Here is a 42,654-nt window from a genome sequence, read left to right on the forward strand (position 1 = left end):
TTCAACGGCCCGATCGGCGCCGGCGACGCGCATCGCCTGGGCACGCTGCTGTCGGAATCACCGGCGGTGCGTCTGCTGGAGGTCGCCTCTCCCGGCGGCCGCGTCACCGAGGCCGAGCGCATGGTGGCCGCCAATCCCGACGGCACCTACATGGGCGAGGTGCCGCCCCAGCTGCTGGCGATCCCGGTGCTGGAGGTCGAACTCAACCAGGACGGCTCGATCCGGCACATCCGCGTGCTGCGCAAGCCGACGCAGGCCGAGGACACCATCGAGGTCGCCATCGCCGCGGTGCGCCGTGCCGCGCCTTTCGGCGACGTGAGCCGGCTGCCCAAGCCATGGAAGTTCGTCGAGGTCTTCCTCTTCGACGACGACCGCCGTTTCAAGCCGCGCACCCTGGACGATTAAGCGACAGCCGACGGTTCGTCGCCTTGAACCTGGGCCACAATGCCGCCCATGTTCTGGACGCTGCCAACCCTGCTGACCTGGGCCCGCATCGTGGCCATCCCGCTGATCGTCGGGGTGTTCCACCTGCAGATGACGCCCGCCCATCAAAACCTGCTGGCGACCGTCCTGTTCATCGCGGTGGCGCTGACCGACTGGGCGGACGGCTACCTGGCGCGCAAGCTCAACCAGACCTCGTCCTTCGGCGCCTTCCTGGATCCGGTGGCCGACAAGTTCCTGGTCTGCGCGGCGCTGCTGGTGCTGCTGGAGCAGGGGCGGGTCGACGCGCTGGTCGCGCTGGTCATCGTGGGGCGGGAGATCGCCATCTCCGCGCTGCGCGAGTGGATGGCGCAGATCGGCGCGTCGCGCTCGGTGGCGGTGCACATGCTGGGCAAGCTCAAGACCACGGTGCAGATGGTGGCCATTCCCTTCCTGCTCTTCAACGGCACGCTGTTCGGCGTGATCAACACCGCCGTGTGGGGCACCTGGCTGATCTACCTCGCCGCGGTGCTGACCATCTGGTCGATGGTCTATTACCTGCAGAAGGCGCTGCCCGAGATCCGCGCCAAGGTGCGCTGAGCCGCCTCCCCCCGGCTTGTATCGGGACTTCCCCCTTGTCGGGGCCCGAGGGCAATGCGTCTAGAATCCGCTTCCCGCGCCGTTCGGCGGCCTGGCAAACCAATGAGGGGGTACCTTCGTGAACAAGTCCGAATTGATCGAGCACATCGCCAAGCAGGCGGACATTTCCAAGGCGGCCGCGGGGCGCGCGCTGGAAGCGTTGATCGGCGGTGTGAAGACCACGCTCAAGAAGAACGGGACGGTGTCGCTGGTGGGCTTCGGCACCTTCAGCGTCACGAAGCGCGCCGCGCGCACCGGCCGCAACCCGCGCACGAACGAGGCGATCAAGATCAAGTCGGCGAAGGTGCCGAAGTTCCGTCCGGGCAAGGCCCTCAAGGACGCCGTGAACTGACCAGTTCCCGGGCGCTTAGCTCAGTTGGTAGAGCGGCTCCTTTACACGGAGTAGGTCGGCGGTTCGAGACCGTCAGCGCCCACCAAACCCGAGGCTAGAATGCCGCGGCGCAAAGGCGAACCCCGGTTCGCCTTTGTCGTATGTGACGCCGCCCGATGGGCGGCCAGACGCGAGGCCGGCCCCTGCACCGGCCCGTGCGCGTCGACCCTTCCGAGATGACCCGAGGTTGTTGATGTTTGATTTCGTACGCAAGCACACGCGGCTGCTCCAGTTCCTGCTGCTGATCGTGATCCTGCCGTCCTTCGTGCTGGTGGGCGTGGAGGGCTACAGCCGCTTCATGGAGGGGGGCAACACCGCCGTCGCGAGCGTGGACGGCCACAAGATCACGCAGTCGGAATGGGACGCGGCGCTGCGCCAGCAGGTCGAGCGCATGCGCCAGCAGGCGCCCACGATGGACCCGAAGGTCTTCGACTCGCCGGAAGTGCGCAAGGACGTGCTGGAGAACCTGCTGCGCGAGCGTGTGCTCGCCGCGGTGGTGGCCGACGAGCACCGCAACATCACCGACGCGCAACTGGAGGAGATCGTCCGCACCGATCCCCAGCTGGCGCCGCTGCGTGGCCCGGAGGCCAAGCAGATCCTGGCCCAGCAGGGCCTGACGGTGGACGGCTTCCTGCAGCGCCTGCGCCAGGAGCTGCAGATGAACGGCGTGCTGGGCCCGATCGCGCAGAGCGCGCTGCCCACGCAGGCGAGCGCCGGCCTGGCCTTCGACGCGCTGCTCCAACAGCGTGAACTGCGCTTCCAGAGCTTTGCCGCGAAGGACTTCGCCGCGACGCTGACGCCCAAGGACGCCGACCTGGAGGCCTACTACAAGGATCCGAAGGTCTCGTCCAAGTTCCAGCTGCCCGAAAGCGCCGAGATCGAGTACGTCGTGCTGGACGCCGCCGCGCTGCAGGGCGGGGTGACGGTCAGCGCGGACGAGGTGCAGAAGTTCTACGAGCAGAACAAGGCGCGCTTCACCAGCGACGAGGAGCGCCGCGCGAGCCACATCCTGATCAAGGCCGGTGCCGACATGTCGGCGGCGGACAAGGCCAAGGCGAAGGCCAAGGCCGAGGCGCTGCTGGCCGAGGCGCGCAAGAACCCGGCCGGCTTCGCCGAGCTGGCGAAGAAGAATTCGGAAGACCCGGGCTCGGCCGCGAACGGCGGCGACCTGGACTTCTTCGGCAAGGGCGCGATGGTCAAGCCTTTCGAGGACGCGGTCTACGCGCTGAAGAAGGGTGAGATCAGCAACGTGATCCAGTCCGACTTCGGCTATCACGTGATCATGCTGACCGACCTGCGCGGCGGCCAGGTGCGTCCGTTCGAGACGGTCAAGGCGGAGATCGAGTCCGAACTGCGCAAGCAGCTGGCGCAGAAGCGCTACACCGAGATGGCCGAGGACTTCGGCAACACCGTGTACGAGCAGAGCGATTCGCTCAAGCCCGCGGCCGACAAGTTCAAGCTGACCATCCAGAAGGCGACGGTGCGCCGCAAGGCCGCGCCGGACGCGACCGGCCCGCTGGCGTCCGCCAAGCTGCTGGAGGCCGTGTTCGATGCGGACTCGTTGAAGAACAAGCGCAACACCTCGGCGATCGAGGCGGGCGGCAACCAGTTGGTCTCGGCGCGGGTGGTGGCGTACAACGCCGCGCGCGTGCCCGCGCTGTCCGAGGTCAAGGCGGCGGTCGCTGCGGCCTGGGTGCAGGACCAGTCGGCGCTGGCCGCGAAGAAGGCCGGCGAGGCGCGCCTGGCCGAGCTGCAGAAGGGCGGCGATGCCAAGGGCCTGGGCGAGCCGGTGACGGTCTCGCGCGCCAAGCCGGGCGTGCTGCCGCAGAAGGCGCTGGATCAGGTCCTGCGCACCGATGCGTCGAAGCTGCCGGCCTATGCGGGCGTGGACGTCGGCGACGGCAGCTACCTGGTCGTCAAGATCGAGAAGGTGCTGCCGCGTGATCCGGCGCTGATCGACCCCAAGCGTGCGGCCGACCAGTACGCGCGGGCCTGGAGCGCCGCCGAGATGGCGGGCTACTACAACGTCCTGAAGAGCTCGTACAAGGCCGCGATCAAGCCGTCGGCGCTCGCCGCGACGGCCGCCTCGGCGCCGACGAACTGAGCGCTTGGCTGAATGACGCGGGGCGGCACTCGCGCGATTCGAAAGATTTTCAGAAGAATCGTAGAAAGTGCTTCCCACAGAGGAGAAATTCAGCCATAATCTAAGGCTTCTCCGGTGGCTGTAGCTCAGTTGGTAGAGTCCCAGATTGTGATTCTGGTTGTCGTGGGTTCGAGTCCCATCAGCCACCCCACCGAATAAGGCAACGCCGACAATGACTTAGGTCTTGTCGGCGTTTTGCTTTTGGCGCGCTAGAACCCTGGTTCGACGCCCCATATTCCCAAATTGGGAATATGGCGGTCAGTTTGAGGCGCGCGGAACCTCCGTGTTTCGGTCGTAAACCCGGGCCGTCGTGGCCGGGTTCTTGTGGATGTCCGGCAGCTTCCCGGTCTGCTGTTTGTGCAGCGTCACGTAGTACGCGCGCAGGTCGTGGAAGGTGAACCGGTCTTCGGCCTTCAGTGCCCCGGCCTTCATGGCGGCATGCACGCTGCGCTGCCAGAGCGTCTTGAAGCCGTCCGCCGTGTACTGGTTGCGATCGCGCGTCGGGAAGACGTAAAGGCATTCGCGGTCGCTTCGAATGGCCTCGAGGCGGTCCAGCAGCTGCGACAGCTGCGGGCTGATGGAGATCACCTCGATGACCTGCTCGCGCTTCTTGCCCCGCTGCTTCGCGCGGAAGGTTCGGATCTCTCCGGCGGCCCGGTCGACCTGCATCCACGTCAGCGGAAGGAACTCCACTTGGCGGTTGCCGGCCAGGCTCACGTACTCGGCCGCGAAGGCGATGATCCGGCGCTGCGGCGTCTGCTGAGCGAGCCAGTCGAGGAAGCGCTTCAGGACCTCCGCCTTCGGCGAGACCGTGCGCGACTCGCTGCCATGCGGCTCCACGCCGATCGTCGCGTTGACCTTGCAGACGCCCAGCGTGATCCCGTACTTGAACAGGTTCGACAGCAGCGTTTTCTCGATGTCGGCGCGCCGCGGGGAGTCGGCCCGCTCGATGTGCACGTAGCGCGCCACCATTGGTGCGTCGATCTGGCTGATCAGCATCTTCCCGAACGTCTTCGCCAACTGCTTCCATGCGAGGCGGTAGTCGTCCTTCGTGCCGTCGGAGAGCTTCTTCCAGCGCGGCGACGGCCGGCGCTCATCGGTCCACTTTTCCCAGACCCATTTCAGCGTGCCGGTTTCGTCCAACTGGCCCGTGATGTCGAGCACCTGGCGAAGCGCCTTGATGCGATCCGTGCCCAACGCGATCGGCTTGCCGCCGACCGGGTGGTAGCGAAACGAGAACGACCCATCCTTGCGCGGCCGGGCCTCCATGCGGGGAAGCAGACCCAGTGCGATCTGACTCTGCTTGTCACGAGGACGCGACATCAGTGGACGCCCCACACCGGGCCGCCTTCGGTCGCGACTTCCGGTGCAAGCGCGCCACCTCGCACCTTGACGTAGTGCTCGCGACTGACGAGAGGACTTCCATCGGGGCGCCGCTCCACTTTGACGCCAAGGCCCTGAAGGAAGCGTACCTTCGCAGCGTTCTGGACGAGCGGGTGACAGATCTCATCGATCTCTGCCCGGGTGAGGTCTGGGGGTGCTGGGCGCGACGACTCAGCCATTGCGCGACTCCTGGTGCTGTATGGTCTTGGGGAAAGGGGGTTGCATGGACGAGAGGTGGGATGCCGACTTCGAGATCGAGCCGACCGGCGACGGTCGCTTCCACGCCGTGCTGGTACTGACGCCGCCGGCGGAGGTCGGGCCGCCGATCCGCACCGTGGTCCCAGGCGAGTACGACAGCGCCCTCGCGGCCGAGTGGGCTGCCGTGGACGCGTTCGCGGCCATGTCGCGAGGGGCGTGACTGTAGCGGCGCATCAGCGCTGCGCCTCGGCAGCGTGAGCCGACGACTCGCGCTTCGCCCGGGTGATCCGGCCGAGCTGGTTCACGGTGACCTCGACCGCGCCAGCTTGAACCGCAAGCGCGCGCTTCGTCATCGCGATGTCGAAGTGCTCGTGGTGTGTGCCGGCCTTCTGAAGCCACTTCCGTTGAACGCCGATGCGGTCGGCCATCGCGAGCAGCTCCTCGGCGGTGTCCGCGACCATGTGGCACATCTTCATCCGCCCGAACTTGCCCATCTCGGTCAGATGCATGTCGTCGACGTAGACCGCCATCACCGCTCTCCCTGCGCCACGGCGGCGTCGATGGCGGAGCGGACGAGGGGGCGGGTGGGCTGGCGTTGCGCAAAGGGCAACGCTGGGCGTTTATCCGCACTTCCGGGTGTCACATTCGAGCCATGAACCACTGCTCCAGGAGTAATCTCATGACTGAACGTCTGTCCCCCGCCCGTGCCGCCCAGCGCCGCAAGCGCCTGGCCGAGCTGCGTATCGACCTGATCACCTCTCGCATCGCGCTGGAGGGCTACACGGCCGTGCTGGTGGCGCGCTTTCACCGCGCGATCCGCAAGCACTACGCCGCTATGGACGCGCTGGCCAGCGCCTGCCGGGTGAGGTAGCCGGCTCAAGGCAGCCTCCGGAACTCGACGACCCAGACCCAGGGGTTGGCGTCCCAGGCGCCGTCGCCGTTGATGCTGACCCAGAGGGAGGAGAACGAGGCGCGCGGCTCCCGCAGATGGGTGTAAGCGGCCGGGTCCCTCTCGGCGATGTAGTTCTTCCACCATGCGCCGTCCCGCTTCTCGATGCCCTCGGCCACGGCGTCAGCCTCGCTGATGTCCTGCAGCCGCTCGACGCGGACGCCGGTGACCTCCAGCATCAGGCGACAGGCCCAGCGCGGCATGTGTATCGCTGGCGTCCAGGGAAGCGAGGGGCCGTTCCAGCTGGCCGCATGGATGCAATGCGAGGCGGAGCGGAACTGCTCGGGCACTCCGGCGATCCTTCCCTCCCTGCAGCCAGCCCACGCCGTGTAGCCCCAGGTGCCATCCGCCGGCGGATCTGGCGCCCACGTCTCACGCACCCACAGCCGGTCACCGGGCTTGCCGTAGGGGCAGAGCAAGGTGGCAGCAACCTCGTCGTCGCAGTAGACCTCCCACACGCCGCGCTCGCTGTCGTGTTCCGGCATGCATGGCAGGAACTGCTTCACCACCCGCCGGGTCTGCGTCTTCGTGCCGTCGAGCAGGGCGCGCACCATTGGCGCGCTGAATAGAATCGGTCGTTCTTTCAAGGGAGCTCCTATGAATTCAACGATGGCGGTCTACAGCCACGCGGTTGAAGCGATCGAGTCGACGCCGGGCCAGTGGTCGGCAATCGTGCGGACCATCAAGAAGGTGCAGGGCGTCTCAAACGGAATCGGTGATGCCAGAATCCACCGCCTCCCCGGGACATTCGCGACCATGCAGGAGGCGCAAGAGGCGGGACTTGCGTGGTCGAGGTCCGAGTTCAAACCATGGTGAGCGAGCCCATTGACATCACCCCCGAGGAGCGCGCCGCGCTCTACTTCATCCCGCCGTCCGTCGGTGGGAAGCTTGTCCCCGAGGAGCTGCAGCAGCGGCTGCAGGACAAGGGCCTGGCCACGGCACCGCGCGAGGATGGGCGTCGCTGGCTGACTGAACTCGGCGACGAGTTCCGGCGCGGCCGGCGCTGACCGGCCGACGCAGCGGCCATCCTGCGCTGGCAGGCCGCCGCTGCGCATGCACAGCGCGCGCGGCGCTGGCAGGAATGCCACCATGGCCGCAGCAATGAGCGACAGCACTGCGGTCGTCGCGATGATCAGCTCGCGCATGCGGCCTCCTCAGCCTGGCGCAGTTCGACCTTCAGCTCGGCGATGAAAAGGGGCCAGATGTCGCGCCAGGAGCCGACGGCCTGCGGGTGATCGCGGGTCTCAGTCGTGAGCCAGGGCTCATCGAACAGCTCCGAGATGTCGCTGATCTCGCTGCGGGGGATATGCCTCGCCGCCCAGGACGACTCGCACTCGGTCTGCACGGCGTGACAGCCGTCAACCCAACCTTCGACGCTCTCCCGCATCCTGCTGGCGCTGGAGTCGATCTCGTTCCAGGTGTAGCGGGCGGCTTCCTTGCAGATCCGGCGCCGGCGGCGCAGGTTGAGCAGCTCCCGCTGCAGCTTGGCCAGGGTGGCGTCGCCGTCGTACTGCTCCAGGGTGTGGCCCATGAAGCGCCCGAAGACGTAGCCGAAGTCCAGGTCAATCAGGAACTTCCGGAACCGCATGCCGGGAGCGTTCCAGTACTGCGACCAGCTGCCGAAGGTCGAGTTGATCAGGATCTCGCCGCGGGGCCAGTCGGTGCCGTCTTCACGGCGTTCGCTCCACTCACGCACGACGATCGTGGCCCACTCGCCCCGATTGCGCACGCTGTAGACGTCGGCGCCGGTGGTCTTGGTGACGCTCATGCCTCGCTCCTCAACGCCTTCGCGAGTTGCTTGGCGATGGCGCCGATGTTGTTGAGGCTGCTGCGCTCAGCGCGGTCCAGCGTGACCGAAGCGGCAGCAGCGGCGAGCGCATCGCGGCGATGGTCGAGCACGTGACGGGCGGTGTTCTCCCAGTCCATGCCGAACTTGCCGATGAACCACTCGTCGTGGCCGCCGAGCAGAAAGATCGGCACGTCGTTTTGGGCGCCGGCATCGGGCGAGAGCGCTTTCAGACCGTATCGACCCTGGCCGATGAGGCCACAGGCAACCGCTGCGACTTCGAGATCTTCGGCTTCCATCGTGTACGGGTCGCTCGGATTGACGATCTCGAATCTCACAGGACAGCCTCCCCAGACTGCGCCGCAGGAGCGTGCTCCGCCGCGATCTTGGTCGACTGCCCGATGAAGTCCAGCTCGCCGCCCAGGCCTTCGATCAGCGCCGGGATCAGCTGCGCCAGCTCGCCGGTCGCGATCGCCGCGTCGACGTCGAATGCCTCATCCTTGGCAGGCTTGGTGCGGCCGTCGAAGACGATGTCGAGGAACTCGATCCCCTTCACGGTCAGCGCGTCGGTCAGCGTGAACGACACGCGCTCCTTCCAGGTCATCGCGAGCCGCGTCGGCATCTTCCCGGCGGTGAGGTGCCCCTTCAGCTCGTCGATGTCCAGGTTGTGCCGGGCGTAGCGCACCGCGGCCTTCATCTCGTCGGCGGCCTTGACCTCGCAGTCGCGATCGAGCACGAAGTCCGCCGGCGGCACGCCGTCCATCAGCCACGCCGCCATGCATGCAGCCGGCGATTCGGCGGTCTGCAGCAGGTGCATGTTGATCGAGCTGGCTGCGCGCACCAGCAGGGTGATGACGTCGTCGGCCTTGCCGATCGACGGCGCGTCGACCATCAGCAGGCCCAGCGCCGGCGCGATCCAGACCCGAAGGAGCGACTGCCGGGTGAACGCGCGCGGCAGCAGCTCGATGACGGCCTGCTCCTTCAGGTCGCGCTGCTGCTTCTTGCCGGGCCGGCGACCCGACTCGCGTTCGATGGCGTCGGCCATCTCGGCGACGCGGTCGCGGACAACACTGCTCGGCAGCAGACGCTTCTCGATGCACAGGCTCAGCAGCCAGTGCCCATCGATGTTCTCCAGCAGCGGCGCACCGGGCTCGCCGCGAGGCGGCACCCAGCCGGCCGACAGCGCTTGCGTCGCGCCGCAGGGCGTGAAGCGCTCGGTCTCGAGCGCGTCCTGCATCGCGTCGGCGGTGCTGGCCCAGTCCTTGGCCATGCGATAGATGATCAGGTTCTTGAACATGGTTCAGCCTTGTTGCGGGCGGCGGCCCAGCTTCGTGTAGACGTACAGCCCGCATGTGCTGATGCGGACCTCGACGATCACCTCGCCGCGCCGGTCGCCGCGATGGATCTCCCAGTCGGTTTCGTGCCTTCGAAACCCTTCGGCTTCAAGGCGCCGGCGCTCCCGACGGATGGCGAGCGCGCGGCGGGTGATGTCGGTGACCTTCATGGTCCTCAGCCGCGCGCGGTGGCGCGCTCCCAGATCTCGTCGAGGGTGGCGGCCTGCTTCGGAGTCAGCGACCGGCCGGCTTCGAGCTGCCGGCGGATGCTGTCCACGAAGCCCAGCTCCCAATCGCTGAGCTGGGCCTGCCGGGCCTCGCAGTCCTCGACGAGGGTCATCTGCTCGGCGCTCATGGCGTCAGGCCGTGATCTCGGCGTCGACGACCGCGACTCCCGCCTGCGTCTTCTGGATGCCGAAGTACACGGCGATCGCAGCGTCGACGTCTGCCATCGCGCGGTGCGATCCGACGTGGACCTGGTTCGTGAAGTGCTGGTATGCCTCGGCGAGGCTCGGCGTTTTCCAACTGCGGTTGTTGCGCGCCAGCATGGCGTCACTCGGCGGGACCTGGCACAGGTTCACCGAGTTGCGCTGCGTGCAATAGGCCGGCCCGGCCTTCCAGTCGTCGGCGAGGGCGTCGTCGCCGAGAAGACGCTTGATGGCGATGCGCACCAATCGAGCGTCGAAGCTCTCGTTGTGGGCGAAGCGCTCGCTCGAAGTGCCCCACAGCGCCAGCAGGGCCTGCACTGCGAGTGCCTCCGGCACGCCGACGCGCAGCGCGTGCTCCGTGGTCAGCCCGTGGATCTCGGTGACCTCGGCCGGGATGGTCCAGCCGTCCGGGCGGATGATGAAGTCGATGGAGCCATGGACGGCGCCGGTGTCGACGTCGATGACCTTGCCGGCAAGCTGCACGATGTGCGGCTGGCGCGGGTCGCTGCTGGGTTCCTTGTAGAGGGGGATGCCGGTGGTTTCGACGTCGTAAGCGAGCTTGAGGTTCATTGTGAGATCTCGGTGTGGGTTGGTTGGCGCGGCCTGAAGGATTCGAACCCTCGACCTACGAGGTAGAAACTCGCTGCTCTATCCGCTGAGCTAAGGCCGCCGATTGATCAAGGCTTGGTCACCTCCGCAAGAGCCATGTCCGCGAGTGCGCGCAGCGTCAGCGGGGCGAAGCGGCCGAGCGTGTGTTGGCGGCCTTCTTTGCGCTCGACGACGTTGTCGAGCACGACCAGCTCGCCGTGGTCCCCGGCTTGCTCGCCGGACCAGATGAAGGTTCCCCAGCACACGATCCCGCGGTCTCGAAGCCAGCCGCAGACCCATTGCAGCCATTCGGTGTAGTCGTAGAACTTCTCGCCGCCATCCCAGACGATGGACTGGAGATCGGTGCCGGGCACCCACTGCATGTAGCCGTCACCGGGCCGGTTGCCAGTGGCCGTCGCGGGGTCTTCGTTGATCTCCAGCAGAGTCTTCGCCTCGATCATGGTGAGCGGGCGGGACAGCGTCAGGTGGCCGGTGAACTTGGTGGTGTAGCCCATGGTCGGATCTCTTTGGTTGGTGGAAATGGGTGGGGCGGTGCCGGGTTCTGCCCGACGTGGCCGCTGGTCGCCGCTTCCGCTACCGTTACGCGGGCCGCGCGCGACCCGTACCGCATGGACGCCGGCCGCCCCGGTGATCAGTCGTCGGCTTCGGCGTCGGCGATGTCCTCCGGCGACCAGCCGCGGACCTGGTAGGCGAAGGCCTTCCACTTCGCGCGCTGCTCTTCGGTCATGTCGCGCCACGCCGGCGCGATGTCGGAGGCAATGACTGCCCCAGCCTTCAGCGTGAAAGTGCCGCAGTTGCTGCCGATGTCCTCATCGGCGAAGGTCACGCTGATCTCGTCATCGGGGAAGCGTTTCGACAGCAGGACCAGCACGGGTGCCGGGCAGGACCAGGCGGTCTCGAACTCCGCGGTGCCGGCATCGGCGTTGTGCTTCTGCTCGCAGGCGTTCCACTTCGTGCCCCAAGCCTGGCGGGCGAAGTCCATGCTGTGGAGGTAGCCGCAGGCGCGGTAGTTCTCGACGAAGCCGACGAACTGCTGGAAGCTCTCGTCGCTCAGCTTCCTGATGTCGAAAGAGGCCCGGCTGTGCTGTTCCAGCGAGGCGATCAGCGGGTGGCTGCTCACCGGAATTCCACAGACGATCTTCGCGGCGTCCTCGGCATCCACGGCGTAGTCGTTCCACTCGTCGCGCGGTCCGGGAAAGGGCGCCATGGTGGCAAAGTCGATCCGACCCTCGGCATTCAGCATGGCCTTAATGACGTGCTTCGGGGCGGCGATCTTGTTGGTGATCCAGTTCGGCATGTCTTTTCCAGATAGTTGAATGGGTCCCGGACCTTCCTGTCCGGGGTGGCCTTTCGGCTCGCAGAGGCGGGGTTGCCGCGTGCATCAGGGACTCGCACCCCTCTGTCGTCAAAGAGAACGCTGCTCTCCGATCACGCCCCAGCGCGGGACTCGGTGGAGACTGCGTTACGCCGCCTCGGCCAGCTCGGCGATCTCGCCGTGCTGCACCCAGTGCGGGGTGAAGGTCTCGGGCAGGTGGCCGGGCAGCTCCTTCAGGGTCCCGAACATCAGGACGGTGTCGATCTCGCCCTCGCGTGCCAGCACGTCGACCCAGGCCAGCGCGTCGGCGCGGCCCTTCGGGTCGAGAACGTCATAGCGGTCCAGCATCAAGAAGCGCAGGCCCGAAAGGCTGCTAATCGCCTCGGCCAGCATCGCGTCCGCGCGCCAGCGCTCGGCCTCGCTGAGCAGTTGGTAGGGCCGGCCGTCGACGCGGCGGATCTGCATGTCCGGCCCGATGACGATGGCCGGCCATTCCGCGTCATCGGCGGACTGCTTGAGGCGGGCGTTGAAGGGCCCGATGGCTTCGAGCAGCAGCTCGCTGGGAATGCCATCCGGCGCCAGCGCAGCGGCGCACAGGTCCCAGGCCACGACGTCGGCGTGGTGCTCCGCAGCGTCCTTCGTCTTCTTGGCCGCGCTGTCGGCCGCCAGCCTCTGCGACTTCAGCGCGTCGAGCTTGGCGACGATCTCGGCGCGGCGCGCCTTCAGCTTCGCGACCCTGTCCGCGGCCGCCGCCAGGGTGGCGTCGTCCGGGGCGACCTCGTCCGCCAGGCGCTTCGTGATGGCCTCGTGCTCGGTCTGGGCCTGCTGGATCTCGGCGAGGTCGCGCTCGCCGGCGGCGACCGCGTTGGCCATCGTGTCGCGGGAGCGCTGGTATTCCGGCAGGCGGGCCGCGGCCTCGGCGTTGCCGGAGGCGCCGACGCGGCCGTACTCGCGCTCATAGGCGTTCAGCGCGGCCTCGGCGTCGCACTCCTGCGCCGTGGGTTCCTTGTCCGTCGGCGTCTGGCCGAAGGGCAGCAGGTAGGCCACGGCGGCGGCGAGATCGTGGATGAGCCCGACGCGCTTGCCCTGACCGGCCTCGGCCTTCGTCGCGGCGAGTTTCTGATCCCATTCCGCCAGGCCGGCGCGATCGAGCGACAGCTTGTTGTCGGCGCGCTGGTAGCGCTCGACCTTGGCGGCCAGGGCCGGCAGCTTTGCCCGCAGCTCGGCGCGCTGCTTCTCCTCGGCCTGCAGGGCGCCGACGGTCTGCTGGGCGGCGTCGAGGTCCTTCTCCAGCTGCTCCAGCTCCGCGCGCAGCGGCTCCGCGGCGGCGGGGTCATAGGGCGGCGTCACGGCCGCCCAGGTCTTGGCCTTCTCGCTGCCGTAGGTCTCGCTGGTCACGGCGCGCCAATCGGCCTTCGCCTCGGTGGCCTTGCGCGCCGCTTCCTTGTGCGCGGACTCGAAGCCCGACAGCAGCAGCGGCCCGACGCGCTCGACGCGGTCCTTGGCCACGCCGCGCGCGATCAGGCGCTCCAGCACGTTCTTCCGGTCGACCTTGACCTTCATCACGGCGTTGAGCAGCGTCCGGCGTTCCTTGTCGTCCAGCGCCGCGAAGCGATGCGGCTCGCAGACGAAGGGCAGGAACTGGCTCGGCGCGTAGGCGGCGGCGTCGTCGAACACCTTGCCGCTGGGGAACAGGGCGAACGTGACGAGGCCGCTGGCGTGGTGGACCTCGACCTGGCCAGTCTTGGCGCCCTCATGGACGAGGGTCGGCAGTTCCTTCTTGGTCTTCACGCCGCGCGCGACCAGCTCGCCGCCCAGCGCCATGCGCACGGCCTCCGCGATGCTGGTTTTGCCGCTGCCGTTGTACCCGGCGAAGAAGGCGACGGGGGTGGGCAGCTCGACGTCGGCGGTTGCGATGCCGAGGACGTTCTTGATCTCGATGCGGGTCAGTTTCATGGCGATCCTTGCCAATCAGGAGGGGTAGGGGAGGCCCGGCGCGGCGGGAGGGGAGGCCGGACTGCGGGTGCGGTCAGCGCCGGGCCTCGTGACTCATTCCGGGCTCGCCGTCGAGCCGCGGCGGCGGCTGCCGGTGGCCTGCTGCTGCGCCGGCGCCTGGGCGCTCCGCTGCGCCGTGCTCAGCGCGTCGAGGCGGCGGTTGGCGACCTCGATGAGGACGTCGCGGAGGTCGTCCGAGGCCTCGGCCGGGATGTCGCGCACCAGGCCGTTGACCGTGGCGACGTCGGCGGCCTTCTCGATCTGCTCGGCGTAGGCGTCGCCGTCGAAGGCGGGCTGCTCTTTGCCCGGTCCGGCGGTCGTCGCCTCTTCGCCGGCGCTGGCAGCGGCGGCAGCGCCAGCGATCTCCCCGGTGGTCTGGTCGACCGGCGCGTCGGCGGCCGGGCGCTCCTGCGCGACCTCGTCGACCATCGGCGTCGGGCCCTTGCGCAGTTCCGACACGGGCACCGTCGCAGTGGCCGGCGCGCCGGTTTCCATGTCGATGATGTCCTCGGCTTCCTCGCGAGACTGCAGGCCCATCAGCAGCTCCGGCGCGTAGAGCTTTCCGAAGAAGCTGGCGGCGCGGTAGCGCAGCATGACCTCGTCCATGGTCTGCCACTTGCTGCCGTTCTTCGTGTACCAGCCCTCGCGAACGGCCATCTCAATCGAGATCGGCGGCGATTCCAGGCGGTCGCCGGTGGCCAGCTCCTTCACCCAGGCAACGCACAGCTTGTCGAGGATCTCGACGTTCTCGGTCTTCGTGCGGCGCTGGTTGTCCTCCCAGTACGTCGTGACGTAGGGGATGGTCTTCTTGCCCAGCACCATGATCTCGAAGCGCAGCGGCGAGAAGCGGCCGCAGTCGTTGATCGCGGCGATGATCCACTGCGACGACCAGCTCGGGCGGCCCTCCACGATGTAGAGGTTCTGCATCACCATCAGCGGGTCGGCCCCCATGCGCGTCGCCATGTTCAGCGCGACGGCGCAGTTGGACAGCGCGTTGGGGTTCTCGCGGCTCTCCTTCACGTTGCCGTACTTGTCGAGCTTGACGATCTGCGAGCGGTACGCCGAGGGCACGAGCGTCGTCGTCATCAGCAGCTTCGATTGCCGCAGCATCAGCTCGAAGGACTGGGCCGAGCCGAAGCCGGGCGCGTAGTCCGGCTGACGCGCGACCGCGCCGCCTTGCTGCTGCATCGTTTGGAGGGAGAGGGGGGCGTTCATCGCTTCGGTTTCCTTCGTGGTCATTCGTGGAAGTGGCAGGTGTCCCAGCGCGCGCAGTACTTCGGCGAGCAGAGGTGCGAAGAGGGGTTGGGCGGGAAGAGGCCGGTGCGGAACATCCCGGCCGCGATCTGGATCAGCCCGGGACGGTCGTCGTCGCCGACCATCACGCGCTTGGCATCCCAGATCGGGGACACCGCGACTTCGGCGCGCCCCTTCGTGGCCAGGGCCAGGATCTGGCCGCCGACGGTCGGCACGCCCTCGGTGTGCTCGTACATCAGCTGATAGGTGCCGAGCTGGGCGCTGCGGCCCTTGGTCTGCGCGACGCCGTCCACGATCACGCGCGTGCCGGTCTTCACGTCCGGGATGACGACGCCGTCGGGGTGCTGCGCGACCCGGGCGCGGTCCATCGAGCCGGTGAGGCGCACGATCTGGCCGCCACCGCAGTCGATCTCCAGCGGCGTCAATTTCTGCTCGACGCTGATGAAGGCATAGCGCGGCGAGATCTCGGTGCAGTACGCGGCGTGCAACGACAGGCCGATGCGCTCGGCATCGCGCAGGCTGAGGTCGTCCTGCTTGAAGTCGACCTCGCGGTCCGGCTGGTGCAGCGTCGACACGAAGACTTCGGCGGCGTCCATGATGTCGACCGGCTCCGCGCCCGGCAGGCGGCCGGCGTCGAACGCGGCGGTGCTCGCATGGATCGACGTGCCCAGGTGCGCGCGCAGGCCAGCGGTCTTGCGCAGGCCCAGGATGTGCTCGCCCTCCCAGCTGTAGGCGCAGTCAAACAGCTTCGACCAGCTGCTGGCGCGGGCGGTGAGGACGCGGGGGGTGAAGGCGTCGCTCATTGCCTTGCCATCCCCTGAAAGACGCCCACGAGCGTCTGCATCTGCTCGCGCGTGGGGATGCGCAACTGCGGCATGGTCACGAACCGGTACTGGTAGCGGTTGTGGTCCTCGACGATTCGATTGCCGTGGCCGACGATCTCGAGTTCGGGCTCGAAGCCATAGATCGTGACCAGGTGAGCGATCAATGCGCTGGCCGTCGGAGCTTCGACTTCCTCCAGCGGAACCCAGGGTGTGCAGAGGGCATCGTTGATGACCCGTCGGCACTCAACATGATGTGTAGCGGGAGGCATCGCCTCCTTGGCCCAGCCTTGTGCGATGGGAGTGACGTGCTCGTGGACGAACCACACGCGTGTCCAGTCCTCGATCGACAGGAAGGTCGAAAGGCGGGCTTGCTCGCGTTCCTTGATCGTGGGCAGTGCCATGCGCTTTGCATGGGCGGCCGCGATCTTGCGGCGGAGCGACTCGACGTTCATGAGCTGCTCCAGCTCGGGCAGGGTCCACTCGATCACTTGGCGGCTCCCAGGTAGGCCAGCCCGATCAGCACCACCACCGCGACGGTCGTCGCCGTGGGGTGATGCAGGAACCAGCGCTCCAAGCCATGGACGCCGCCGAGGCGGGCACGGCGCGGCGCCGGCTCGTTCTCGAAGCCGAAGTCGCTGCAGGCCTCGGCCGGCGCCGGAGCGCGCGAGAAGCTGGCGTCGCAGGGCAGCGCATCGACGCGCTGCCAGCTCTGCGGCGCCGGCACCGGCGCGTCGTCGTGGTGCTCGGTGCAGCTCATGCTTCGCTCGATTCCATAGCGAGGGCAGGGGTGTCGGTGACGCGGGCCAGCTCGGCGCGACGCTCACGGCGATCGAGCACGTCTTCCAGTTCGCGGCGGGCCGCCAGCTTGTTGGCGACGCGCACGATCTCGGCCTGCGTGTCGTCGTCGGCCAGGAAGCGCTCGTTGATCGCGTCCATCGCGGCGCAGCGCGTCGCGGCGGGCTGGGCGGGGTCGTTGCGGATCGCGACCAGCATCGACACCGGCGTGGAGGCGAAATCCTCGGCGGTCTTGTCGCGCAGGACGCCCTTGACGTTGACGTGCTCGGCGCCCTTGCAGACGAAGAATTCCCAGTCGGCATAGCGCTCGACCTGGCCCAGCAGGACGGTGCGGGCTTCCGCGATGTCGTGGACCGTGACGATCGGATCGAGGGTGATGCGGCGTTCGCTCATTCCGGGCTCCCTTGTTGGTGAGTTCGGAATGAATATTAAGCGCGGCGCTTCTGCCAAGTCAAGCGGCGCGCTTAATTTGTTTTCTGGCGCCTGAGCTGCCGCTCGCGCAGTCGGAGAGCGGGGCGATAAAGTGGTCGACGGGAGGAGCCCATCATGAGAATGAGCGTCGCGGCCCTGGGGATCGCGGTGGGATGTGCGGTGTCGGGCCTCGCGGCTGGCCAAGCCGAGCCGCAACAAGCCGAAGCCGAGCGACTAGCGATCGGATTCCTTGCCCGGAAGCAGGGCGCGCATGCGGGCAGCGAACGCGTGGAGCGCGCCCAGTTCCTCTACGCGGTGAGAGGCGCCGTCAGTGCGCTGCGGCTTCACGGCCTGGCCTGCTTCCCAGCGGGCTCAAGCCTTGAAGGCGTCGCCACGGAGGTGGCCGAGCGCATAGTCGCGCAGTCCACACTGCAGCCGCTCGACATCGGTGCAGCGGTAGCCATCGCGGCGGTGGACAAATGGCCTTGCAGGGAAGGCCAAGTCAGTTCGATTCCGAGGTGACCTATCCAGCGGTGGCGCCTGGCGGCTTCTCGCCCGAATAGGTCGTGAAGGTGATCGGCCCGCTGAGGGTCACTGCGAACTGGTGAATGCTCCCGGCGACGCTCACTGCCGGCAGCTTTGCCAGCTTGCTAGCTGCGGTCGGCTTTTCGTTTTCCGGCAGGCTGGACATGATGAGGTCCAGGATGTCAGTGCCAGGCTTTGTCTTGCGATCCATGCGTTACTCCCTGCAACATCCTCGCAAGGTTCCCGACACGCTGTCTAGGTGTAACCACTGACAGGGGCGCTGTCGGGTTTGGACCGTCATATCCGTTGCAGGATCAGGCCGAGCAGTGCGGCTATCAGAAGTAGCAGCGCGATCAGCGCACCCCTGAAGATCAGCTTTGATCGGTGCCTGAAGTCGTACCCGCAGCTGGGGCAGTAGGGCGCATGCTCCCAATTCGGAGCGCGGCATTTTTCAACCGGACAGATCATTGCTGCGTCGGGCGGTGGAGTGCGCATCGAGTTCAGATTGATGTCGCCATAGACGGTCGACCCGAACTGCTGGACGTCGCCGAACCGGAACTCTGGCTGCTGCTGCTGGGAGTCTTCCATGGCACCGCGAAACTGCTAACAACGGTGTCATTTTTATTAATATCGGCCGCTGCCGGCTTACAGAACTCCCTCTTTAGTCGGGTTGCGCGCGCACCACATCACGGAACCTTCACGGCGCTTCGCACTGCTGGTGCGGCGGCCTCGGCGGTCCGGGCGGCATAGAGTGCATCCACGAGCTGAATTATCTCGTCGGCCGGCGGGAGCTGCTTGTCCTGCTCGATCGACGTGGAGATCAGCTCGACAGCGCAGTCGCGCCAGGTCGGGCTTGGGGCGGTTCCAGCGAGCAGGGCGGCGAGGTCCTCACGAACCGTCATCGAGTCAGGCGCCCTCGCGAGCGTCGCGCACAGCTCGACGGCCGCCGCCCTGGCAGACGGGGCAACCTTGGCCAGCGCCGAGCTGAGTACGGCGATGGCGTCGCCGACGGTGACGCTGGCGAAGTGCTGCGTCTTGCGGACCTGCGGAGCGTCGGCCAGCGCGGTAGCCGCCGACTCGGTGCCGTGGTCCACGTCCATCCACCCTCGGTCCACGGCCACGGCCTCTTCAATACGCCGCGCCATCGCGGATCCCATCTCCCGCGGCCGGCCGGACTTCTTGTCCGCCGTCTGATTCCGAATCTGGCTCAGGTAGACCGAGGTCGTGCCGGCCGCTTCGGCGACTGCTTCAAGCTTCTTCAGCTTCTTGATCACCAGCTCGAGGTTCTCCCGGCGGATCGTTCCGATCGTCTTCATGCGCGGCACTTTGAGCGGCACGCTTAAAACGGCCAAGAAGCGCGGCGCTTGATTCAATGAAGCGGCGCGCTTAAGATGTGCGCATGAAGCTCGAACACTACGTGGATCGCCGACGCGGGCGGCAAACGACGCTAGCCCGAGACCTTGGCGTGGATCCTCAACTGGTCTGGCAATGGTCACGGGGTGTTCGTCCTGTTCCGGTGATCCGGTGCGTGGCGATCGAGCTGGCCACCAAGCGCCAGGTCATGCGCTGGGACCTGCGACCCGATGACTGGTGGGAGCACTGGCCCGAGTTGGTCGGCACCAAGGGCGCACCCCGTCTGCAGCAGGCCGCGTGACATGCGCCGCCGCGCCCCCTTGTCTCCCCACCGCGTACGACCGGGCGCCGACCTCCTCGGCGAGTGGCGCGGTGGCTTCGCCCCGGGCTCCGCGCCCGGGGCTCTTTCTCACTCCACATCGCGCGTCGCGCGTGCCAGCTCGCACATCGCGTCGAGCTGCAGCTCGCGCTCCCACATCGCCGCAAACGCCGCGGCCTCCGCGACGACCTGCCTGACCGCCTTCTCGGCGAACTCTTGATCCGACATACCCAGGAACCTCCCATGAATGACGATGAAGTCTTGTTCTCGCGCAGCGGTCGCACGGACCCCGGCGGCAAGCTGGTCGCGCGCCTGGATGTCCCGGTCAGCCAGGAGACTGAAGAGGCCGTGATCGCGATGGCGACGCTCACCGGCATGACCAAGAGCGAGTTCGTTCGCCACATCCTTGAGCGCGCGCTGTTCGGCGAGTTCAACGTGATGCGACGCAGTGTCGGTGCCCAGGCCCGCATCGGTCGATGGGATCAAAGCCGGGACGCTGCCCGGGAGCCGGTCTGATGCCCGCGCGTGGCATTCGGTCCGTCGCGGACCTCGAAGCTCGCTGCGACGTCGACGACATCACTGGCTGCTGGCGCATGAAGACGCGCAGTGGCCGGACCGTGATGAACGTCTGGTACGCGCCGCTCGGCGACAAGGTGTCGATAGGCACTCTGATCGCGCATCTCACCACGGGCGCGGCGCCGGCGCCGGGCGTGGTCTGGCACTGCACCTGCACGACCTTCAACTGCGCGAATCCGGCGCACCGCAAGAAGGGCGATCGCAGCAGTCAGATGCTCAACGCGGATCTCCGCCGCGACCCGGCCACCATCGCAAAGATCAAGGCGACGAAGCGCGCGACCTCGCGGCTCAGCGAAGACGACGTCGCGGCGATCGTCGCGTCCAACGACACGCTGCACGCGCTGGCCGCGCGGTTCGACATCTCGGTTTCCTACGCCAGCAAGGTCCGCAACCAGCAGTGCCGAAGCACGGCGCTCGCAGCGCGCTCAAGCTCGGTCTTCACCTGGGGGCAGTCGCGATGAACGGCGTCGAGTGGCTGGCCCAGCGAATCGCCGCTGCGGCGAATCGTGACCTCAACGAATCCCCCGAAGCCCCGCGCTTCAACCCGCGTCCGCCCGGCGTCATCCGCGAGGGCAGCGCGACGCAGGCCGTGCACCTCTTCCTGGAGGCGCGCCGCGGCATCTATTTCACCCGGGTCCAGATCGTCGCAGCGACGGGGCGCACCGAGCGCGCCGTCGACTGGGCCCTGCTGTTCCTGAAGGCACAGCAGAAGGTCAAGGCGGTCGAGGACACCAACCGCAACCCGCGCTATCTGCGCTACGGCATCGCAAAGGAAGGCGACGCGTGATCACACCTCAACTCCTGCTCCCGATCGCTGACGAACTCGTCGTCGACCTCTTCGCCGGCGGCGGCGGAGCCAGCTGTGGCATTGAGAAGGCCATCGGCCGCCACGTCGACGTCGCGGTCAACCACAGCCCGGACGCGATCAGCATGCACGAGGCAAACCATCCGCAGACCGAGCACTTCTGCTGTGACGTCTGGGAGGTGGAGCCGGTCACCGTGGTCCGAGGCCGTCGAGTCGGCATGCTTCATGCCAGCCCGGATTGCACGGACCACAGCCAAGCCCGCGGTGGCCAGCCCCGGCGGGTGAAGATCCGAGCCTTGGCATGGGTGGTCCATCGCTGGGTTGGCCGGTTGAGGAAGCGCGGACTCGGGCCGCGGGTGGTGTCGCTGGAGAACGTCGAGCAGATGCTGCAGTGGGCGCCGCTGGTCGCGAAGCGCTGCCCAAAGACCGGCCGCGTCGTGCGCCTGGACGGCACCGTGGCGGGTCCCGGCGAACACACGCCCCGCAGCCAGCAGTTCCTGGTGCCTGATCCGAAACGCAAGGGGAAGACCTGGAATCAGTTCGTCGAGGGACTGCGGCGCATGGGCGGCGCAGTGCAGTGGCGGAAGCTGGTTGCCGCGGACTTCGGCGCTAAGACGTCGCGCGAGCGCCTGTTCATGGTGGCGCGCTTCGACGGCGCGCCCATCGTGTGGCCGGAGCCGACGCACGCCAAGAACCCCAAGAAGGGGCAGCGACGCTGGGGCGCCGCCGCGGAGGTCATCGACTTCAGCATCGAGTGCCCGAGCATCTTCACGCGAGAGCGCCCGCTGGCTGACGCGACGCTTCGACGCATCGCCCGCGGTATTCGGAAGTACGTGCTCGATTCGGCGGACCCCTTCATCGTGCCGCTGCGCGGCACCAGCACTGCTCGCACCAGTGCGCACAGCGCCGCGGAGCCGATCGGTGTCGTTTCTGCGGGAGGCACCCATCACGCGCTTGTCGCTCCGACGCTGGTGCAGACGGGCTACGGCGAGCGTCCTGGCCAGGAGCCCCGCGCGCTGGACCTGCAGGCGCCGCTCGGCACGATCATGGCCGAGGGCGTGAAGCATGCCGTCGCGGCCGCCACGCTGGTGCAGTTCCGCTTCGATCGCGACGGGCTGCCTCTCCATGGCCCGATCCCCACGATCACCGCCGGCGGCGCCAGCAAGCGGCCCGGCGGGAATAACACGCTGGGGCTGGCGGTCGCGTTCATGGCGCAGCACAACACCGGCAACGTCGGGCACGACATGCGCGACGCCGTGTCGACGATCGTCGGTAAGGGCTGCACGCAGGGCGTCGTCGAGTGCACGCTCAGCGAGGAGAACGAGGAGGGCGCGCTGCGCGTCGCCGCGTTCCTGATGCGCTACTACGGGCAGGGCGGCCAGGACGGCGACATCCGTGATCCGGCGCCCACGATCACGACCAAGGACCGCCTCGCCCTGGTCACGGTGACGATCAAGGGCACGTCCTACGTCATCGTCGACATCGGCCTCCGCATGCTTCAGCCGCACGAGCTGTACGCCGCGCAGGGCTTCCCCGCGGACTACATCATTGACCGGGGAGCCGATGGTCGTCGCTTCAGCAAGAGCGCGCAGGTCAAGATGTGCGGCAACAGCGTGTCGCCGCCCCCGATGGAAGCGCTGATCCGGGCCAACTACTCGGATCTGCAGGATGTGGCGGTGGCGGCATGACCGAGATTACCCGCCCCGCGCTGCGGTACCACGGAGGCAAGTTCCGCCTGGCGCCGTGGATCTTGGGGTTCTTTCCGCCGCACAAGGTGTATGTCGAGCCGTTCGGTGGCGGCGCCAGCGTGTTGGCCCAGAAGGAACCTGCGCCAACCGAGGTCTACAACGATCTCGACTCGCGCATCGTCCGGCTGTTCCGCGTATTGCGTGACCCGGCTCAGGCGGCGGAACTGGCCCGCAGGTTGGAGCTGACGCCGTTCTCTCGCGAGGAGTACGAGGGCTGGTGCTACGAGGAGCCGGTCGACGAGATTGATGCGGCGCACCAGGTGGTCGCGCGGGGATTCATGGGGCAGTCCTCAAAAGGCATCTGGCAGCGGTCAGGCCTCGACACCCGCATCAACCCCGACGGCTATTGCTCCCGCATCAACGCGTTGCGCGCGTCGCCGGAGGCCGTGCGCACGATGGCAAAGCGGCTTGCTGCGGTTCTGATCGAGCACGACGACGCCCACGCCGTCATGCGGCGTCACGATCGAGAGGACGCGCTCTTCTACCTTGATCCCCCGTACCTGACCGCACAGGGAAGGGGGACGCACATCTACACGCACGACTTCACCATCGCCGATCACCGTCGGCTCGCAGAAACGGCACATGCCCTGAAGGCGATGGTCGTGATCAGCGGCTACCCCAGCGACCTATACGACCAGGAGCTCTTCGCCGGTTGGGAGCGTCACGAGCGCAAGGCACTGGCCGACGGCGCGCGCGAACGCACCGAAGTCGTTTGGCTGAACCCCGCGTGCAGTCGCGCGCTCTACATCGCCCGTGGCGACCTCTTCGCGGAGCAAGCCGCATGATTCCGTACTTCGGACTACCCATCACGCCCGCGGCCGTTGCCGCGGCGGCAGTACAGGGCGGCCACGCTTTCGTCAGCTTCGCTCACCCGGAGCAGCTCGATCTCGCGATCGACGTCTGTCAAAGCCTCGCGCTCGACAACGGCGCGTTCAGCGCCTGGGTCTCGGGCAAGCCGATCACGGACTGGAACGCGTACTACGAATGGGTCGCGGCGCTCCACCGCTTGCCGTGCTTCGACTTCGCAGTGATCCCCGACGTCATTGACGGCGACGAGGATGCGAATGATGCGCTGATCGAGCAGTGGCCATGGCGGAGCCACGCGCCTTGGATAGGCGCGCCGGTCTGGCACCTCCACGAGAGTTTGGAGCGGCTCGAGCGTCTTGCGCTGAGCTTCCCGCGGATCTGTCTCGGCAGCTCCGGGCAGTTCGCCAGGATCGGCACGCCGGCATGGTGGAACCGAATGGCCGAGGCCTTCAACGTGATCTGCGACAAGCACGGACGGCCGATCTGCAAGGTTCATGGCCTGCGGATGCTGGATCCTGAGGTGTTCACCAGGTTCCCGCTGGCCAGCGTCGACAGCACCAACATCGGCCAGAACGTCGGCATCGATTCCAAGTGGCGCGGCACCTACATGCCGCCGAACAAGGAATGGCGCGCTCGCGTGATGCGAGCGCGAATCGAGGCGCATGCGAGCCCGGCGTACTGGGATCGGCAGCCGACCACGCAGTCTCTGCTGGAGGTCGCGTGATGCCGCCCGTCGACATGGCCCAGCGCACGCGCCTGGGCGCTGGCCTGCTGCAGTGTCCGGAAGCCGAGGTCGCCGCACGCGCGGCCGCGATGACGCCGGCGGAGCGCCGCAACTTCTCAGAAAACATCAGCTGGCTCGTGGACTACGAGACGGCGGAAGCAGAGCAGGGGAGAGCTTCATGAATTGCAAGCCTGGAGACCGCGCGATCGTGGTCGCGCCCTTTACGCCCAACGGGCGCGGCGCCGTCGTCACCGTAGAACGTCGCGCAGCTCCCATCGAGTTTCTGAACGGTGTCGACAGATTCGAGTCGTCGCGCCAAGCCTGGGTCGTGAATGGCTGGGTGCGCAGCGACATGAACGAGCGCATGGGCCCGCAGGTCGTGGTCGCGGATCGATGCCTGCGCCCGTTGCCGAAGCTGACAGACGACGAACTCGACCAGGCCGAAGCGGGTAAGCCGACCGAGCAGGTGCCAGCATGACGCAGCAGCTCACCCACGACCAGCTGGCGACCGATCTCGCGTCGCACCTGCGCGGCCACTCCAACCGGATCACCTGGGAGGACATGCAGCTCGGCGAGAGCGGCAGTCCGCGCCCGGACGTCTACACGATGGAGCCGACGTACACGCGACTCGCCTTCGAAGCCTTCGAGGTCAAGGTCAGCATGGCCGACTTCCGCCGCGACGTGACTGCCGGCAAATGGCAGGCGTATCTGGCCTACGCCAACAGCGTCACGTTCGCAGCGCCCGCCGGGCTGATCGCCAAGGACATGGTGCCTGCCACCTGCGGCCTGATCCTGCGCGGCGCGAACGGCGCGTGGCGCTACGCCAAGAAGCCGGTCTCGCATCAGCTCACCGAGCTGCCCTGGAAGGCCTGGATCAAGCTGCTGCTGGATGGCGTCACGCGCGCCAACGGCACCAACCGGACCACCTATTTCCGTGAGTGGCAGGCGGCGGACAAGCTCGCGGCCAAGTTCGGCACGGAGATCGCGGCGATGCTCAGCGACATCCCCCGGCTGGCCCAGATGCACCAACAGGCGCATGCGAACTACGAGGCTGAACGCAAGCGGCTGAACGACCAGCTCGCGCGCGACCGGGCCGATATGCAGGCGCAGCGAGACACCGAGCGAGAGCGTTGCAGCGGCGCCGTCGGCAAGCTGGCCGTGGCCCTCGGCCTGCCGGCCGACTCCCTTGCAACCGACCTGCAGGTCCGCGCGCAGCAGTTGCTGACGCTGCTGGCCAAGCCGCGCTTCGGTCGCAACCCGCTGCTCGAACTGGCTGACGACCTGGCGAGCGTGGCGGCCCAGGCGCGCCAGCTGGGCGAGGTTCTGACCGCCAACGCGGCGGAGATCGAGGCGGTGCCCGTCGCGCCCGTCCGCGTGAAGGACGTCGTCGCGTGAACCCGTTCGACCCCAACTACCGGCCGCAGATGCCGGCTCCAACGCCCAGCGAGCAGGGCCGCCGCACCGCGGCCAAGAAGCTGGCGAAGCGCAACCGCGATGCCTGCGCCATCAAGATCCGACGCGACGTCGTTCCGACGGCGGAGCAAAAGCAGGCCGGCCGTGCCAAGACGGCCAAGATCCTCAAGCCGGGAGGGTTGTGATGCACGTCCTAGATCGTGTGCCATCCATCCAGCCCAGTCGTGGGCAGGAGCGCCGCCTTCACGTCGTTGAAGGTCTGGCGATCGTTCGAGTCAGGCACCTCAACGAGCAGCTCCTGGTGATCCGTGATCGGCAATTTCGCGCCCGGCACTACTCGCTGCGCCGTGTGCTTGGAGAACACCAGGCGATTGGATCCCGGAGGTGTCCGCAGAAAGATCGCATCGAAGCTGCTCGCGTCGAAGCCTTGCACCTGCGCAAAGGAAATCGTTGTGGTGGTCATCGGCGCTCCACAGGTTGTCGAGGCAGCAAGTTTGCATCAGGTGAGCGCGTTCTGAATGCCGCCGCCAGCCGCTCGCAATTCGTGCGCCAAGTCGAAGTGCTGAGCTTTGTCGCGCAGCATCTGGAGTTGATCTGATGTCCCACCCCGCACCGCCATACCCGGCCGACACCAAGGCCAAGGGCTGGCGCTTCGAGCTCGACTACACGCAGCTCGACCAGTCCGACACCTGGGACCTTGCGCCTGCCGAGGCCAAGCCCTGGCTGCTGATGATGTGGCTCGCGGCCTGGAAGCAGGCGCCATGCGGCAGTCTGCCGGCCGACGAGGAGGTGTTGCCGGCGAAGTTCGGCATGCCCGCCGAACTCTGGCAGCGATACCGCCGCGTCATGCTCCGCGGCTGGTGGGAGGCCAGCGACGGCCGGCTGTACCACGAGACGCTCACCGCCCGCGTCGTGGAGATGTTGGGGCGCCGCCGCAGCGACGCCGATCGCCAGGCGCTGCGTCGCTCCAAGAAGCCCGCAACCCCTCCGCCGCCAGCACCGGCCCCGTCACCGGAACCGCCGCCGGCACCGCCCCCGACACAGCCGGAAGTCCCGCCGGTGTCACGCGTGACATCCACCGGACTCCACCGTGAATCCAGCACTGACCACGGACCACTGGTACTGAATACCGAACCCGGTGCATTAGCCCCCGCCGTGCCCACTCCCCGCGCGCAGGCGCCCGAGGCCCCACCCCCGGCACCGCCACCCGAACCGCCCCAGGAGCCGGTCGTCGTCGCCCCGGGCGTCGCCGGGATGCTCTGCCGCCGCCTCAAGGCCATGGGCATCGGCAACGTCAGCCCCGGCAACCTGCGGCTCGACACGCTGCTCAAGGCCGGCGCTGCGCCCGAGGAGTTCGTCGCAGCCGTGCCCAAGGCGCTCAGCGCCAAGGACCCCTTCGCCTACCTGCTCGGGATCGTGGAGGGGGAGCGGACGCGTGCTGCTGAGGTCGCCAAGCGCGTTCACCACGGCCCGATGCCGCCTCGCGGCGCGTCGCCACCGCCGCAGGACACCGCCGCCCGCAACGCCGAAGCGAAACGCCTGCTCGGCATCCGCCCCGGCCCTCAGGAGACCCTCGATGCTTGACACCGAATTCGACGACTTCGCCGGCATGCTGGACGCCGTCTGCGGCCTGCTGAGCCGGGGGACCTACACCCCGAACCCGACGAACACCGCGCTCTGGTTCCGCTCGCTGATCGCGCACGACCTCGCCGTGATCCGGGCCGCCTTCGACGCCCACGTCAAGGACCCGCAGCGCGGCAAGTTCATCCCGACGCCGGCGGACGTCATCGCGCAGATCGACGCGCTGAGCGCCGACGGGCGCCCCGGCGCCGAAGAGGCCTGGGCCATGGTCCCGCAGAACGAGACGGAGACCGTGGTGTGGACGAAGGAGATGGCGGAGGCCTACGGCGTCGCTGCGCCGCTGCTGAACGCCGGCGACCGCGTAGCCGCCCGCATGGCGTTCAAAGAGGCCTACGGCCGCGCCATGACCCTGGCCAAGGCCGCAGGGCGGCCCCCGGTCTGGCTGATCTGCCTCGGTAGCGACTGGGAGCAGCGCAAGCGGGCACTGGCCGCGGCCGCTGAAGCCGGCCGGATCTCGCCCGAGCTGGCCTACGAGAGCTGCCCGGCGCTGCCCGCACCCGAATCCGTCACCGCGCTGCTGCCGGCTCCGAATCCGCCGAAGCGGGCCTCGGCACGCCAGCAGTTGCAGGCGCTGGTCGACAGCAAGCGCGGCACCCCGCTGAAGCCGCTGGCATGGGCCCACGACCTGAAGGCCCGGGAAGAGGCCGGAGAGGCCCTCACGATGGACCAGCGCAGGGCCTGGCGCGACGCCCTGGTCTGGGTGCCCACCGGGCCCCGGCAGGAGTTCTCCGCCGGCATCGCGATCCCGCTGGACGCGCTGCCGCCAGGCATGCGTGCGGACATCACCCGCGAACGTTCCGAGCAAGGCGCCAGGAGCCAGGCATGACCACGCCCGCCTACGTGCTGCCGACCTTCACCTTCGCCCAGCAGCGGACGACCTGCGAGGCCTGCCGTCACGTCCAGAGACGGGTGCTCGAGAGTTCTCGGACCAGCACCGTCGTGCTGAAGTGCGGGACCACGAAGAACACGAACAGCAACTCCTGCAGCCTGCTGCGCGCCCCTGGCCAGCCCTGCGGCCCTGAGGCCAAGCTCTTCGAGGGCCGCGCATGAGCCGCCCCGTGCAGATGTCGCTGCGCGACTTCCTGGATCTCCGGGCCCGCACCGCCGGCCTGCCGACCCAGCAGCAACTGCGCGACCAGCCCCGGCTGCCCAAGGGCCGCAGCAAGTACGGGAACCGCAAGGTGCAGGAGGGCGATCTCACCTTCGACTCGAAGGCAGAGCACCGGCGCTGGCACCAACTGCTGGTCCTGCAGCGGGCCTGCGAGATCGCCGAGCTGCAGCGCCAGGTCCGGTACGAGCTGATCCCGGCCACGGTCGGGCCCGACGGGAAGAAGCGCCGGGCCACGGCCTACGTCGCCGACTTCGTGTACCGCACCAAGGATGGCAAGGTCGTCGTCGAAGACGTCAAGGGCGTCGCCACCCCCGAGTTCAAGCTCAAGCGCAAGTTGATGCTCGAACGCCACGGCGTCGAGGTCCAGGAAGTCCGGAGCTGACCATGCGCTACGTCGCCTGCATCGCCGCGCTGATCGTCGGCCTCGTCGCATCGCACCTTGGGGTCGTCGAGGCCCCGATCGCCTTCATCCTGGCCCTCTGGCTGGCCCTCAACGAGAAATGACCCGTCCCTGCTCCCCATCGCAAGAGGCATTCGCCCGAGGCGTGGCCTCCGGTCTGTCACAGGCCGAGGCCTACCGCCGCGCCTATCCGCGCTCGCAGAAGTGGAAGGCGGACGCCGTCCATCAGGCCGCCAGCCGGCTCATGGGCGTGTATCAGGTTTCAGCAAGGGTAAAGGAACTCCAGGGATTGGCCGCTGAGGCCGCCGTGCTGGACAAGGCCAAGGTGCTGCGCGAGGTCGCCATGCTGGCCCACAGCGACATCGCGGGCATCGTCGACGAGAACGGTCGCATCAAGCTGCCCAACGAGCTGGACCCGGTGACGCGGGCCGCGGTGAAGTCCTTCAAGATCGACGAGGACGGCCGCATCGAGTACCAGTTCTGGGACAAGCGGGCGTCGCTAGACATGGCGATGAAGCACCTCGGCCTCTACGAGCTCGACAACAAGCAGAAGGTCGACCCGCTGGCGGAGCTGCTCGGGACGCTCAAGGGCAACGTGGTCGGGCCGGTGGCTCAGGAGGGCAAGGGCTGACCTCGCGCAGTGTGAGTGCACGCGAAAGGTGCTGGGAGGCGGGAGCTCTTGTGGCATCCGTGTGTCTAAGGTCACAACGTCCTGTAGGACAGGCACTCATCCGTGCGGTCTTTCGTCAACGCCTATTGACAAGCCTGTCAATAGCGATAGTCTGTCATCAGCTGTCCTGCGAACTTTTCTCAGGCAGCCCTGTGCTATATTTCGAGGCTTTTTCGAAATTTCCCCCCGTGGAGAAAATCATGAACACCGCTTTCGACTCTTGGCTTGCCAAGGAGCTCGGCAACGGGTTGGTTGACATCAAGTTTGCCGTCGCGCCGGGTAAGGGCATCACTACTGAAGCCATTCAGAATGAGCTGCTGGCCGCTGAAGCCATGCTGGCTGCTGGCTATGTGAAGACGGCTCCGACTGCCACTTCGGTGGTGCCGGAGACTGTGCGCCAGTTCGTCGATCAGCACTGATTGCTGATCCGTTTCACCATGGGGTGCCGAAAGGCACCCTTTTTCGTTATGCAAGACAACAATCAGGGCGGCGGGATGGAGACGACAAAGGAGATCGTCAACTTCTACATCAAGCAGATGTTCGAGACTGCGAGGGAGAAGACGAAGAAGGTCTGTGAGGCGAACGGCATCCCGTTTGAACCCACGAGTGCGCGAGACCTTCGGCCCATCCCCGTGTACGAGGATGCCCCTTGCTCGTTGCTGAAGTTGGCCAACATTCACCACACCACAACGATCTCTTGGCCCGCGATTGAGTCTTCCTACTTGCAGGCTTACTGGAAACGGCGAGCTTGGCAAGGCCGCAAGGCTCAGAACGAGATCGTCATCCTGGTGAATAACAACTACTGCTGGGCTCGGTTCTACGCCGCCAAAGAGCTGATGCATTGCTTCATGGAGGATGAGAACTATCCTCGGAGCGGAACGATCGAGCTGGTCAACGACCTGATTGACGACCTCGCGACGACGGGATTCATGCGGTGCGAAACCCCTCAAACGATCGTCGATGAAGCGGCTTGGGTTGGTGCGATCGAGTACCTCCTGCCCAGCAGTTGGACCGCTACGCTGAGAGCGCTGCGGGCAGACCTTCAGACCGCTTTCCCGCAATTCGATCCGGACCTGCTCATAGCACAGATCGTTCGAGTGCCGGCGTCGGTCGTGCGGTCAATGCTGAAGCATCGCGCATAGCCGCCGCTAGCGATCCGGCGCAACCTTTGAGGCGCCGTCCCAAGGATGGCAGTCTGCCCGCTCCTCAAGGCCCAGGAGCGGCAGATGCCCCCCCTCTACATCTTCGACCTCGACGGCACGCTGGCGCTGATCGAGCACCGGCGGCACCTGGTTGAGCGGTGCGCCAACTGCGACGACAAGGGCGTCACCGAGTCCGGCGCGACGTGCTTCGTTTGCGGCGGCGCGCCGCGGCCGCCGGACTGGCCGGCGTTCTTCGCCGCCTGCGTCGACGACCTGCCGAACTGGCCGGTCATCGCGACCATGATGGGCCTCATCCGCTCCGGTGCCGAGGTGCAGATCTGGAGCGACCGCAGCGCCGTCGTGATGAACGAGACGTTGGCCTGGTTGCACAAGCACGTCTTCGGCGACGGATCGGTCGACGCGGAGGAGGTCGGTCTGACCATGCGCCGCGAGGGCGACTACACGCCCGACGAGCAGCTCAAGGCCAGCTGGTACGACGGGCTCAGCGAGTACGACAAGAAGCGGCTGGTGGCCGTGTTCGATGACCGCGATAAGGTCGTCGCTATGTGGCGCGGCAAGGGCGTGGCCTGCTTCCAAGTCGCGCCGGGGGACTTCTGATGAACGTCGTGCTCTACACCGAGGACTTCGAGCCCATCACCGTCTTCGACCTGCCGGTCAACCCTGACCACATCGCGCGCTACATGGGAAGCCATTTTCGTGTACCGATCGTGGAGCCTATTCGGCATCAAACGCCTGGCTATCCAATGCCAGCCGAGCTGGAGGAGTACGAGACGCTCACGATCCGCCTCGAGCGGCTGCACTGGCTGCGCGGGCAGAAGAAGTGGGTCCTCATCGCCGAGGACGAGGTGCTGGCGCTGAAGCTCCGCGCGGCGTGGTTGCCGGGCCAGCAACGGCAGGTCAACGAGTACCGTCGGACCATTGATCTGTTCGCAGCGGCGCTGCTACGCGAGATGCAGAGGGGACGCTGATGGCCGACACCACCCAACCGACAATCCACATGCACCCGCTGTGCGCCACCCACCGCGCGCTGCTGGTGAAGCAGGCCGGCTACGGCCCGGCCGACCCGTGGCAGGCGTTGGAGATCGCCACGCAGATCGCGCTGTTCCAGGGCGCGAGCTGCGACGACAAGGTGCACGCGGAGATCGGCGGCGACATCGCCCGTCTGCCGGAGATCGGATGCCTGGCCTGCCGAAAGCCCGACCTTTTCGGCCAGCTCGTCGACAAGGTGCAGCGGTCCTTCCCTAGTGACGCGCATGTCGGGGCGATCAAGGCGCTGGGCGAGCGGTGGGTGAGCGATGCCGCGGCGCCCGGCCCCGCCTGAGCTCCGCGATACTCCCGGCCATAACGACGGGAGGATGGGATGCAGGAGTTTGGCTCTGGCTGGGACTGGCTGCCGAAGACGCTGGTGGATTGGGCTCAGATCCTAAGTGCGATTGGAACTTGCGGCGCCGTAATCGTTTCTCTATGGATCGCCACAAGACGCGTGAAGCCCGATTTGCGGATTGACGCATCATGCGTGCTGTTCATAGGCGTGTCCGAACCCGGTGCAGAGCCTGAGTACTTCAGCGTGTCAGCCTCAAACGTTGGCATTCACCCGGTGATGCTCACTGCGCTTGGATGGCAGGTGCGTCGTCGCTGGTGGCTCGGATACCGGCGCCAGTACGCTCACCAGCTCTTCGACAGGGCCGTGTACATCGGTAATCCACCTCTGCCGCACACATTGTCTCCTGCGCAGGAGGCCCGCTTTTATTTGCCGCTGCAGGGCATCTATGACTGGCGACACGTCATCGCGCGCAGCGAATACTTCCGCGAGCACTTTGATAGTCGTCGTAGCTTGGATCGATTGCGACTGGCGATTGGCACATCCACCGGTGTCATTTGCCGTGCTAAACCCGATGCGAAAGTACTGGACCTGATTTGGGTGGAGCTACAGAACCCTCCGCCAGATGACGAGCTGGAAACTGTGACCTGACTCGTGCCAAGGATGGCACGGTGTCGCCTCCACCCTCCGGAGGCGCCATGCCCTACACCTCGCTCCACGATCCCGCGCGCGCCGGCTTCAAGCTGACGCAGACCGCCTTCGCCATCCTGCTGCGGTGGGATGCGCCACGCGATTGGGTGCTCCGATGAGCCGCCGGTTCGGACGTAACCAGCGCCGCCGGGCCCGCGAGGAACAGGCTCGGTTGAGCGCCGACCTGGCCAAGGTCAGCAACACGCTGTCATTCACCGCCAAGACGGCCATGGAGCGCGGGCGGCAGCTGCACGCACTGACGCGCGAGATCGAGGCGGCGAAAGCGATGCTGCCCCGGAACTCCGCGCTGATGCGCCCGCAGGCCATGAAGGTCGGCGGCGAGCGCCGCGACCAGGTGTATGCGGATGCGTTCTCCGACGAGTCGCCATCGCTCGAGCAGTTCGATGCCGCAATGCCCGTCGAGGCAGTCAGCTATGACGTGGTCCCCTTGGACGTTCTCCTCACCGACGTCGAGCGCGACTACCTGAAGCGCAAGCTGCATGCCCGCGTCCAGTTCGCAGGCGCGGACCTGTTCTATGCGATCAGCCCGTCCGCCCTGCAGTCCATGGGCGGGCCCGGTCTCGCTGATCGGCTGGCGCAGGAGATCGCGCGACAGATGGTGCCGGCGCTGATGCGCGAGCTCGGGCTGAGTCGCCGGCCCGGGGAGCGGGGACGATGAGCGCCCGCTACCGCTCCACCTGCCGGCACTGCTGGGACCCCGTCGACCGCGAGGGCGACGACGCCTGCGCCTGGTGCTCGCTGTCGCCGGCGGAGCGCCGCCGCGTTCTGCGCAGGCAGTCGCTGGTCGCGGCCGCGGTGCTGGCCGTCCTGCTGATCGCGGCGCTGCTCAGCGTGCCGCAGGCCTGACATGGCTCCGAAGCCGGCCTGGTCCGAGGCCAAGCTGCGCGTGGTCTTCGGCGAGGTCCCGGACGGCGGCGACGAGCTGGTCGTCGAGTCCACCGGCCGCCGGTACCAGGTGCTGCGCGTCGCTGGCAAGACGCTGCACTGCATCGTGCTGCCGCCGGACGCGCCCGTCGACCCGGAGGCCAAGGTCTGGTCCTGGCGCTGGGCCGGCCACAAGAAGCGGGGCGCGGCTTGAGCGCAGCTGTTGACATCGCGACGCTGGCCGCGAACCTCGATGACCCGATGTGGAGGCTCTGCAACCTCTACAAGATCATCGTGAAGGGGAGCGACGACGAGGAGGGGCTGACGATCCAGTTCAAGCCCAACCGTGCCCAGCGGCGATTCCTGGCCAGGCTCTGGCACCGCAACATCATCCTCAAGGCCCGCCAGCTCGGCTTCACCACGCTGATCTGCGTGCTCTGGCTCGACACCGCGCTCTTCAGCAAGGACCCGATCCGGTGCGGGATCCTTGCCCAGGACAAGGAAGCCGCGGAGACCATCTTCCGCGACAAGGTCAAGTTCGCCTATGACAACCTGCCGGAAGCGCTGCGCGAGCGCTTCCCGCTGAAGAAGTGCACGACGTCGGAGATCCAGTTCGCGCACAACAGCGCCAGCATCCGCGTCGCGACCTCGATGCGCTCCGGCACCATCCACCGCCTGCACGTCTCGGAGTTCGGGAAGATCTGCGCCAAGTACCCGGACAAGGCGCGCGAGGTCGTCACCGGCTCGATCCCGGCGGTGCCGGCTAGCGGCGTGCTGGTCATCGAGTCCACGGCCGAGGGGCAGGACGGCGAGTTCTACAAGATGACCCAGCGTGCGATCGAGCACGCCCAGGCCCTGGCCGCGCGCACGCTGGCGGCGCTGACGGCCAAGCACTACCGGTTCCACTTCTTCGCCTGGTGGGAAGACCCGGGCTATGTGCTCGACGACCCGTCGGTGGTCTTCACCGAGGCCGACGAGGAGTACTTCAAGAAGGTCGAGGCCAAGATCGGCCGACGCCTCAGCGATGAGCAGTGGACCTGGTACGTCACGACCCGCGACAACGACTTCAGCGGCGACGCGCCGTCGATGTGGCAGGAGTACCCGAGCTACCCCGAGGAGGCCTTCCAGGTCAGCACCGACGGCTGCTACTACGCCGCGCAGATGGCGACCGCGCGCGTGCAGGGCCGCGTGCTGAAGCGCCTGCCGATCGAGTCGGCGCCGGTCTACACCTTCTGGGACATCGGCCGCGGCGACATGACCTCGATCTGGTTCATGCAGAAGGTCGGGCCCGAGCACCGCTTCATCGGCTACTACGAGGCCAGCGGCGAGGAACTGAACCACTTCGCGACCTACCTGCAGGGCAAGGGCTACACCTACGCGAAGCATTTCCTGCCCCACGAGGCCGCGTACAAGCGCATCGGCAAGACGCCCGACACCAACCAGTCGATCGAGGAGATGCTGCAGGAGCTGATGCCGGGCCAGCGCTTCGAGGTCGTGCCGCGGGTCACGAACCTGGACAACGGCATCCAGGCGACGCGGGCCGCGTTCGCCTCAAGCTGGTTCAGCGAGGAGGGCTGCGGCAAGGGAACAGCGCGGCTCAGCAACTACCGCAAGAAGTGGGACCAGCGGAACGGACGCTTCACGTCGGAGCCGGTCCACAACGACGACAGCCACGGCGCGGACGCCTACCGGCAGTTCGGCCAGGTGCTGGAGGCCGGCGAGCGGTTCGCGCTGTCGATCGCGCCGGCGGGCGGGAAGTCGTCGGCCAGGAAGCGCGGGGCGTCGCCGATGGCGGTGTGACGACGAAAGGCCCCGGCGCAGTTGTGCGCGGGGCCGGGGCCTAGGGTCTAGGCGTTGACGTTTGCGGCGCGATCAGATGTTCTGACCAGGCTTCGAGCGGCAGTGCTCGCACACGGACTCGAGCCTGCCGAAGCGGGTTCGCACGTACGCGGCCACGTGCACGCCCTTCGGCCAATGGCAGAAGTGCATATCGGACATGGGGATTCCTCCACATGAGGTTGATGGGCCCGGTCCGATTTGCGTATTGCGCAATTGCGCAGTTGCGCAATAAACTGAAGCCTCACCCTAGGAAGTGAAGGTTTCAGGCGCGACGTAAGCCGTCCGGGGACCTGAACAAGCCCGCCCCTCATAAGGCGGGCTTTGTTCATTGAGTGCTCTCATCTTCTCCTGGTTGCGCAGTGCCGTCGGGAGCAGCGTCGGACCTGCGTCGCTCTCCTTTCATGACCCCGTTGCGAAGGTCAGCAGGAGAGCATGCAAAGAAGTGTAGGGACACTTGAACGCGGCGAGCAACTCAGAAGTTCGCTTTTGCCAGTTCCCAGGGTGAGATGAGCATTGCTTCGATGCCCTTTTGGCCGTTGTTGCCCGCCGAGTGGTGTCGTGATTCGTGACCAAGTCTATGGAGAACTGCTCATCCTGGAGTCGCAGCTCCCCTCAACCAGGGGTGTACACGCCCGTGGTTTTTGTCACATGACTATCGCGCTCCGCACATGCGGCTAAGCCCGTGCCAAGGATGGCAGCCTCCCGCCCGAGGTCGCGCCGCGCTTCGTGCCGCTAGGTTCGGGGGGTTCTGATCGGCGCGCCGCCGGCGCGGCCTCACCCATCAACTCGATGAGAGGCTCCCCATGTCGAATCGCTCGCTGTTCCTGCGCCCGCTGGTGGCGCTCGCCCTGGCGGTCGCCGCGTTCGCGTCCGCGCCCGTGGCTCAGGCCGCCGACCCGCCCAAGGCCGTCGCAACGGTGCCGGATGCCGCCGCCAAGGCGGTGCTGGCCGAAGACGCTGATGCCTGCCACACCACGGCGCTCGGCGCTGTGCTGGGCCTGCTGATCGTGGTCGGCATCGTCGCGCTGATCATGAAGAAGGGCCGCGAGCCCAGCGGGCCCGGTACCGGCAATCCCGGCCCCGGCGGTGGTTCCGGTGGTCCGACCCGGCCACCCGATCGCTGATCTCCACCTGCCTCGAAGCCCGGCCCAGCGCCGGGCTTTTTCATGCCCGCCGCGCTTCGGGCTTCCGTACCAAGGATGGCAGATTCCCCGCGAACTTTCCGGGGTAGCCATGGCACTTGAACTCGACCTGCGCAAGGCGCATTTCTCCCGCGTCCACGGCGACATCGTGGCCGTCCAGACCTGGGTCAACGACACCCGCGCGCTGGTGCTGATCCCGGCGCTGCGCAAGGACGCCGGCTGGTACATCGTCGAGGAGTCGGCGGCCTACCTCTGGAACATCAACGCGATCGACGGCGGCGAGCGCGATCAGGCGCTCAAGCATGCGAACCGCCAAGCCTACATCGCCTGCGAGATGCTTCGCATCGAGCCGTCGATGCGCAACCGGGCCCGGCTGATCACCATCATCACCGACACGCTGCCGGATCTGCTGCGCATGCCCAGCGCGCCGGAATCGGAGTTCATCAAGGCGGCGGTGGGCGAGATGAAGCTGATCGCCGACGGCCGCCAGATCGCCGGCCAGGACATCCGCCTGGAGAAGGAGGGCGCCACCTATGCGTGACGCCCTGGACGCCCGGCCGGTGCGCGGCAAGGCGCCCGGCGACCAGTACGACCGCATGCTCGACGAGGAACTCGAAGCCTCGGGCAGCAACGAGCTCACGGTCATGAACACCCACCCGCTCGACACGCCGGCGGCGCGTGCTGAGCTGCGCCAGCTCATGAGCTGGTACTACTCCGAGCGCGAGATCCAGTCCGTGAACCGGATGGAAATGGCGATGGACGCCGATTTCTATGACGGACTGCAGTGGCGCGCCGAGGACAAGGCCGCCGTCGAGGCGCGCGGCCAGATGGCGCTGGTCTACAACGAGGTCGCGCCGCTGTGCGACTGGCTCATCGGCACCGAGCGCCGCACCCGCGTCGACTGGAAGGTGCTGCCGCGCACCGAGGACGACGTCCAGATCGCGGACATCAAGACCAAGGTGCTCAAGTACGTGAGCGACATCAACCGCGTCGTCTTCAATCGGTCGCGGGCGTTCGCCGACTCGGTCAAGGTCGGCGTCGGCTGGCAGGACGACGGGGCGCGCGACGACCCGACCAAGGACGTGCTCTACAGCAAGTACGAGGACTGGCGCAATGTCATTTGGGACAGCCGCGGCAGCTATGAACTCGACCTCGATGACGCCCGCTACCTTTTCCGCTGGCGCTGGGTCGACGTCGACATCGCGGTGATGATGTTCCCCGATCGCGCCGACGCAGTCCGCAAGGCCGCTGAGGACACCTCCTTTTGGGGCGACGTCGACCCGGAGGAGGAAGACGGCTGGCAGTCGCCGCTGGACGCCGAGAACCGCAGCGGCACGCTGCGCGCCTACGGGTCCGGTACCACCATCGACACCGAACGCCGGCGCGTTCGCCTCATCGAGGCGCAGTACCGGATCCCCACCAAGGTCCGCGTCGTCCGCGATGGTCCGCACAGCGGCGCCATCCTGAACGATGGCGATCAGCTGCTGGCCGACGCGGTGGCGCAGTCGGGTTCCATGATCGTCGACCGCATGATGATGCGCACGCACGTCGCGGTGTTCGTCGAGGGCGCGCTGCTGTCTCGCGGCCCGTCGATCGCTCGGCACAACAAGTTCAGCCTGACCCCGACCTGGTGCTACCGCTTCGGCCGCACCCGGCAGCCGTATGGTGTCGTCCGGCGCGTGCGCGATGTCCAGATGGACCTGAACAAGCGTGCCTCGAAGGCGCTGTTCCTGATGAACTCCAACCAGGTCATCATGGACGAGGGCGCCGTCGAGGACATCGAGGCCACGCGCGACGAGGTCGGTCGGCCGGACGGCATGATCATCAAGAAGGCGAACAAGGCCTTCGACATCCGCCGCGATGTCGACGCCGCGACCGGCCAGATTCAGATGATGGAGCTCGGCGCGCAGAGCATCCAGCGCAGCGCCGGGGTCAACAACGAGAACCTCGGCCGCCAGACCAACGCGGTCAGCGGCGCCGCGATCGAGCGCCGGCAGATCCAGGGCAGCGTCAGCACGACGGAGCCCTTCGACAATCTCCGCTTCGCGACGCAGGTCCAGGGCGAGAAGCAGCTCAGCCTCACCGAGCAGTTCTACACCGACTCCAAGGTGATCCGGCTCACCGGCGCCAAGGGCACCATCGAGTGGCTCCGGATCAACCAACCGGAGCAGCAGGCCGACGGATCGGTCCGCTACCTCAACGACATCACGGCCAGCATCGCGGACTTCATCGTCACCGAGGCCGACTACGCCGGCACCCTGCGCCAGGTCATGTTCGACTCGCTGAGCAAGATCGCGGAGCGTCTTCCGCCTGAGGTCGCACTCCGCTTGCTGACGATGGCCTTCGAGTTCTCCGACCTGCCCAACAAGGACGAGATCGCGGACCAGATCCGCAAGATGACCGGCGACCGCGACCCCAACAAGGAACCGACGCCGGAGGAGCAGGCCGCCATGCAGGCGCAGCAGGCCCAGCAGGCCGAAGCGCTGCAGTACCAGCGGGAGACCGCGATCGCCGCCCTCGAGGAGCAGCGCGCCAAGGTGCGGGAGATCAACGCCCGGGCCCAGAAGCTGGAGACCGAGGCGGCGGGCGGCGAGGGCATCGACCCGGCGCTGGAGCAGGCCCTTGGCCAGGTCCGGCAGCAGGCCGCCCAGCAGATCGAGCAGCTCAGCGAGGAGCTGCGCAAGGCTCAAGCCGAGCTGACGAACAGGACGCTGCAGATCCGCCAGGACGCGGACATCAAACTTGAGGTCGCCAACATCGAGCGCGACACCAAGCTGCGCGTCGCGGAGATCCAGGCCGCCAGCGACAAGCGCGTCGCGGTGTTGGAAGCCCGTCTGGCTGCCATCGAAGAGAGGAGCTCTGCGCAGGACGCACGGGGCGAGAAGGCGGCGACGGCCGCGTAATCGAACCAGGAGGCCGCAATGGCTGAGCGCGTCAATCGCAATGTGGAGTGGGTCGTCGACGACGACGGGACCGTCACCGGTTACCAAGTCAGGCCCGGGGACAAGCGCCCGATCGGTGGCGGCGGCACGCTGCCGTCTCAAACCGCCCGGGGCGCGGTGAAGGCGACGTCGAGCGCGACGCCGACCGACGGCAGCTTCGCCGTCTTCCCCGACCAAGCCTGCACCGAGCTGGAGGTCTTCAACGACCAGCGCGTCCCGATCGAGTTCCAGCGCAACGGCGCCGGCGCGGTGATCACGCTGCTGGCCGGGCAGCGCCGCCGGTTCGCCGGCATCACGAACGCGAACCAGATCGGCTTCCGACGCAGCGACTGGGCAGTGCCCGGTCGAACGCAGCCGACGACGATCTCGGCGATGGCGGTGACCCGCACCGACACGTACACCTTCGCCGGCACCCTGTCCCTGGCGGTCGCGGGCGGTGCCTATGTCGCCTTCGGCAACCTGGCCTGCACGGCAATGGAGCTGAACAACGCCGCCGAGCACGACGTCGTGTTCCGCATCGGAGGCGCCGGCATCGAGTACAAGATCCGGCACGGCGAGTCCGCGCTGATCCTCGGCATCACCAATGCCAACCAAGTCCAGCAGAAGGCCGCGGACAGCATCGCGCGGCAAGCGCGGCCGTTGGAGGCGGAGTGCTGGACCACCGGGCCGAACGCATCGATGCTGCTCACGCAGCGCGCGGACATGATCTCGGCCGATGCCGACATCGTCAACAGCGAGTTCAACTATCCCAACTTGATGCCGGCCGGGGCGATCTTGACGCTGGGCAACCTTCGCCCGGTTCACCGTCTGCGCAAGAAGCCGGTGCCGCTGGCGCGCTGGCTCACCACTGCGGACGTCGTGACCAACCGCGCCGCTGACTTCGCCAACGCGGCCAACGGCGAGCTGGCATTCGGCACCTCCATCGTCGAGTACACGCAGACGCAGACCGCCGAGGTCTCGATCGCGCCCAGCGCGGCGCTGGCGGCCGGCGTCGACGTGCAGAACGGCAGCATCCACTTCACGCACTGCTGGCCGGACAACGCCGGAAACAACTTCGGCGTGAACGGGCCGACCGGCTTCTACATCGAGCTGCACAGCGCAGGAACGCCGGCGGCGCCGACTGCCAACTTCCACACCAGCCCCAACTTGAACGGGCTCTGGCAAGGCTTCATGGGCGCGTCCGTGCTGGGCTACAACCTTCTGCGCTGCTTCTCGCTGCCGATCAGCCACTTCACCGCGACCGGCACCGGCGCCGACCTGGCGTCCATCAAGTGGGCTCGGATCAAGATCACCGGCGGCGGCAGTTCCAACGGCTGCAAGATGAGGCCGGTAAGCCTGGACTTCGTGCCCAACGCGCTCGCCAAGGGCTCGGTGATCTTCACCTTCGACGATCTGCATGACGGCGCGTGGAACAACGCGCTGCCGATCATGTCGAAGTACAACTTCCCCGGCGTGCTCTGCATGGACACAACGGTGAAGATGGGGCAGACGGGCTACCTCACGCCGGAGCAGATCTCGAAGATGCATCGGGACTACGGCTGGGAGGTCGCCTATCAGGTCTACCAGAACGAGACCGGCTTCAACCTGTCTAGCGAGGACTGGATGCGCCAGGTCGGCAAGTGGGTCCTGGCGATGAACCGCATCGGCATCCACGAGACGCAGAACGGGAGCTACGGCTCCGGCACCGTGACCAACATCGATGAGGAGCGGACCATGGCCGCCAAGCGCGCCCTGGCCACGCTGCGGCGCTTCGCCAACGGTCAGAACGCGCAGTACCCGTTCCGCTCCGCCGAGACCGTGCCCTACGGTGATCCGTACAACATCCGGTGCCTCAACATGACCTCGGGCTTCACCGCCGGGACCGTGTACGACCGCTGGAAGGACCACGTCGACCAGGCTATCGCCGCCAAGGGCGTCGCCGTCTTCGCATGTCACGGCGAGTTCAACGCGGCCGGTGAGGCGCTGACCGCGCTGGGCTCTCTGTGCGACTACATCCGCACGCAGGAACTCGCCGGCACCTGCCAGGTCGTCACGTTCGCGGGGCTCAACAAGCAGGCCTACGGGATCTGATCGTCGGGCGTGCCAAGGATGGCACGCTGACCCGCCATGAAGTCGCTGCTGATCTCGTCCTTGGTCGCCGCCGTGCTCGCGTTCGCCGCGGCGTGGACGGTGCAGGGCTGGCGCTACGACGGCCAGATCGCCGAGCTGAACCGCAAGCACGAGACGGCGCTCGCGGACCAGGCCTTGGACCTAGCGGAGCAGCGCACCGATCAGATCCGCCACGTCCTCAAGGCCGAAAGGAATCAGCGTGCCCAAGTCGATCAAGCCCTGGCCGCAGCGCGCGGCCGCGAGGTGGCGCTGCAGCGTGATGTCGCTGCTGTTCGCGCTCAGCGCGACGGCCTGCGCGACGCGGCCGACGCCGCCGTCCGAATGTCCGGTGAATCCCACAGCGCCTGTCTCAGTCGAGTCGCTGCCTTCCGAGAGGTATTCGACCAGTGCGCGGCGCGATATGGCGAACTGGCAGAGCGTGCTGACCGGCACGTCAGTGACGTCCGAACGCTGATCGAGGCTTGGCCAGGCCCGGCCGCGCCGCCCGTGCCAAGGATGGCAGATTCCGCCGCACCCAAACAGGAGTGAACCATGGCCAAGGGAGCGTCGCCGTTGTACGGCAGCAAGCAGGAAGAAGAGGACTGGCGCGCTGAATGCGACATGCGGACCCTGATGGAGGCCGAGGAGATCCAGAAGGACAGCAAGCGCCTGCAGCGCGCCGCGCGCAAGGCCCAAGAGAAGCTCGGCGAACTCGCCAGCGTCGCCGGCAAGGCCGACGCGGCCAAGTCCTGACCCCTTTCCCCAACCACCCACCGGAGCCTCGCGCATGAGTGCGAACACCCAGCCCACCGAAGACGTCGACGTCCAGCACGCGATGTCCACCCTGACCGACGAAGAGCGCGCGGCGATGTCCGACGAGCTGTCCGAGCACGAGAAGGCGGCGCTGGCCGCTGTCGCCGCTGCCGCTGCCGCGAAGGACGAGGACGAAGACGATGCCGATGACACGGCCAGTGCGCCGGCGGCGGCACCGGCTCCCGCAGCGGCCGCGCCGGCGCCTGCCCCGGCGGCTGCGCCCGCTGAAGCGCCGGCAGTTGCAGCCGCTCCTGCGGAGGCTCCTGCTGTCCAGGCGCCGGCAGCCGCCTCGCCCGAACCTGCGCCGGCACCGCGCCCGCGTGAGACCGTCTATCACGCCGAGCTCCCGCCCGACTACGACGCCCGCGTCGAGAAGCTGGCGAGCGAGCGCAAGGCCCTGGGCGACAAGCTCGAGGCCGGCGAGATCACGATGCAGGAGTACACGGCCAAGAACGATGCCCTGCTGGAGGAGCGCGACGAACTCAACGCGCTGCGCGTGAAGGCCGACATCTCCAACGAGTCGCGCCAGCAGTCTCAGCGCCAGCAGTGGGTCAACGCGGTCGAGGGCTTCTTCCAGGAAATCCGCGCCAGCGGTGGCACGGACTACGCCACCGACCAGGCTCGCAACCATGACCTGGACGGCTTCGTCCGCGCGCTGGCGCAGAACCCGGCCAACGAGGACAAGGACATGGGCTGGTTCCTGCGCGAGGCCCATCGGCGCGTGCAGGCGCTGCACGGCGACGTCGCCGCGAGCCCGAGCCCGGCACCTGCCGCCGCTACGCCTGCGGCCGCGCCGGCGCCTGCC

The 42,654-nt window shown here is 67.2% G+C and carries 64 protein-coding genes, 3 tRNA genes and 1 pseudogene; 44 read left to right on the forward strand and 24 right to left on the reverse strand.

Annotated features, from left to right (window positions below; genetic code table 11):
- From CS062_RS17330 to CS062_RS17355, 6 genes and pseudogenes are all read left to right on the forward strand, one after another.
- Positions 1-405: pseudogene (locus tag CS062_RS17330) on the forward strand (hypothetical protein); the annotation flags it as partial.
- A gap of 48 nt (positions 406-453) precedes the next feature.
- Positions 454-1,020, forward strand: a complete 567-nt coding sequence (pgsA, locus tag CS062_RS17335) for a CDP-diacylglycerol--glycerol-3-phosphate 3-phosphatidyltransferase (RefSeq protein WP_099862840.1) — start codon at positions 454-456, stop codon at positions 1,018-1,020.
- A 118-nt stretch (positions 1,021-1,138) separates the two neighbouring features.
- Positions 1,139-1,411 carry an HU family DNA-binding protein gene (locus CS062_RS17340; protein ID WP_099862841.1) on the forward strand — a complete coding sequence of 91 codons (273 nt, stop codon included), beginning with the start codon at positions 1,139-1,141 and terminating at the stop codon, positions 1,409-1,411.
- A gap of 9 nt (positions 1,412-1,420) precedes the next feature.
- Positions 1,421-1,496 (forward strand) — tRNA-Val (locus CS062_RS17345).
- A gap of 147 nt (positions 1,497-1,643) precedes the next feature.
- Positions 1,644-3,554 (forward strand): peptidylprolyl isomerase, encoded by a 1,911-nt coding sequence (locus tag CS062_RS17350; RefSeq protein WP_099862842.1) that lies wholly within the window; start codon positions 1,644-1,646, stop codon positions 3,552-3,554.
- 114 nt (positions 3,555-3,668) lie between these two features.
- Positions 3,669-3,744: transfer RNA gene (locus CS062_RS17355), tRNA-His, on the forward strand.
- A gap of 107 nt (positions 3,745-3,851) precedes the next feature.
- On the opposite strand, the gene CS062_RS17360 is transcribed toward CS062_RS17355, so the two are convergent.
- Positions 3,852-4,916, reverse strand: coding sequence for a tyrosine-type recombinase/integrase (locus CS062_RS17360; protein ID WP_099862843.1), 1,065 nt, complete (start codon positions 4,914-4,916; stop codon positions 3,852-3,854).
- A 283-nt stretch (positions 4,917-5,199) separates the two neighbouring features.
- Here CS062_RS17360 and CS062_RS17365 point away from each other — a divergent pair, with 283 nt between their 5' ends.
- Positions 5,200-5,394, forward strand: coding sequence for a hypothetical protein (locus tag CS062_RS17365; RefSeq protein ID WP_143742393.1), 195 nt, complete (start codon positions 5,200-5,202; stop codon positions 5,392-5,394).
- A gap of 13 nt (positions 5,395-5,407) precedes the next feature.
- On the opposite strand, the gene CS062_RS17370 is transcribed toward CS062_RS17365, so the two are convergent.
- Complete coding sequence (locus tag CS062_RS17370; RefSeq protein WP_099862845.1) at positions 5,408-5,704, reverse strand: DUF4031 domain-containing protein; 297 nt, start codon at positions 5,702-5,704, stop codon at positions 5,408-5,410.
- A 149-nt stretch (positions 5,705-5,853) separates the two neighbouring features.
- On the opposite strand from CS062_RS17370, the gene CS062_RS17375 reads away from it, so the two are divergent.
- On the forward strand, positions 5,854-6,045 hold the full coding sequence (locus tag CS062_RS17375; protein WP_099862846.1) for a hypothetical protein: 192 nt from the start codon (positions 5,854-5,856) through the stop codon (positions 6,043-6,045).
- Between the two features lie 5 nt (positions 6,046-6,050).
- Here CS062_RS17375 and CS062_RS17380 read toward each other — a convergent pair whose 3' ends face one another.
- Complete coding sequence (locus tag CS062_RS17380) at positions 6,051-6,710, reverse strand: ASCH domain-containing protein (protein WP_099862847.1); 660 nt, start codon at positions 6,708-6,710, stop codon at positions 6,051-6,053.
- Positions 6,711-6,720: 10 nt separating this feature from the next.
- Here CS062_RS17380 and CS062_RS17385 point away from each other — a divergent pair, with 10 nt between their 5' ends.
- Both CS062_RS17385 and CS062_RS17390 read left to right on the forward strand, forming a co-directional pair.
- On the forward strand, positions 6,721-6,939 hold the full coding sequence (locus CS062_RS17385; protein WP_143742394.1) for a hypothetical protein: 219 nt from the start codon (positions 6,721-6,723) through the stop codon (positions 6,937-6,939).
- Entirely contained in the window at positions 6,933-7,130 is a 198-nt protein-coding gene (locus tag CS062_RS17390; RefSeq protein ID WP_099862849.1) for a hypothetical protein, read from the forward strand. The genes CS062_RS17385 and CS062_RS17390 overlap by 7 nt, the downstream gene beginning before the upstream one ends.
- A 125-nt stretch (positions 7,131-7,255) precedes the next feature.
- Here the strand turns inward: CS062_RS17390 and CS062_RS17395 are convergent, their stop codons facing one another.
- From CS062_RS17395 to CS062_RS17465, 15 genes are all read right to left on the reverse strand, one after another.
- Complete coding sequence (locus CS062_RS17395; protein ID WP_099862850.1) at positions 7,256-7,891, reverse strand: phiTE_072 family protein; 636 nt, start codon at positions 7,889-7,891, stop codon at positions 7,256-7,258.
- Positions 7,888-8,247 carry a hypothetical protein gene (locus CS062_RS17400; protein ID WP_099862851.1) on the reverse strand — a complete coding sequence of 120 codons (360 nt, stop codon included), beginning with the start codon at positions 8,245-8,247 and terminating at the stop codon, positions 7,888-7,890. The genes CS062_RS17395 and CS062_RS17400 overlap by 4 nt, the downstream gene beginning before the upstream one ends.
- Positions 8,244-9,206 carry a recombination-associated protein RdgC gene (locus tag CS062_RS17405; protein ID WP_099862852.1) on the reverse strand — a complete coding sequence of 321 codons (963 nt, stop codon included), beginning with the start codon at positions 9,204-9,206 and terminating at the stop codon, positions 8,244-8,246. Before CS062_RS17405 ends, CS062_RS17400 begins: the two co-directional genes overlap by 4 nt.
- A 3-nt stretch (positions 9,207-9,209) precedes the next feature.
- On the reverse strand, positions 9,210-9,413 hold the full coding sequence (locus CS062_RS17410) for a hypothetical protein (protein ID WP_099862853.1): 204 nt from the start codon (positions 9,411-9,413) through the stop codon (positions 9,210-9,212).
- Between the two features lie 5 nt (positions 9,414-9,418).
- Entirely contained in the window at positions 9,419-9,598 is a 180-nt protein-coding gene (locus tag CS062_RS17415; protein ID WP_099862854.1) for a hypothetical protein, read from the reverse strand.
- Between the two features lie 4 nt (positions 9,599-9,602).
- Entirely contained in the window at positions 9,603-10,241 is a 639-nt protein-coding gene (locus CS062_RS17420) for a 3'-5' exonuclease (RefSeq protein ID WP_099862855.1), read from the reverse strand.
- A gap of 24 nt (positions 10,242-10,265) precedes the next feature.
- Positions 10,266-10,341, reverse strand: a tRNA-Arg gene (locus CS062_RS17425).
- A gap of 7 nt (positions 10,342-10,348) precedes the next feature.
- Positions 10,349-10,774 carry a hypothetical protein gene (locus CS062_RS17430; RefSeq protein WP_099862856.1) on the reverse strand — a complete coding sequence of 142 codons (426 nt, stop codon included), beginning with the start codon at positions 10,772-10,774 and terminating at the stop codon, positions 10,349-10,351.
- Positions 10,775-10,911: 137 nt separating this feature from the next.
- Positions 10,912-11,577, reverse strand: coding sequence for a DUF1281 family ferredoxin-like fold protein (locus CS062_RS17435; protein ID WP_099862857.1), 666 nt, complete (start codon positions 11,575-11,577; stop codon positions 10,912-10,914).
- A gap of 165 nt (positions 11,578-11,742) precedes the next feature.
- Entirely contained in the window at positions 11,743-13,551 is a 1,809-nt protein-coding gene (locus CS062_RS17440; protein ID WP_099862858.1) for an AAA family ATPase, read from the reverse strand.
- Between the two features lie 93 nt (positions 13,552-13,644).
- On the reverse strand, positions 13,645-14,805 hold the full coding sequence (locus tag CS062_RS17445; RefSeq protein WP_233218115.1) for a hypothetical protein: 1,161 nt from the start codon (positions 14,803-14,805) through the stop codon (positions 13,645-13,647).
- Positions 14,806-14,825: 20 nt separating this feature from the next.
- Positions 14,826-15,647, reverse strand: a complete 822-nt coding sequence (locus CS062_RS17450) for a RecB family exonuclease (protein ID WP_099862860.1) — start codon at positions 15,645-15,647, stop codon at positions 14,826-14,828.
- A complete protein-coding gene (locus CS062_RS17455; protein WP_099862861.1) occupies positions 15,644-16,156 on the reverse strand; it encodes a hypothetical protein in 513 nt (170 codons plus the stop codon). Before CS062_RS17455 ends, CS062_RS17450 begins: the two co-directional genes overlap by 4 nt.
- The gene (locus CS062_RS17460) at positions 16,153-16,425 is read right to left on the reverse strand and encodes a hypothetical protein (protein WP_099862862.1); all 273 of its coding nucleotides are present in this window, start codon (positions 16,423-16,425) and stop codon (positions 16,153-16,155) included. The genes CS062_RS17455 and CS062_RS17460 overlap by 4 nt, the downstream gene beginning before the upstream one ends.
- Positions 16,422-16,856, reverse strand: coding sequence for a hypothetical protein (locus tag CS062_RS17465; RefSeq protein WP_099862863.1), 435 nt, complete (start codon positions 16,854-16,856; stop codon positions 16,422-16,424). Before CS062_RS17465 ends, CS062_RS17460 begins: the two co-directional genes overlap by 4 nt.
- 153 nt (positions 16,857-17,009) lie before the next feature.
- Here CS062_RS17465 and CS062_RS17470 point away from each other — a divergent pair, with 153 nt between their 5' ends.
- Entirely contained in the window at positions 17,010-17,396 is a 387-nt protein-coding gene (locus CS062_RS17470; RefSeq protein WP_099862864.1) for a hypothetical protein, read from the forward strand.
- A gap of 1 nt (position 17,397) precedes the next feature.
- On the opposite strand, the gene CS062_RS17475 is transcribed toward CS062_RS17470, so the two are convergent.
- From CS062_RS17475 to CS062_RS17485, 3 genes are all read right to left on the reverse strand, one after another.
- Entirely contained in the window at positions 17,398-17,610 is a 213-nt protein-coding gene (locus CS062_RS17475) for a hypothetical protein (protein WP_099862865.1), read from the reverse strand.
- A gap of 86 nt (positions 17,611-17,696) precedes the next feature.
- Entirely contained in the window at positions 17,697-17,987 is a 291-nt protein-coding gene (locus CS062_RS17480; RefSeq protein ID WP_099862866.1) for a hypothetical protein, read from the reverse strand.
- 98 nt (positions 17,988-18,085) lie between these two features.
- Complete coding sequence (locus CS062_RS17485) at positions 18,086-18,715, reverse strand: hypothetical protein (protein ID WP_099862867.1); 630 nt, start codon at positions 18,713-18,715, stop codon at positions 18,086-18,088.
- An 83-nt stretch (positions 18,716-18,798) separates the two neighbouring features.
- Between CS062_RS17485 and CS062_RS17490 the strand changes: the two genes are divergently transcribed.
- A complete protein-coding gene (locus CS062_RS17490; RefSeq protein ID WP_099862868.1) occupies positions 18,799-19,053 on the forward strand; it encodes a transcriptional regulator in 255 nt (84 codons plus the stop codon).
- Between the two features lie 108 nt (positions 19,054-19,161).
- Here CS062_RS17490 and CS062_RS26265 read toward each other — a convergent pair whose 3' ends face one another.
- Entirely contained in the window at positions 19,162-19,299 is a 138-nt protein-coding gene (locus tag CS062_RS26265) for a hypothetical protein (protein ID WP_158238818.1), read from the reverse strand.
- 15 nt (positions 19,300-19,314) lie between these two features.
- Between CS062_RS26265 and CS062_RS17495 the strand changes: the two genes are divergently transcribed.
- From CS062_RS17495 to CS062_RS17540, 10 genes are read left to right on the forward strand one after another with little or no spacing between them, the layout of a single operon-like run.
- The gene (locus CS062_RS17495) at positions 19,315-19,587 is read left to right on the forward strand and encodes a hypothetical protein (RefSeq protein WP_099862869.1); all 273 of its coding nucleotides are present in this window, start codon (positions 19,315-19,317) and stop codon (positions 19,585-19,587) included.
- Positions 19,587-20,108 carry a hypothetical protein gene (locus tag CS062_RS17500; protein WP_099862870.1) on the forward strand — a complete coding sequence of 174 codons (522 nt, stop codon included), beginning with the start codon at positions 19,587-19,589 and terminating at the stop codon, positions 20,106-20,108. The genes CS062_RS17495 and CS062_RS17500 overlap by 1 nt, the downstream gene beginning before the upstream one ends.
- Positions 20,105-20,434 (forward strand): hypothetical protein, encoded by a 330-nt coding sequence (locus CS062_RS17505; RefSeq protein ID WP_099862871.1) that lies wholly within the window; start codon positions 20,105-20,107, stop codon positions 20,432-20,434. The genes CS062_RS17500 and CS062_RS17505 overlap by 4 nt, the downstream gene beginning before the upstream one ends.
- Positions 20,431-22,140 (forward strand): DNA cytosine methyltransferase, encoded by a 1,710-nt coding sequence (locus tag CS062_RS17510; RefSeq protein ID WP_099862872.1) that lies wholly within the window; start codon positions 20,431-20,433, stop codon positions 22,138-22,140. The genes CS062_RS17505 and CS062_RS17510 overlap by 4 nt, the downstream gene beginning before the upstream one ends.
- Entirely contained in the window at positions 22,137-22,985 is an 849-nt protein-coding gene (locus tag CS062_RS17515) for a DNA adenine methylase (protein ID WP_099862873.1), read from the forward strand. The genes CS062_RS17510 and CS062_RS17515 overlap by 4 nt, the downstream gene beginning before the upstream one ends.
- Positions 22,982-23,731, forward strand: a complete 750-nt coding sequence (locus tag CS062_RS17520; RefSeq protein WP_099862874.1) for a hypothetical protein — start codon at positions 22,982-22,984, stop codon at positions 23,729-23,731. Before CS062_RS17515 ends, CS062_RS17520 begins: the two co-directional genes overlap by 4 nt.
- Positions 23,731-23,913, forward strand: coding sequence for a hypothetical protein (locus CS062_RS17525; protein ID WP_099862875.1), 183 nt, complete (start codon positions 23,731-23,733; stop codon positions 23,911-23,913). The genes CS062_RS17520 and CS062_RS17525 overlap by 1 nt, the downstream gene beginning before the upstream one ends.
- A complete protein-coding gene (locus CS062_RS17530; protein WP_099862876.1) occupies positions 23,910-24,209 on the forward strand; it encodes a hypothetical protein in 300 nt (99 codons plus the stop codon). Before CS062_RS17525 ends, CS062_RS17530 begins: the two co-directional genes overlap by 4 nt.
- Positions 24,206-25,126, forward strand: a complete 921-nt coding sequence (locus CS062_RS17535) for an MmcB family DNA repair protein (protein ID WP_099862877.1) — start codon at positions 24,206-24,208, stop codon at positions 25,124-25,126. The genes CS062_RS17530 and CS062_RS17535 overlap by 4 nt, the downstream gene beginning before the upstream one ends.
- Positions 25,123-25,329: a hypothetical protein gene (locus CS062_RS17540; RefSeq protein WP_099862878.1), complete on the forward strand. Its 207-nt coding sequence runs from the start codon at positions 25,123-25,125 to the stop codon at positions 25,327-25,329. Before CS062_RS17535 ends, CS062_RS17540 begins: the two co-directional genes overlap by 4 nt.
- A gap of 8 nt (positions 25,330-25,337) precedes the next feature.
- Here the strand turns inward: CS062_RS17540 and CS062_RS17545 are convergent, their stop codons facing one another.
- Positions 25,338-25,607, reverse strand: coding sequence for a hypothetical protein (locus CS062_RS17545; protein ID WP_099862879.1), 270 nt, complete (start codon positions 25,605-25,607; stop codon positions 25,338-25,340).
- A 134-nt stretch (positions 25,608-25,741) separates the two neighbouring features.
- Here CS062_RS17545 and CS062_RS17550 point away from each other — a divergent pair, with 134 nt between their 5' ends.
- The 15 genes from CS062_RS17550 (at position 25,742) to CS062_RS17615 (ending at position 34,825) form a co-directional block, all read left to right on the forward strand.
- Positions 25,742-26,728, forward strand: a complete 987-nt coding sequence (locus CS062_RS17550; protein WP_099862880.1) for a DUF1376 domain-containing protein — start codon at positions 25,742-25,744, stop codon at positions 26,726-26,728.
- Positions 26,721-27,611: a hypothetical protein gene (locus CS062_RS17555; RefSeq protein ID WP_099862881.1), complete on the forward strand. Its 891-nt coding sequence runs from the start codon at positions 26,721-26,723 to the stop codon at positions 27,609-27,611. The genes CS062_RS17550 and CS062_RS17555 overlap by 8 nt, the downstream gene beginning before the upstream one ends.
- Complete coding sequence (locus CS062_RS17560; protein ID WP_099862882.1) at positions 27,608-27,835, forward strand: hypothetical protein; 228 nt, start codon at positions 27,608-27,610, stop codon at positions 27,833-27,835. The genes CS062_RS17555 and CS062_RS17560 overlap by 4 nt, the downstream gene beginning before the upstream one ends.
- Positions 27,832-28,278: a DUF1064 domain-containing protein gene (locus tag CS062_RS17565; protein WP_233218117.1), complete on the forward strand. Its 447-nt coding sequence runs from the start codon at positions 27,832-27,834 to the stop codon at positions 28,276-28,278. Before CS062_RS17560 ends, CS062_RS17565 begins: the two co-directional genes overlap by 4 nt.
- Before the next feature lie 118 nt (positions 28,279-28,396).
- A complete protein-coding gene (locus CS062_RS17570; RefSeq protein WP_099862883.1) occupies positions 28,397-28,927 on the forward strand; it encodes a terminase small subunit in 531 nt (176 codons plus the stop codon).
- A 239-nt stretch (positions 28,928-29,166) separates the two neighbouring features.
- A complete protein-coding gene (locus tag CS062_RS17575) occupies positions 29,167-29,385 on the forward strand; it encodes a hypothetical protein (RefSeq protein ID WP_099862884.1) in 219 nt (72 codons plus the stop codon).
- Positions 29,386-29,433: 48 nt separating this feature from the next.
- A complete protein-coding gene (locus CS062_RS17580) occupies positions 29,434-30,108 on the forward strand; it encodes a hypothetical protein (RefSeq protein WP_143742395.1) in 675 nt (224 codons plus the stop codon).
- Between the two features lie 84 nt (positions 30,109-30,192).
- The gene (locus CS062_RS17585; protein ID WP_099862886.1) at positions 30,193-30,726 is read left to right on the forward strand and encodes a phosphatase domain-containing protein; all 534 of its coding nucleotides are present in this window, start codon (positions 30,193-30,195) and stop codon (positions 30,724-30,726) included.
- Positions 30,726-31,097, forward strand: coding sequence for a hypothetical protein (locus tag CS062_RS17590; RefSeq protein ID WP_099862887.1), 372 nt, complete (start codon positions 30,726-30,728; stop codon positions 31,095-31,097). The genes CS062_RS17585 and CS062_RS17590 overlap by 1 nt, the downstream gene beginning before the upstream one ends.
- The gene (locus tag CS062_RS17595; RefSeq protein ID WP_143742396.1) at positions 31,097-31,450 is read left to right on the forward strand and encodes a hypothetical protein; all 354 of its coding nucleotides are present in this window, start codon (positions 31,097-31,099) and stop codon (positions 31,448-31,450) included. Before CS062_RS17590 ends, CS062_RS17595 begins: the two co-directional genes overlap by 1 nt.
- 39 nt (positions 31,451-31,489) lie before the next feature.
- Positions 31,490-32,101, forward strand: a complete 612-nt coding sequence (locus CS062_RS25910; protein WP_143742397.1) for a hypothetical protein — start codon at positions 31,490-31,492, stop codon at positions 32,099-32,101.
- A gap of 154 nt (positions 32,102-32,255) precedes the next feature.
- A complete protein-coding gene (locus CS062_RS17600; RefSeq protein WP_143742398.1) occupies positions 32,256-32,819 on the forward strand; it encodes a hypothetical protein in 564 nt (187 codons plus the stop codon).
- Positions 32,816-33,007, forward strand: coding sequence for a hypothetical protein (locus CS062_RS17605; RefSeq protein ID WP_099862890.1), 192 nt, complete (start codon positions 32,816-32,818; stop codon positions 33,005-33,007). The genes CS062_RS17600 and CS062_RS17605 overlap by 4 nt, the downstream gene beginning before the upstream one ends.
- Position 33,008: 1 nt before the next feature.
- Complete coding sequence (locus tag CS062_RS17610; RefSeq protein WP_099862891.1) at positions 33,009-33,239, forward strand: hypothetical protein; 231 nt, start codon at positions 33,009-33,011, stop codon at positions 33,237-33,239.
- The gene (locus CS062_RS17615; RefSeq protein WP_143742399.1) at positions 33,236-34,825 is read left to right on the forward strand and encodes a terminase; all 1,590 of its coding nucleotides are present in this window, start codon (positions 33,236-33,238) and stop codon (positions 34,823-34,825) included. The genes CS062_RS17610 and CS062_RS17615 overlap by 4 nt, the downstream gene beginning before the upstream one ends.
- 72 nt (positions 34,826-34,897) lie before the next feature.
- Here the strand turns inward: CS062_RS17615 and CS062_RS27200 are convergent, their stop codons facing one another.
- Positions 34,898-35,023 (reverse strand): hypothetical protein, encoded by a 126-nt coding sequence (locus CS062_RS27200; protein ID WP_259373113.1) that lies wholly within the window; start codon positions 35,021-35,023, stop codon positions 34,898-34,900.
- A gap of 644 nt (positions 35,024-35,667) precedes the next feature.
- Between CS062_RS27200 and CS062_RS17620 the strand changes: the two genes are divergently transcribed.
- The 7 genes from CS062_RS17620 to CS062_RS26640 all read left to right on the forward strand — a co-directional run.
- Positions 35,668-35,988 carry a hypothetical protein gene (locus CS062_RS17620; protein WP_099862893.1) on the forward strand — a complete coding sequence of 107 codons (321 nt, stop codon included), beginning with the start codon at positions 35,668-35,670 and terminating at the stop codon, positions 35,986-35,988.
- A 109-nt stretch (positions 35,989-36,097) separates the two neighbouring features.
- Positions 36,098-36,547 carry a hypothetical protein gene (locus tag CS062_RS17625; RefSeq protein ID WP_099862894.1) on the forward strand — a complete coding sequence of 150 codons (450 nt, stop codon included), beginning with the start codon at positions 36,098-36,100 and terminating at the stop codon, positions 36,545-36,547.
- Positions 36,540-38,909: a portal protein gene (locus tag CS062_RS17630; RefSeq protein ID WP_099862895.1), complete on the forward strand. Its 2,370-nt coding sequence runs from the start codon at positions 36,540-36,542 to the stop codon at positions 38,907-38,909. The genes CS062_RS17625 and CS062_RS17630 overlap by 8 nt, the downstream gene beginning before the upstream one ends.
- An 18-nt stretch (positions 38,910-38,927) precedes the next feature.
- The gene (locus CS062_RS17635; protein WP_099862896.1) at positions 38,928-41,018 is read left to right on the forward strand and encodes a polysaccharide deacetylase family protein; all 2,091 of its coding nucleotides are present in this window, start codon (positions 38,928-38,930) and stop codon (positions 41,016-41,018) included.
- A 36-nt stretch (positions 41,019-41,054) separates the two neighbouring features.
- Entirely contained in the window at positions 41,055-41,585 is a 531-nt protein-coding gene (locus CS062_RS25915) for a hypothetical protein (protein WP_143742400.1), read from the forward strand.
- 3 nt (positions 41,586-41,588) lie between these two features.
- Positions 41,589-41,789: a hypothetical protein gene (locus CS062_RS17645; RefSeq protein WP_099862898.1), complete on the forward strand. Its 201-nt coding sequence runs from the start codon at positions 41,589-41,591 to the stop codon at positions 41,787-41,789.
- Positions 41,790-41,823: 34 nt separating this feature from the next.
- On the forward strand, positions 41,824-42,654 hold an 831-nt coding region (locus tag CS062_RS26640; RefSeq protein WP_199174273.1), incomplete at its 3' end, for a hypothetical protein.

It is taken from the genome of Roseateles chitinivorans (assembly GCF_002761755.1).
Classification (GTDB): domain Bacteria; phylum Pseudomonadota; class Gammaproteobacteria; order Burkholderiales; family Burkholderiaceae_C; genus Roseateles; species Roseateles chitinivorans.

What these genes read in the sequence shown, in the direction of transcription:
- CS062_RS17365 (WP_143742393.1), top strand. Translation starts at nt 5,200, where the DNA reads ATGGACGAGAGGTGGGATGCCGACTTCGAGATCGAGCCGACCGGCGAC.
- CS062_RS17630 (WP_099862895.1), top strand. Translation starts at nt 36,540, where the DNA reads ATGCGTGACGCCCTGGACGCCCGGCCGGTGCGCGGCAAGGCGCCCGGC.
- CS062_RS17570 (WP_099862883.1), top strand. Translation starts at nt 28,397, where the DNA reads ATGACCCGTCCCTGCTCCCCATCGCAAGAGGCATTCGCCCGAGGCGTG.
- CS062_RS27200 (WP_259373113.1), bottom strand. Translation starts at nt 35,023, where the DNA reads ATGTCCGATATGCACTTCTGCCATTGGCCGAAGGGCGTGCACGTGGCC.
- CS062_RS17545 (WP_099862879.1), bottom strand. Translation starts at nt 25,607, where the DNA reads ATGACCACCACAACGATTTCCTTTGCGCAGGTGCAAGGCTTCGACGCG.
- CS062_RS17390 (WP_099862849.1), top strand. Translation starts at nt 6,933, where the DNA reads ATGGTGAGCGAGCCCATTGACATCACCCCCGAGGAGCGCGCCGCGCTC.
- CS062_RS17600 (WP_143742398.1), top strand. Translation starts at nt 32,256, where the DNA reads ATGAGCCGCCGGTTCGGACGTAACCAGCGCCGCCGGGCCCGCGAGGAA.
- CS062_RS17525 (WP_099862875.1), top strand. Translation starts at nt 23,731, where the DNA reads ATGCCGCCCGTCGACATGGCCCAGCGCACGCGCCTGGGCGCTGGCCTG.
- CS062_RS17620 (WP_099862893.1), top strand. Translation starts at nt 35,668, where the DNA reads ATGTCGAATCGCTCGCTGTTCCTGCGCCCGCTGGTGGCGCTCGCCCTG.
- CS062_RS17450 (WP_099862860.1), bottom strand. Translation starts at nt 15,647, where the DNA reads ATGAGCGACGCCTTCACCCCCCGCGTCCTCACCGCCCGCGCCAGCAGC.
- CS062_RS17440 (WP_099862858.1), bottom strand. Translation starts at nt 13,551, where the DNA reads ATGAAACTGACCCGCATCGAGATCAAGAACGTCCTCGGCATCGCAACC.
- CS062_RS17595 (WP_143742396.1), top strand. Translation starts at nt 31,097, where the DNA reads ATGGCCGACACCACCCAACCGACAATCCACATGCACCCGCTGTGCGCC.
- CS062_RS17645 (WP_099862898.1), top strand. Translation starts at nt 41,589, where the DNA reads ATGGCCAAGGGAGCGTCGCCGTTGTACGGCAGCAAGCAGGAAGAAGAG.
- CS062_RS17405 (WP_099862852.1), bottom strand. Translation starts at nt 9,206, where the DNA reads ATGTTCAAGAACCTGATCATCTATCGCATGGCCAAGGACTGGGCCAGC.
- CS062_RS17385 (WP_143742394.1), top strand. Translation starts at nt 6,721, where the DNA reads ATGAATTCAACGATGGCGGTCTACAGCCACGCGGTTGAAGCGATCGAG.
- CS062_RS17395 (WP_099862850.1), bottom strand. Translation starts at nt 7,891, where the DNA reads ATGAGCGTCACCAAGACCACCGGCGCCGACGTCTACAGCGTGCGCAAT.
- CS062_RS17555 (WP_099862881.1), top strand. Translation starts at nt 26,721, where the DNA reads ATGCTTGACACCGAATTCGACGACTTCGCCGGCATGCTGGACGCCGTC.
- CS062_RS17435 (WP_099862857.1), bottom strand. Translation starts at nt 11,577, where the DNA reads ATGCCGAACTGGATCACCAACAAGATCGCCGCCCCGAAGCACGTCATT.
- CS062_RS17465 (WP_099862863.1), bottom strand. Translation starts at nt 16,856, where the DNA reads ATGAGCGAACGCCGCATCACCCTCGATCCGATCGTCACGGTCCACGAC.
- CS062_RS17445 (WP_233218115.1), bottom strand. Translation starts at nt 14,805, where the DNA reads ATGAACGCCCCCCTCTCCCTCCAAACGATGCAGCAGCAAGGCGGCGCG.
- CS062_RS17370 (WP_099862845.1), bottom strand. Translation starts at nt 5,704, where the DNA reads ATGGCGGTCTACGTCGACGACATGCATCTGACCGAGATGGGCAAGTTC.
- CS062_RS17610 (WP_099862891.1), top strand. Translation starts at nt 33,009, where the DNA reads ATGGCTCCGAAGCCGGCCTGGTCCGAGGCCAAGCTGCGCGTGGTCTTC.
- CS062_RS17625 (WP_099862894.1), top strand. Translation starts at nt 36,098, where the DNA reads ATGGCACTTGAACTCGACCTGCGCAAGGCGCATTTCTCCCGCGTCCAC.
- CS062_RS25910 (WP_143742397.1), top strand. Translation starts at nt 31,490, where the DNA reads ATGCAGGAGTTTGGCTCTGGCTGGGACTGGCTGCCGAAGACGCTGGTG.
- CS062_RS17500 (WP_099862870.1), top strand. Translation starts at nt 19,587, where the DNA reads ATGCCCGCGCGTGGCATTCGGTCCGTCGCGGACCTCGAAGCTCGCTGC.
- CS062_RS17580 (WP_143742395.1), top strand. Translation starts at nt 29,434, where the DNA reads ATGCAAGACAACAATCAGGGCGGCGGGATGGAGACGACAAAGGAGATC.
- CS062_RS17375 (WP_099862846.1), top strand. Translation starts at nt 5,854, where the DNA reads ATGACTGAACGTCTGTCCCCCGCCCGTGCCGCCCAGCGCCGCAAGCGC.
- CS062_RS17430 (WP_099862856.1), bottom strand. Translation starts at nt 10,774, where the DNA reads ATGGGCTACACCACCAAGTTCACCGGCCACCTGACGCTGTCCCGCCCG.
- CS062_RS17585 (WP_099862886.1), top strand. Translation starts at nt 30,193, where the DNA reads ATGCCCCCCCTCTACATCTTCGACCTCGACGGCACGCTGGCGCTGATC.
- CS062_RS17350 (WP_099862842.1), top strand. Translation starts at nt 1,644, where the DNA reads ATGTTTGATTTCGTACGCAAGCACACGCGGCTGCTCCAGTTCCTGCTG.
- CS062_RS26265 (WP_158238818.1), bottom strand. Translation starts at nt 19,299, where the DNA reads ATGTCGGATCAAGAGTTCGCCGAGAAGGCGGTCAGGCAGGTCGTCGCG.
- CS062_RS17415 (WP_099862854.1), bottom strand. Translation starts at nt 9,598, where the DNA reads ATGAGCGCCGAGCAGATGACCCTCGTCGAGGACTGCGAGGCCCGGCAG.
- CS062_RS17480 (WP_099862866.1), bottom strand. Translation starts at nt 17,987, where the DNA reads ATGGAAGACTCCCAGCAGCAGCAGCCAGAGTTCCGGTTCGGCGACGTC.
- CS062_RS17635 (WP_099862896.1), top strand. Translation starts at nt 38,928, where the DNA reads ATGGCTGAGCGCGTCAATCGCAATGTGGAGTGGGTCGTCGACGACGAC.
- CS062_RS17550 (WP_099862880.1), top strand. Translation starts at nt 25,742, where the DNA reads ATGTCCCACCCCGCACCGCCATACCCGGCCGACACCAAGGCCAAGGGC.
- CS062_RS17460 (WP_099862862.1), bottom strand. Translation starts at nt 16,425, where the DNA reads ATGAGCTGCACCGAGCACCACGACGACGCGCCGGTGCCGGCGCCGCAG.
- CS062_RS17575 (WP_099862884.1), top strand. Translation starts at nt 29,167, where the DNA reads ATGAACACCGCTTTCGACTCTTGGCTTGCCAAGGAGCTCGGCAACGGG.
- CS062_RS17565 (WP_233218117.1), top strand. Translation starts at nt 27,832, where the DNA reads ATGAGCCGCCCCGTGCAGATGTCGCTGCGCGACTTCCTGGATCTCCGG.
- CS062_RS25915 (WP_143742400.1), top strand. Translation starts at nt 41,055, where the DNA reads ATGAAGTCGCTGCTGATCTCGTCCTTGGTCGCCGCCGTGCTCGCGTTC.
- CS062_RS17360 (WP_099862843.1), bottom strand. Translation starts at nt 4,916, where the DNA reads ATGTCGCGTCCTCGTGACAAGCAGAGTCAGATCGCACTGGGTCTGCTT.
- CS062_RS17590 (WP_099862887.1), top strand. Translation starts at nt 30,726, where the DNA reads ATGAACGTCGTGCTCTACACCGAGGACTTCGAGCCCATCACCGTCTTC.
- CS062_RS17535 (WP_099862877.1), top strand. Translation starts at nt 24,206, where the DNA reads ATGACGCAGCAGCTCACCCACGACCAGCTGGCGACCGATCTCGCGTCG.
- CS062_RS17520 (WP_099862874.1), top strand. Translation starts at nt 22,982, where the DNA reads ATGATTCCGTACTTCGGACTACCCATCACGCCCGCGGCCGTTGCCGCG.
- CS062_RS17490 (WP_099862868.1), top strand. Translation starts at nt 18,799, where the DNA reads ATGAAGCTCGAACACTACGTGGATCGCCGACGCGGGCGGCAAACGACG.
- CS062_RS17485 (WP_099862867.1), bottom strand. Translation starts at nt 18,715, where the DNA reads ATGAAGACGATCGGAACGATCCGCCGGGAGAACCTCGAGCTGGTGATC.
- CS062_RS17560 (WP_099862882.1), top strand. Translation starts at nt 27,608, where the DNA reads ATGACCACGCCCGCCTACGTGCTGCCGACCTTCACCTTCGCCCAGCAG.
- CS062_RS17470 (WP_099862864.1), top strand. Translation starts at nt 17,010, where the DNA reads ATGAGAATGAGCGTCGCGGCCCTGGGGATCGCGGTGGGATGTGCGGTG.
- CS062_RS17495 (WP_099862869.1), top strand. Translation starts at nt 19,315, where the DNA reads ATGAATGACGATGAAGTCTTGTTCTCGCGCAGCGGTCGCACGGACCCC.
- CS062_RS17515 (WP_099862873.1), top strand. Translation starts at nt 22,137, where the DNA reads ATGACCGAGATTACCCGCCCCGCGCTGCGGTACCACGGAGGCAAGTTC.
- CS062_RS17410 (WP_099862853.1), bottom strand. Translation starts at nt 9,413, where the DNA reads ATGAAGGTCACCGACATCACCCGCCGCGCGCTCGCCATCCGTCGGGAG.
- CS062_RS17605 (WP_099862890.1), top strand. Translation starts at nt 32,816, where the DNA reads ATGAGCGCCCGCTACCGCTCCACCTGCCGGCACTGCTGGGACCCCGTC.
- CS062_RS17475 (WP_099862865.1), bottom strand. Translation starts at nt 17,610, where the DNA reads ATGGATCGCAAGACAAAGCCTGGCACTGACATCCTGGACCTCATCATG.
- CS062_RS17530 (WP_099862876.1), top strand. Translation starts at nt 23,910, where the DNA reads ATGAATTGCAAGCCTGGAGACCGCGCGATCGTGGTCGCGCCCTTTACG.
- CS062_RS17505 (WP_099862871.1), top strand. Translation starts at nt 20,105, where the DNA reads ATGAACGGCGTCGAGTGGCTGGCCCAGCGAATCGCCGCTGCGGCGAAT.
- CS062_RS17420 (WP_099862855.1), bottom strand. Translation starts at nt 10,241, where the DNA reads ATGAACCTCAAGCTCGCTTACGACGTCGAAACCACCGGCATCCCCCTC.
- pgsA (WP_099862840.1), top strand. Translation starts at nt 454, where the DNA reads ATGTTCTGGACGCTGCCAACCCTGCTGACCTGGGCCCGCATCGTGGCC.